Origin of the sequence: Luteimonas aestuarii (assembly GCF_004357985.1) — a bacterium.
In the GTDB taxonomy this organism is placed as follows: Bacteria; Pseudomonadota; Gammaproteobacteria; order Xanthomonadales; family Xanthomonadaceae; genus Luteimonas; species Luteimonas aestuarii.
This window is the reverse complement of record NZ_SMTF01000011.1, coordinates 57,495-114,132: the sequence shown is the minus strand read 5'-3', so window position 1 is coordinate 114,132 and position 56,638 is coordinate 57,495. Positions and strand designations below refer to the sequence as shown.

The following is a 56,638-nucleotide window of genomic DNA, read 5'->3' as shown; positions in this document are numbered from 1 at the left end:
GGGCGAGGTGGCGGTGTTGAGCGTCAGCGCCAGGCGCTTGCCGTCGTGCGAGAAATCGCCGCCGCCGACCAGGCCGACCGGCAACTCCGGCAGTTGCACCGGGCGATGGTTGGGCAGCGACAGCACGTGCACCTTGCCGATGCCGTCCTCGTTGGTCATGTACGCCAGGTGCTTGCCGTCTCGCGCGAGGGTGAAGCCTTCCACGTCCCACGGGATGTGCGCCGACAGGATCTCCGGCGCGCCGCGGCGCGGGTCGTGGAAGCGCAGGCTGAGGAACTCGCTGGGCTGGCCATCGACCGGCTCGTCGGAGATGTAGTACACGCCATTGCCATCGGGCGCGTAGGCGAAGCCGCCGAAGGCCGCGGTGCCGCCGTCGATGGGGAACATGCGCAGCGTGCCGGTGGCCACGTCCACCTCGCCCGGATACGACTCGCTGATCGAGACGTACTTCATCACCAGCAGCTTGCTGCCGTCGGGCGAGAAATCCAGCGGCGTCCACGAGCCGCCTTCGGTCAGCAGCAGGCGGTTCTGGCCCGACGCCGTGTCGCGTACCCAGACGTCGCGGTCGGTGCCGTTGCGCGCGGTGCTGGAGAACGCCATCAGCGAGCCGTCGCGGTTGAGCACGGTGCCGCCGTTCTGGCTGCGCTGGCCGTCGCTGAGCAGGGTGCTTTCGCGGGTCTGCGCGTCGAACCAGTACAGCTGCGAGAACTCGTCGCCCCCGGTGTCCTTGGCGAACACGAAGCCTTCGCGCGCCGCGCCCGGCGGCGACGCGACCACGCCGGCGACGGGCTCGGGATAGAAGGTGAGCTGTTCGCGCATGCCCATCGGCTGGCAGACGCGATGCACCTGGTTGGTTTCGGCGAAGCGGGTGCCGACCAGCAGGCAGCCGTCCTTCGTCCAGCCGCTGACGCCAGCGCCGCGGGTGTTCTGGTAGCGGTTGAGGCGTTCGACCAGGTCGGCCGGGATGTCCGGCACGTGTTCGGTGACGCGATTGCCGATGTGCTGGCGTTCGACCGTGGCGGTCTGCGCGGCGGCGGGCAGCGCACAGGAGAGGGCAAGCGCGAGGGCGGGCAGGGCGGTGTGCAGGCGCATGGGTGTTCCCCGGAGGACGAACACCTAGCCTAGAACAATTTTGGCGAAATCGTGGACGCCTGTTCCTTCCCGGGGGCTTGCGAAGAGTGGTTTGGATCGCCGGGTGCGCGCGAGCAGATCGTTGAAGCGACAACTGCCGCGGGTATGCCGCGCCCTCACCCCAGCCCTCTCCCGCAGGCGGCAGAGGGGGTTGTTGCGAGGATCAGTGCCCCGACAGGCGCGAGTGCAGCAGTTCGCGCAACTCCGCCTTCTCGGTATCGTCCAGCGACGCCATGCGGCCTTGCAGTTCGGCCAGCCGCTGTTGCAGTGCCTGCTGGTTGAGCTGGTCGATGGCGCCCTGCAGGTCCGCGCGCCAGCCGTCGGGATCGCCGGGCACCGAATGCCCCGCCAGCTTCTGCAACGCGGCGCCTTCCTCGCGGTCGCCGAAATGCTCGATCAGTGCGCCGGTGGTGATGTCCGGCCGCGCGTGCACCAGTGCGATCACGTCGACCAGCAGCGGGATGCCGGGTTGGCGCAGGGCGACGAAGCGATACGGCGGCTGCAGGTCCAGCGCCAGCGAGGGTTGCTGCAGCAGCAGCGAGATCGCCGCGCGCACCAGGCTGCGCTTGGGTGCGGGCGTGGCCGGGGCGTTGCGCGCGCGCTGCGCAGGCACATGCGTACCCGGTGACGCGCTGCGCGCGCCCACGCCGGTGAGTTCGGTGAGGCGTTGGCGCATCAGGTCGCCGAAGGCGCCGTCGGGGATCTGCGCCAGCAGCGGCTTGGCGCGCTCGGCCAGCCGCGCCTTGCCGTCGAGCGTGGACAGGGTGATGCCGTCGGACAGCGTGTCGAAGAAGAACTTCGACAAGGGCGTGGCATCGCGCAGGCGTGCATCGAAGCCTTCCGCGCCTTCCTGGCGGACGATGGTGTCCGGGTCTTCGCCGTCCGGGAGGAACAGGAAGAACGCCTGGCGGCCGTCGCGCATCCGCGGCAGCACCGATTCCACCGCCTTCCACGCAGCGTTGCGCCCGGCACGGTCGCCGTCGAAGCAGAAGTACACGTCGGGCGCGTTGCGGAACAGCAGTTCGGCGTGGTCGGGCGTGGTGGCGGTGCCCAGCGTGGCGACCGCCTGGCTCACGCCGTGCTCGAACAGCGCGACGACATCCATGTAGCCTTCCACCACGATCAGGCGTTCGATCTTCTGGTTGGCCTGGCGTACCTGCCACAGGCCGTACAGCTCGCGGCCCTTGTGGAACAGCGGGGTCTCGGGCGAGTTGAGGTATTTCGGGCCGTCATCCTTGTCGAGCACGCGACCGCCGAAGGCGATGGTACGACCACGGCGGTCGTGGATCGGGAACATCACCCGGTCGCGGAACTTGTCGTACACGTGGCCGCGGTCGTTCTTCGAGAACATGCCGCCGCGCTCGAGCAGGCGCATGCGGCGCTCGTCGGTGCCAAGTGCGTCCTTGAGTGCGGAGAACCCGTCGGGTGCGTAGCCGATGCCGAACTGCGTGCGCACCGCCTCGCCCACGCCGCGGTTGTCGAGATAGGCGCGCGCCTTGTCGCTTCCGGCCAGCTGGCGCTGGAAGAACGTCGACGCCGCTTCCATCGCGCCGTACAGGTCCTTCGTTTCGGGATTGGCATTGCGCTGCTGGGTGTCGCGCGGCACTTCCATGCCGACGCGCTTGGCCAGCTCGTCCACGGCATCGAGGAATTCCAGCCGCTCGTAGTTCATCAGGAAGCTGATCGCGGTGCCGTGCGCGCCACAGCCGAAGCAGTGGTAGAACTGCTTGGTCGGCGAGACCGTGAACGACGCCGAGCGCTCGTCGTGGAACGGGCAGCGCGATGCGTATTCCTTGCCCTGTCGCTTCAGCGGCACGCGGGCGTTGATCACCTCGACGATATCGGTCCGCGCCAGCAAGTCGTCGATGAAGGCGTCGGGGATGCGCGCCATGTCAGCCTGCCCCACCCGTCCCGCCCGTTTCGGCGGCAGCACGCGACGCGCCGTTCGGCGTGGGGGCAGGGCGATCGGGGTGCTGGGCGAGGGTGCGGGCCATGGCCCGCTAGGATGCCACGTGGGGCGGGTCCTGCACCGGCCCGCGGGCCAGGAAGCGTTCGTCGATGACGGCGGTGACCAGTGCCCCGAGGAAGAACACCAGTGCCGCGTAGTACAGCCACATCAGCATGATCACCAGCGTACCGAAGGCGCCGTAGGCGCTGCCGGGCGCGGCTTCGGTCAGGTACAGCCCGATCAGCCATCGCCCCAGCAGGAACAGCGCGGTGGTGATCGCCCCGCCCAGCCAGGCGCGGCTCCAGCCGACCCGGCGGTCGGGCAGGTAGTGGTACATCAGCGCGAAGGCGATGATGTAGATCGCGATCGACACCGCGTCGCCCGCCACGCTGACAAGGAGCGGGACCTCCGCCAGCAGCAGTTCCACGCCGGCCGACAGCAGGGTGGACACGATGATCAGGAACCCCAGGGCAAGCACGACGCCAAAGGAAAACACGCGCTTGCGCAGCCAGGCCAACACGCCACCAAGTTGCTCGGCATCGGTACGGAAGATCAGGTTCAACGTGCCCTGCAGGCGGGCGAACACCGTGGTCGCGCCGATGAACAGCAGCAAGGTGCCCCAGAGCCCGGCCAGCGAACCCACGTCGGGCTGGGCGGTGGCATTGCGCAGCACGGTCCCGGCCACGGCGGCGGCCTCGGCCCCGGCGAGCTCGGTGATCTGTTCCAGCAGCGCCTCCTGCGCATCGGGATACAGGGATGCCGCCAGCCACAGCACCAGCACCAGCAGCGGTGCCAGCGAGACCAGCGCGAAGAACGTCAGCGACGCGGCATGTGTCAGCAGGTCGATCTCGACGAAGCGCCGGGCGATCTCGGCGGGCGGGCTGCGCTCGACGCGCGCAAGCAGGGGCTGGAAGCGTTCGGGGATGCGCGACATGGGGGCATGATGCCGGATCGACAGTGGGGAGGACGTGGCTGCCGGAAGCGAAGGCGTTGCCATCGCTTCCGCTGCGTCGGCGATCAGTCCGTGGCCGCCGCTACGCTATTCCCTGCCGCGGCGCTTGCGTCGAGCTTGCCCAACGCCTGTCCCAGCGACTGGAACGCCTGCTCGGCCTGCGCCAGTTCACCGAAGTCTTCCGCACAGGCGACCACCACGGTTGCGCCCTCGCGTCCCTTGCCGGCATCGAGGATGCCGACGTTGCACGCGCGTTCCAGCTGGGTGCCGGTCTTCTGTGCGAAGTCGGTGCCGGCAGGCAGGCCTGCGGAGATGCGGCGGCCGCCGGTGGTGATGGCGCGCATGTGCGACAGCAGGATGTCGTTGCTTTCGGGCGAGAGCAGTTCGCCCGCGGCGACGCGTTCCAGCATCCGCGCGAACGCAGGCAGCGTGGCGGCATTGGTGCCGCTATCGTAGTAATCGTCGAACGCGGCCTTCAGCGATTCGGTGCGCAGTTCGCTGCGCTCCACGCCCAGTGCACGCGCCAGCGCCTGCAGCCGCGGTTCGCCGGCCCCGGCGTTGCGCAGCGCCACGATCTCCATGTTGTCCAGGTCGGCCACGCCCGGATGCAGCGGTCCGTACACGTCGTAGCGCACCTGCTGGATGGTGGTGATCGGTCCGAAGCCGCTGCCCACCCAGTCGCGGATGCGTGCGTCGAGGTGGCCTTCGCCCAGCGTGCGGATCAGCATGTCGGTCGCGGTGCTGTCGCTGTCGCGCAGCGATTTCTCCAACAGGGCGGCGATGCTGAAGCGCTCGCCGGCCTTGTGCTGCAGCATGTCGCCGGCGCCATCGACGAAATCGCTGCGCTGCAGCTCGACCTGTTCGTCCAGCGACAGCCGGCCGGCATCCACCTCTTCCAGGATGGCGATGGCCACCGGCACCTTCACCGTCGACGACAGGTACCACGGCCGGTCGTCGCCGCGGTCGAGCAGGCCGGCCTGTTCGCCGAAGCGCGCGACCACCACGCCGAAGTCGCCGGGCATGGCGTCGTCGATGGCGTCGACCTCGTCGGCCAGCGGCGCAATCCACGCCGCGTCCGCGTCGCGCGCTTCCGCCTGTTGTTCCACCGGTCCCTGCGGTTCGCCGCGGCAGCCCGCCAGCAGGGCGAGTGCGAGCAGCGGTGCAAACCGCAGCGGTACGTGGAGGGAAGTGCGAGCGCTGCGGGAATCGGGTATCGGGTTCATCGCATGGGATCGGGCGGGGACACGGTGGGCCGGGAAGGCGCCTCCATGAATACCCCGGACGCAGTGACGGCCGCGCCAACGTCGCGCAACGCGCGTTCGCCTGCCGCCGTCGCGGTACCGCGTGCGCACGCGGCGATGACCACGCGCGCCGGCGGACGGCCGGGCGCAAGCGCCGGCACCGTGGCGATGCCGAGGTCGCAGGTGCGGCGATGCTGCGTGCCGGTCTTGTGCTCGAAGCGCGTGCCCGCGGGCAATCCCGCGCGGATGCGGCGGCTGCCGGTCTGCACGCGTGACATCACGTCGAGCAGGTAGGTGGTGCCTTCCGCCCCGAGCGCGCGGCCTTCCGACAAGGCGGCGAGCATGCGCCCGAACTCCACCAGCGACGCGCTGTTGGCGTGCGTGGCGTAGTAGGCCTCGAACGCGCTGTCGAGATCCGGGCGCAGCAGGTCGGCGGGCGTGATCGCCAGCAGCTGCACCAGCCGGCGCACGCGCGCCTGCCCCGCGCCCGCACGCTGCAGCGCGAACAGGTCCTGCGAACGCAGGCCCGATGCGGACGGATGCAGCTGGCCGTAGGCCAGCCGGCGCACGTCGGCCAGGGTGGTGATGTGCATGCCGTCGACGCGACCGAGCTCGGCCGCCACGCGATTGACCTGCTCGATGCCGACGGTGCGGATCAGCACGTCGCTGGCGGTGTTGTCGCTGTGCACGATCATCTGCTCGAGCAGCCACGACACCCGCAGCCGGGTACCGGCGCGATAGGCATTGGTGCCGCCGGCGCCATCGACGAAATCCGATTCGCGCAACGTGACCCGCGTGTCCAGCGCGAGTTCGCCGCGCTCGATGGCGCGCATGACCGCGATGGCGATCGGCACCTTGACGCCGGAGGCGAGGTACCACGGCTCTTCGGCGCGGTACGAAAAGGATTCGTCCCGTCCCAGGTGGCGCACGTACACGCCGATGTCGCCTGCGTACGCGGCATCCACCGCTTCCAGCCGGCGCTCCAGTTCCAGCGTCCACGCCGGCACGCGCAGCGGACGCTCCGGTGCTGCCTGCATCCGCGCATGCAGGGGAAGCGCCGCCGCGAACAGGGTCGCGGCCGCGATCGTCGTGGTGGCCAGCAGTCGAGCGATGCCGTGCTTCATCGCCGCGGGAGTCTGGCGTGAAGGCATTGCACCCGCACTGAACATCAGTCGTCGGCGGGTTTCGTCGTTGGCGCGCGTGCAGGTTTGCGCAGCGCGCGCATGCCCAGCGACCAGAGCCAGATCCACAGCGCGGTCGCCAGCACCAGGCCCAACGACAGCCACAGCGCATGCGTGTACGACACCGCCTGGTAGTAGCCCCAGGTGTTGCGGAACAGGATGAAGATCACGCTGATGTGGATGATGAAGGCCATCAGCGCATCGCTGCCGACCACCGCGATCGGGCGCAGCAGCGTCGCCAGCAGGTTGCCACCCGCGATGCACAGCGCCAGCAGGCCCAGCGCGCCGCCCACGCTGAACAGCGAGAACGACAACCCGGGTGGATGCTTGCCGTCGTTGCGGCCGATCGCGACCAGTGTCTCCTGCAGCTGCCCCCCCGCACGCGAGGCGAACCACGCCAGCAGCAGCGCCGAGGCCAGCGCGATGCCGCCCGCCAGCAGCAGGCGGCGTCGCGGGTCCTGGTGCCAGCGCAGCAGCAGGCCGCCGACCAGCAGGCCGATCAGCACCAGCGGCAGGCGCGACAGCTGCCCCCAGGTGTAGTACTCCGGATGCTCGACGAAGATCGCCTGCAGCTGCGGGATGCCCCCGAACTCGTAATGGTTGAGCAGCCACCACGACAGCGCGATGACCGGCCACGGACTGAGCCAGCGCACCCACGCCGGCGCCTTCGCCCAAAGCGGCAGCAGCCACGGGATCCACAGCAAGGCGATGGCGTAGAAACCGAGGATCTCGACGAACGACGGGAAGTCGCGGTACAGCAACGTATCGACGATCTCGTCGCGGCTGCGGTCCCACAACTCCACGACGGTCAGCGCCTTGTACCAGAACAGCACCACCAGTCCGCGCCACAGCAGGCGGTTGCGACGCGCCGGCCAGTCGGGCGAAGACGTCTTCGGCACGAAGGCCACCGCCAGCGCCACGCCGAACACGATGAAGAACAGCGATGACGAGAACTTGGTGATCGCATGCACCGGCACCTGTCCCCAGTCGGGGAAGTCGCTGTAGGGCATCAGTCCGTTGGTGCCGTGTGCGACGATCATCAGGCAGACGGCGAAACCGCGTGCGAGATCGATGGCGTCGATGCGCTGTCGTGGCGCCGGGGGCGCAACGGTGTCGGCCGTCATCGGCAGGTCGTCCGCAGGAAGGGAGCTGCATTGCAGCAGTGCCGTCGTGACGGCAGGGTCAGTATGCGGCGATCAGGCCGCCGCGTCGGCCAGCCGCTGCAGCGCTTCGCCGGACACGCGCTGCACGGTCCATTCGTCCATGCCGACCGCGCCGAGGCTGCGATAGAAGCCGATCGCCGGGACGTTCCAGTCCAGTACCGACCACTCGAAGCGGCCGCAGCCGCGCTCCAGTGCCAGCCGCGCGAGGTGCACCATCAATGCGCGGCCGATGCCGCGGCCCCGGTATGCAGGCAGTACGAACAGGTCCTCGAGGTACAGGCCGGGCCTGGCGAGGAAGGTCGAGTAGTTGTGGAAGAACAGCGCGAAGCCGGCGGCGTGGCCGTCGGCTTCGGCGATCACCACTTCCGCGCCCGGACGCGTGCCGAACAGGGTGTCGGCAAGGCCGTCCTCGTCGGCTTCCACCTCGTGCGCGAGCTTTTCATAGTCGGCCAGGCCGCGGATCAGCGCGAGGATCGTGGGCACGTCCGCGCGCGTGGCGGGCCGTAGCTGGATGCGGGTCTCTTCCATCCCGTGAGCATGCCATGCGCGCCCCGGCGGGGCGCGGCGATGGCTCAATCGCGGACGTAGTGGTGGCGCTGCGACCCGTCATGTCGCGCGGAGCGCAGGCAACAACGCCTTGAACCTCCGGGTCGAGCCGCAGGGGCAGGGATCGTTGCGGCCGAGCTTCTCCAGCAGTTCCTTGTCGCCGTGGACGACGCGGGCACCACGCTTGACCCGGGTTTCCGACGGGAATCCCTTGCGCCGCTTACGGGTGGTTTCGAAAGCAGGGGTCGAGGGGATGGAAACGCTTCATGACGCACCTCCTGTGTCGTGGCCCGGGTCGGGCGATGGAAGGCCGGCGGATCAGCCGGCCAGCTTCTGCTTCACCAGCTTCGACACCAAGCCCATGTCGGCCTGGCCGGCCAGCTTGGGCTTGAGCACGCCCATCAGCTTGCCGATGTCGGCCGGGCCGCTGGCGCCGGTCTGGGCCACGGCGTCGTCGATGGCGGCGGCGATCGCGGCTTCGTCCAGCTTCGCCGGCAGGTAAGTTTCGATCACGGCGATCTCGGCGCGCTCGATGGCGGCCAGGTCCTCGCGCGCGGCGGCCTCGTACTGGGTCACCGAGTCCTTGCGCTGCTTGACCATCTTTTCCAGCACGGCCAGCACGGCGGCATCGTCCAGCTCGACGCGTTCGTCGACTTCACGCTGCTTGATGGCGGCATTGACCAGGCGGATCACGCCCAGGCGCTCCTTTTCGCCGGCCTTCATGGCGGCCTTCATGTCATCGGTGAGTTGCTGTTTCAGGGACATGCGAATGCTCCGGCTGGGGCCTCGGACTCAGGCAGGATGGTCGGTCCAGAAATGCAAAAAGCCGGCGACGCTCGCGCGTGCCGGCTTTTCGCGAAGCGTCGCGGCTCAGTACAGGCGCTGGCGCTTGGTGACGTCGCGCGAGGTGCGGCGCGCCTGGCGCTTCACCGCGGCGGCGGCCTTGCGCTTGCGCTCCTGGGTCGGCTTCTCGTAGAACTCGCGCTTGCGGGTTTCGGCCAGCACGCCGGCCTTCTCGCAGGTGCGCTTGAAGCGACGGAGGGCAAACTCGAAGGGCTCGTTTTCGCGGACTTTGACGCTTGGCATAGGAATCTCTGGATCGTGTGGACCGGCACGGGGGCCGGGCGAGCCGCGTATCATAGCCGCTTGCCTTGTGCCCGCGCAACCGAGTCCCCAGCGTCCAGAGCATGAAAGTCCTCGGCATCGAATCGAGCTGCGACGAAACCGGCGTGGCCGTCTACGACACCGCCCTGCCCGGTGCCGCCGGCCTGCGCGCCCATGCCGTGTACAGCCAGATCGCCCTGCACGCCGAATATGGCGGCGTGGTGCCGGAGCTGGCCAGCCGCGACCATGTGCGCAAGCTGCTGCCGCTGGTGCGGCAGACGCTGGCCGAGGCGGGTCTCGGGATCGATGAGATCGAGGGCGTGGCGTACACCGCCGGGCCGGGGCTGGTGGGTGCCCTGCTGGTCGGCGCGGGGGTGGCGCGCTCGCTGGCCTGGGCGCTGGAGGTGCCGGCGGTGGGCGTGCACCACATGGAAGGCCACCTGCTGGCGCCGCTGATGGAAGACGACCCGCCCGAACCGCCGTTCGTGGCCCTGCTGGTCTCGGGCGGGCACACCCAGCTGATCGCGGTCGATGGCATCGGCCAATACCGGCTGCTGGGCGAGACCCTCGACGATGCCGCCGGCGAAGCCTTCGACAAGACCGCGAAGATGATGGGCCTGCCGTATCCGGGCGGGCCGCAGCTGGCCGCGCTGGCCGAGCAGGGCCGGCCGGGCGCGTTCAGGTTCGCGCGCCCGATGACCGACCGGCCGGGGCTGGACTTCAGCTTCAGCGGATTGAAGACCCAGGTGCTGCTGGCCTGGCGGAACAGCGACCAGTCGGACCAGACCCGTGCCGACATCGCCCGCGGCTTCGAGGATGCGGTGGTGGACACGCTGGCGATCAAGTGCGAACGCGCGCTGGATGCCGCGGGCTGCGACGTGATCGTGGTGTCCGGTGGCGTGGGTGCCAACAGGCGCCTGCGCGCGAAGCTGCAGGACATGGCGGCGCTGCGTGGCGGCCGCGCCTGCTTCCCGCGGCCGTCGCTGTGCACCGACAACGGCGCGATGATCGCCTTCGCCGGCGCGCTGCGCCTGCAGGCGGGGCAGCGTGACGAAGCCGCGGTGCACGTGACGCCGCGCTGGGACATGGCGACGCTGCCGGCGGTGCCCGCCCGGTAGGAGCGCGCTCGGGCGCGATGCCCGGCTTGCCGTCGCTTCCACCAACATCGCGCCCGATCAACATCGCGCCCAAGGGCGCTCCTACAATGGCGGCAGCATGGTCACGCGCGTTTGCGCAGACATGAGGACGGACGTGGACAAGGTTTTCATCGAGGGCCTCGAGATCGAGGCGCTGATCGGCATCTACGATTGGGAGCGGCGCATCCGCCAGGCGCTGGTGTTCGACCTCGAGATGGCGTTCGACAACCGCGTGCCCGCCGCCAGCGACGACATCGCCGACACGCTGGACTACAAGGCCGTGAGCAAGCGGTTGATCGAATACGTGGGCGCTTCTGACTTCGGCCTGGTCGAGACCCTGGCCGAGCGCTGCGCGGCCATCGTGCTGGATGAGTTCGACGTCGCGCACGTGCGCCTGAAACTCAGCAAGCCGGGCGCGGTGCGGGGCGCGAAGGCCGTGGGCGTGGTCGTGGAGCGGAGCCGGGTGGTGGCGGGATGATGGCCTGGATGGACTGGCTGCAGGCGCAACTGTCCCCCTACCCATGGGCGTGGACGGCGGCGGTGGCGGCGTTGCTGCTGCTGGCGGCGTGGCTGGCGAACTGGCTGACCAAGCACGTGCTGTTGCGCGGCATCCGCCGGCTGTTGCGCAAGACGGTGTACCGCGACGCCGAGCACGACAGCGACGTGCGCATGAGCGTGATCCCGCGGCTGGCCAACGTGGTGCCGGCGCTGGTGATCTATGCCGGCGCGGTGCTCATCCCGGACCTGCCGCCGCTGTTCGTGAGCGTGGTCCGCGGCCTGTGCCAGGCCTGGATCGTGCTGACCGTGGCGCTGTCCGTCGCGCGCGCGCTGGACGTTGTGAACCGCGAGTACGAGCGCAGGCCCAGGGCGATCGACAAGCCGATCAAGGGCTACCTGCAGGTGGCCAAGATCGTGGTCTTCGTGCTGGCGGGGATCTCGGTCTTCGCCACGCTGATCGGCGCGGAGTTCGTGCACGTGCTGACCGGCCTGGGCGCGATGACCGCGGTGACGATGCTGATTTTCCAGGACACGATCCTGTCGTTCGTGGCCAGCGTGCAGATCGGCAGCGATGGCCGCGTGCGCATGGGCGACTGGATCGAGATGCCCAGCCAGAACGCCGACGGCGACGTCATCGACATCGCGCTGCATACGGTGACCGTGCGCAACTGGGACCTGACCATCACCACCATCCCGACCAAGAAGCTGATCAGCGAGTCGTTCAAGAACTGGCGCGGCATGAGCGAGTCGGGCGGCCGCCGCATCAAGCGCGCGCTGCACATCGACCAGTCGTCGGTCCGCTTCCTGGAGAAGGACGAACGCGATGCCTTGCGCCGGGTCGCGCTGATCGACGAGTACCTCGACGCCAAGCGAGCCGAGCTGGAGTCATGGAACGCGAAGCTGGAGGCGGCGGGCAAGGACCCGGTGAACGCGCGGCGCGTCACCAACCTGGGCACGTTCCGCGCGTATGCGCTGGCCTACCTGCGCGCGCACCCGAAGGTGCGCAAGGACATGACGCTGCTGGTGCGGCAGATGGACCCGTCCGCCACCGGCATCCCGCTGGAGATCTACTGCTTCACCGCCACCACCGCCTGGGCCGAGTACGAAGGCATCCAGTCGGACATCTTCGACCACCTGCTGGCGATCCTGCCCGAGTTCGGCCTGCGCGTCTTCCAGTCCACCAGCGATGCGGCGTTCGCTGCCGCGCTGTCGGGGCGGGACGCGACCGCCCCAGCCGAAGCGGCTGCCGACGCATGAGCGTGGCCAGCCTCAGCCTGGGCAGCAACGTCGACCCGGTGCGCTACCTGCGCATCGCGGCGGCGGCATTGCGCGGACGCTTTGGCGACGCGAACGTCGCGGTGTCGCCGGCGTACCGCTTTCCCGCGGTGGGATTCGAGGGCCCGGATTTCATCAATGCCGCGGCCGTGGTGGAGACGGACATGACGCCGGAGGCGCTGAACGACTGGCTGCATGCGCTGGAAGATGCGAACGGCCGCGACCGCAGCGGGCCGCGTTACGGCGACCGCACGCTGGACATCGACATCGTGCTCTACGACGACCGGGTGATCGAGGGCACCGGCCATCTGCGCGTACCGCGCGGCGAACTGCGCCACGCGTTCGTGCTGAAGCCGCTGGCGGACATCGCGCCCGAAGCCTTGCACCCCGTCGAGGGCAGGACGCTGCGCGAACTGTGGGCGACACATAAGGAACACGGCGTGGCGTTCGAGGTGGTGGCGCTCTACTGAGCGTGCGGCGGCTCCGTTGGCCCCCACCCCGGCCCTCCCCCGCAGGCGGGGGAGGGGGCATTGCCGTTCCCTGCGGCCGCCTCCCGGAACGATCCGGCGTGCACGTTCCCGTCGCAACGCATCCCCCGCGCATCTAACCGTCGCAATGCGCCCAACGTGCTCCCTCCCCCGCCTGCGGGGGAGGGCCGGGGTGGGGGCCAGTCCGTCACGTGTCGGCCTGATCCACGTCAAGTCGATGACTTCCGTCAATTGCCGGCACGCCGGCGCGGCGGGAGGATATGCCTATCGTCGTTGCCAGGGGAGTCGTGCCATGTTCGAGAAGGTTTCGCGGAGTTGGGAACTGGTCAAGGCCAGCGCATCGGTGCTGCGCTCCGACAAGGAGCTGATGCTGTTCCCGCTGATCTCGGGATTGGCCACGCTGGTGGTGCTGGCCACGTTCCTGCTGCCGATGTTCGCGCTGCGGGTGTTCGCCGACGGCTTCGGCATCGGCGCGGCGGTGTTCGGCTTCCTGTTCTACTTCGTGCAGTACAGCGTGATCATCTTCTTCAACTGCGCACTGATCGGTGCGGCGATGATCCGGCTCGATGGCGGCGATCCGACGCTGGCCGACGGCTTCGCGGCCGCGAAGTCGCGCATCCCGGCAATCCTGGGCTATGCCGCGATCTCCGCCACGGTTGGCGTGCTGCTGCAGGCGCTGAAGAACAGCAAGAACAACTTCCTCGTGCGCCTGCTGGGCAGCGGGTTGGGCGTGGCCTGGACGCTGGCGACGTTCCTGGTGGTGCCGGTGCTGGTCAGCCGCGACATCGGCCCGGTCGACGCGCTGAAGGAAAGCGTGCGGCTGCTCAAGCGCACATGGGGCGAGAACGCGGTGGGGCAGGTGGGCATCGGCGCGGCCTTCGGGCTGATCACCTTCGGCGTGGTGATTGCCGGGGTGCTGCTGACCGTCCTTGCGGCGCAGGCGTCGTGGATGCTTGCGGTCGCGGTCGGCGTGCTGTTCGGGCTGGGCGTGCTGCTGCTGGGCATCTACCAGGCGGCGCTGAGCGGCATCTACTCCGCCGCGCTGTACCGCTACGCGGTGTCGCACGAGACGCCCGATGCGTTCCGCGGCACCGACCTCGCCCACGCCTTCGAGCCGAAGGCCTCGTAAGCGATCGCGCCGGCACCGGCCGGCGCTTCCGGTACCTGCGCATCGTCGCGCGCGACGAGGGCGCGTGCGGCGTTCGCGTCCGCGCGACGACGACGCCATTATGTTGGCGGGATGGTTTCGCCGACGCACTTCGACCCCACGCTCCGCGCCCGCCTCGCATGGGGCGTGCAGGTCTTCGTGCTGCTGCTGGCCACGTGGTGCGCGCTCGATGGCCTGGGCAGCCTGTGGCTGGGGGTGCTGGTGTCGCTGGCCGGTGCCGCCTTCGGCAGCTGGGTGGCGCCGGGCGAGGTGCATCGCTGGCAGCCATTGCGGCTGGTCGCGTTCTTCGTGTGGTTCGTCGTGGCCTCGTGGCGAGGTGGGGCGGATGTCGCGCGGCGCGCGCTGTCGCCACGCATGCCGATCGAGCCGGTGATGCTGCGCCATCGCATGCGCCTGCCGCCGGGCCTGCCGCAGACGGTATTCGTCGGCGTGCTCAGCCTGTTGCCAGGCACGCTCAGCGTGGCGCTGGATGCCGATGGTGGCTGGCTCGACGTGCATTGCCTGACGCCATCGGCCGCCGACGGCATCGGTGAACTGGAGCGGCGGCTGGCGTGGTTGTTCTCGCTGCCGTTCGAGGCGGCGGCGCGATGACCGGCATGGACGCGTTGCTCTCCGCCATCGCGATGTTCCTGCTGCTCAATGTCTGCGCCGGCCTGGTGCGCGTGGTGCGCGGGCCGCGCAACGTCGACCGCATGCAGGCGGCGCTGCTGTTCGGCAGCACTACGGTCGCCATCCTGCTGGTGATGGCCGAGGCCGGCGGGCGCGCGGCGCTGCGCGATGTCGCGCTGCTGTTCGTGCTGCTGGCGACGATCCTCAGCGTGGCCTTCGTCGGGCTGCCGCCGGGTCGCGACGGAGACGACGCATGACCGTGGTCGACGGCATCGCCGCGGTGCTGCTGCTGGCGGGGTGCGGGTTCTACCTGGCCGGCACGGTCGGGCTGCTGCGCCTGCCCGACAGCTACAGCCGCCTGCATGCGCTGACCAAGGCCGACAACGTCGGCCTGATGCTGGTGTGCGCGGGACTGGCCGTGCGCGCGGCATCGCTGCGGGTGGCCCTGCTGCTGGGCGTGGTCTGGCTGCTGGCGCTGGTGGCGTCGACGCTGTCGGCGCACCTGCTGGCGCGGCGCACCGCGCGCGGCGAGGACGCCGGCGACGAGGACGTCCGTGACGAGGGCAGGCGCAACGAGGACACGCACGCGTGAGCCTGGCGTTCGACATCGTGCTGGGGCTGGCGCTGCTGCTGTTGGGCGGGCTGGTGGTGGCAGGCCCGCGGCTGTTCCTGTCGATCGTGGTGTTCACCGTGTTCGGCCTGCTGATGGCGGTGGTGTGGGCGCACCTGGGGGCGCCGGACCTGGCCCTTGCCGAGGCGGCGATCGGTGCCGGCTTGACCGGCGCGATGCTGATGCTGTGCTATCGCCGCCTCGTCGCGCTGCGCCCGGCACGTGCCCGCGAGCCCGGCGTCCGCACCACGCGCTTCGCCGTGCCTGTCGCGCTGGGCTGCGCCGGACTGGCGCTTGCGCTGATGCTCGCGCTGGCGTCGGTGCCGGTGCCCGAGGACACCGCCGGCGCGCGGGCGCTGGCCGCGAATGTCGACGGCCCGCTCGGCAACCCGGTCACGGCGGTGCTGCTGCAGTTCCGCGGCTACGACACCCTGCTGGAAATGCTGGTGCTGCTGGTGGCCTGGCTGGGCGCGGCGATGGTGGCCCGGGTCGGGCGTCCGGGCCCGCTGCAGCCCCCGGGGCCGTCGCCGTTGCTGGATGCGCTGCTGGCGGCGGTGGTGCCGGCCGCCCTGCTGGTCGGCGGCTACCTGTTGCACGTGGGCGGCAAGGCACCGGGTGGCGCGTTCCAGGCCGGCGCGGTGCTGGCCGCGGCAGGCGTGCTGCTGGCGCTGGCGGGTCGGCTGCAACCGCGGCCGCGGCCCGGCGTTACCCAGGTCGTGCTGCTGGTACTGGGCGTGGTGGTGTTCACCGCGGTCGGCCTGCTGCCCCTGGCGCAGGGCGGGCCGGTGTTGCGCATCGCCGGGTTGGGCGCGGTGTACCTGGTCGAGGGCGCGATGATGCTGTCGATCGCCATGACCCTGGTGCTGCTGTTCCTGGGGGCGGCCGGACTGGGGCGGCGGCGATGAGCGCGCAGGTGCTGGTGTGGCTGGTGGTGGCGGCGGGGCTGGTCGGCCTTGGGGTGTACGGGGTACTGGTCGCCGGCCACCTGCTGCGCAAGCTGCTGGCGCTGAACCTCCTGGGGGCCGCGGTGTTCCTCGTCATGGTGGTGCTGGGCAGCCATGTCCACGGCACGCCGGACCCGGTGACCCAGGCGATGGTGCTGACCGGGATCGTGGTGGCGGTCTCGGCGAGCGCGTTCGGGCTCGCCCTGCTGCTGGCGCTGTATCGCGCCAGTGGCGCGGCGGTGCTGGATGCGGAAGACGGCACCGACGACGAGGCCGTGGCGGACGCAGGGGAGGGCGGCGATGACCGCCGCTGAGCTGCTGCCGCTGTGGGTGCTGGCGCCGATGCTGGGGGCGGCCCTGGCCGTGGCCCTGCGGCCCAGGCACGCGGCCTGGCTGGCGCAGGGACTGGTCCTGGCACTGCTGGCGGCATGGGTCTGGCTGGCGGAGGCATTCGTGGCGGACGGCGCGCTGGACGTGGTGGTGGCCGGGATCGCGCTGCCACTCGGCATCCGGCTGCAGCTCGACGGGCTGGCGCTGCTGCTGCTGGCACTGATTGGCGTGGTGATGCTGGCCGCTGGCGCGCATGCCGCCTCGATGCCCGCGCGCGCGCAGGCCAACCGTGCGTTCTGGCCGTCCTGGCTGGTGCTGCTGGCGGGTCTGAACGCCGTGGTGCTGTCGCGCGACCTGTTCAACATGTATGTCGGGCTGGAGCTGCTGACCCTGGCGGCGGTGGCGCTGGTGGCCAGCGCCGGCACTGTCGCGGCGCTGCGCGCGGCCATGCGCTACCTGCTGCTGGCGATGCTGGGCTCGCTGGCCTGGCTGCTGGGCGTGGCGATCCTGCACGCCACCACCGGCAGCCTGGACATCGAGTTGTCCGCCGCGCGCGCCGTGCCCGGTCCGGCGACGTCGGTGGCGCTGGGGCTGATGCTGGCGGGGCTGCTGCTCAAGGCCGCCGTCTTCCCGCTGCATGGCTGGCTGCCGCTGGCGCACGGCGCGGCGCCGGGTCCGGTCAGCGCGGTGCTGTCGGCACTGGTGGTCAAGGCCGCCGTGCTGCTGGTGTGGCGGCTGTGGTTCGCGCATGGCGGCACCGGGATGGCCGCTGCCGGGCCGCTGCTGGCGGGGCTGGGCGGTGCGGCGGTGCTGTATGGCTCGGTGGCGGCGCTGCGGCAGGCGCGGCTGAAACAGGTGGTGGCGTTCTCCACCGTCGCGCAGCTCGGCTACCTGCTGCTGGTGCTGGCGATGCCCAGCGCGCTGGCGTGGCAGGGCACCGTGCTGCAGTTGCTGGGCCATGGCCTGGCGAAGGCGGCGATGTTCCTGGCCGCCGCCAACCTGGTGCAGCGGATGGGCGATGACCGCGTCGCCGGACTGGCGGGCGCCGATGCGCGTGCGCCCCTGAGCACGTTCGCGCTGGCGCTGGCGGCGGTCAGCCTGATGGGCCTGCCGCCAAGCGGGGGCTTTGCCGCCAAGTGGCGGCTGCTGCAGGGCGCATGGTTGCAGGAGGCGTGGTGGCTGGTCGCCTTGCTGCTGGTCGGCAGCCTGCTGGCGGCGGCCTACCTGTTCCGGGTGCTGGCGGCGCTGCTGGCCCGGCCGCCGGAGGGCGCGCCAGTGGCAGGCGCCACGGTGTCGCGCACGGCGGAATGGGCGGCGCTGCTGCTGGCGCTGATTGCCATCGCGCTCGGCTTCGCCGGGGCACCGGTGCTGGCCTTGGCCGGGTTCGCCGAAGGCGGCGTGCCATGAGCCTGCTGCCGTTGGCCCTGGTGCTGGTCTCGCTGGTGACGGCGGTGCTGGTGTTCGCCGCCGGCGAGCGTCGCCAGCGGCTGCGCACGGTGCTCAACCTGGGTGCGGCCCTGCTCAAGCTGGGGCTGATCGTGGTGGCGCTGCTGGCGGTGCGCGATGGCGCGACGTTCGAGTGGCGCATGCCGCTGCTGCCGGGGCTGGACCTGGTGCTCAGGATCGATTCGCTGACGCTGCTGTTCGGCACGCTGTCGGCGCTGCTGTGGCTGTTGACCACCATTTACGCCATCGGCTACCTGGAGCGCGGCGAGCACCGTGCGCGCTTCTTCGGTTTCTTCAGCCTGTGCGTGGCCGCCACGATGGGCATCGCGACGGCCGGCAACCTGTTCACCTTCTTCGTGTTCTTCGAGTTGCTGACGCTGGCCACCTGGCCGCTGGTGGTGCATCGCGGCACCGACGATGCCTTCGCCGGTGGCCGCAGCTACCTGCGCCATACGCTGTTCGGCGGCGCGCTGTTCCTGGCCGGGCTGGTGTGGCTGTACAGCGTGGCCGGCATCCCCGATTTCCTGCCGCGCGGCGGCCTGGGCAGCCTGCTGGAAGGCACGGAGTTCGCGCAGCGCGCGATCTTCGTGCTGCTGGTCGCCGGCCTGGGGGTGAAGGCGGCGCTGCTGCCGCTGCATGGCTGGCTGCCGCGGGCGATGGTGGCGCCGGCCCCGGTCAGCGCGCTGCTGCATGCGGTGGCGGTGGTGAAGGCGGGCGCGTTCGGCATCGTGCGCCTGGTGTACGACGTGTACGGTACGGAACGCGTGCACGCGCTGGGACTGGGCACGGCGCTGGCGGTGCTGGCCAGCGCCACCATCGTGTATGGCTCGCTGATGGCGTTGCGCCAGGCCGACCTGAAGCGGCGGCTGGCGTGGTCGACGGTCAGCCAGGTGTCGTACATCGCGCTGGGCACGGCCATCGCCGGCCCGCTGGCGACCATCGGCGGGCTGGTCCACCTGGTGCACCAGGGACTGATGAAGATCACCCTGTTCTTCTGCGCCGGCATCTTCGCCGAGACGCTGGGGATCAAGCGTGTCGACCAGCTCGACGGCGTGGGCCGCATCCAGCCCGTCGCCGCGAGCGCCTTCAGCGTCGCCGCGCTGGGCATGGTCGGCGTGCCACCGATGGCCGGCTTCATCAGCAAGTGGTACCTGGGCACCGGCGCGGTGGCGGCGGGGCAGGCGTGGGTGGTCTGGGTGCTGGTGGCCAGCACCCTGCTCAACGCGGCGTACTTTTTGCCGGTGCTGTACCGCATCTGGTTCGCGCCACCACCCGAAGCCTGGCCGGCACCGCAGGCGCTGCCCCGGCGTGCGCGGCTGGCGCTGGTGGTACCCGCGGCCTGCACCGCCCTGGCGACCGTGCTGGCCGGCCTGCTGGCCGGGTTGGACTGGAGCCCGCTGGGCTGGGTGCAGCTGATCGTCGACCGGGAGTACCGATGAGCGCGCTGGCCGTGCCCGCCTGGATCGTCGCTGCGCTGCTGCTGCCACTGCTGGCGCTGGCCGCCGTGCGCGTCGACAGGCTGCGTGCGGCTGCGCTGGTGCTGGCGCCGCTGCCGCTGCTGGTACTGGCGCTGTCGCCCGAGGGCGGGCTGGCGGCGCCGCGCCTACTGCTTGGCACGGCCTGGGCGGTGGATGGCGTCAACCGGCCACTGCTGCTGCTCGCCGGACTCGGCTTCGCGCTGGCCGGCGGCGTGGCCGGCGCGCGGGTGTCGCGTGCGCCAACGCTGTTCGCAACGGTGTGGCTGCTGGTACTCGCGGGCGTGGCGCAAGCGCTGCTGGCGGCGGAGCTGGCCGGGTTCTACACCGGCTACCTGGTGATGTCGCTAACGGCCTACGGGCTGGTCGTGCATGCGGCTACTTCGGAAGCCCTGCGTGCCGGGCGCGTCTATCTGGTGATGGCCCTGCTGGGCGAGGCGATGGTGCTGGCCGGCGTCCTGCAACTGGCCGGCAGCCGCGAGGCGGTGGACGTGCTTTCGCTCGCAAGCCAGCCACCCGCGCCAGGCGTGGCCTGGCTGCTGTTCGCCGGGTTCGCGGTCAAGCTGGGCCTGGTGCCGCTGCACCTCTGGTTGCCGGTGGCGCACCCGGTGGCGCCGGTGCCGGCCAGCGCGGTGCTGAGCGGCGTGCTGGTCAAACTGGGCCTGCTGGGAATGATGCGGGTGCTGCCCGAGGGCAGCCTTGCACCGGCGACGCTGGTGTTCTTCCTGGGGCTGGCGACCAGTGCCTACGGGGCGCTCGCGGGCCTCGCACAGTCGCGGCTGAAGACGGTGCTGGCGTATTCGACGGTCAGCCAGATGGGCCTGCTGTTCGCCGGGTTCGCGGCGTTGCAGGCGGCCGGTGGCGGCACCGCGGTGCTGGGGCTGCTGGCGCTGCACCACGGGCTCAACAAGATTGCGCTGTTCCTGGCCGCCGGTGGCGCGGTGGGGGCCAGCCGCGTGCGCGCGACGCTGTTCGCGTTGCCTGCGCTGGCGCTGGTGGGGCTGCCGGCGTTCACCGGCGCGCTGGCGAAGGATGCGCTGAAGTCGACGCTGGCGCCGGCGGGTTGGGAAGCGTTCGCGTGGATGTTGTCGATCGGCTCGCTGCTGACCGCGCTGCTGATGCTGCATGGCTGGCGGCTGGCGCGGGCCGATCGCGGCGATGCCGGGGTGCCGCCGCCGATCCATCCGGCCTGGCCGCTCGCGGTGCTGGCCGGCATCGCCGTGCCCTGGGCCTGGGCGGTGTCGGCAGGCCTGGCCAGGTCGCCGCTGGCCGGCATCTGGGATGCGCTGTGGCCGGCCCTGCTGGCGCTGGTGGCGTGGACCCTGGCCACGCGGCTGCGCGGCAATCGGGCCGCGCCGCGGATCCCCGAGGGCGACCTGCTGCAACCGCTGGCGACGATCGCCACGGCCCTGCGCAACGCAGGCGTCGCCGTGCTGGATCGCTGGAATGCGTGGCAACCCCCGGTCCCGCACCTGCGCCCGCTGACGCGACTGGCGGCGCTGGAGCCGGCGATGGTGCGGCTGCCCGGGGCGGGCGGGCTGATGCTGGTGCTGCTGCTGGTGATCGCCGCGCTGGCGTGGCGCGCGAGCTGACGCGGGCAGCGTGGCTCAGACGGGATCGCGGCCGCCATCCACCGCGATCACGCTGCCCGTGGTGTAGCCGGCATCGCGCAGCAGCCACAGCGCGGTGGCTGCGATCTCGTCGATGTCGCCCACGCGCCCCAGTGCGGTGCGCGCGAGGATGCGTTGCCGCAAGGCGTCGTCGCCATGCTCGTCCGGCCACAGGATCGCGCCCGGCGCGATGGCATTGACGCGCACGTCGGGCGCCATCGACACCGCCAGCGCGCGGGTCATCGCTTCCAGTGCGCCCTTGCTGGTGGCGTACGCCGGCAGGTCGGCGCGCGGTTGGCGCGCATAGACATCCGACAGGTTGAGGATCGCGCCGCGCGACGCCTTCAGGTGCGGTGCCGCGGCCTGCGACAGGAAGTAAGGCGCGCGCACGTTGGCATTGAACAGCGCATCCCACTGCGCCGGCGTAGTGGTGCCCAGCGGCGTGGGGAAGAACGCCGCGGCGTTGTTGACCAGCGCGTCGAGGCGGCCGAAGTGGCCGACCGTGCGCGCCACCAGTTCCGGCAGCCGGTCGAACTGCGCCAGGTCCGCCTGCAGCACCAGCGTGCTGCAGGGGCGCGTGGATTCGAGCGCGTCGGACAACGCCTGTGCATCGCCGGTCGAGCGATGGCAGTGGATCGCGATGGCATAGCCCGCGCCATGCAGCCGTCGCGCGATGGCGGCCCCCAGGCGCCGTGCGGCGCCGGTGACCAGGGCCACGGGATGGTGGGATGGCGCGTCGGTTGCGGGCACGAGGGGCTCCGGAATGCCGGTATCCTGTGCATTGTCGTGGTTCGGCAAGCCGATGTCCCTACCTCCCCTTTCCGATGATGCGCAGGCGCACAGCGCGCGCCTGCAGGCGCTGATCCGCGAACAGGTCGCGGACGCCGGTGGTGCCCTCCCGTTCTGGCGGTTCATGGAGCTGGCGCTGTACGCGCCGGGCCTGGGCTACTACAGCGCCGGTGCCGCGAAGTTCGGCCGCGCCGGCGATTTCGTGACCGCGCCGGAGCTGGGCCCGCTGTTCGCCGAATGCGTGGCCGAAGCCGTCGCGCCGGTCCTGCGCCAACTGGACGCGGGCGCGCGCATGCTCGAGATCGGCGGCGGCAGTGGTGCCTTCGCCGAAGCCGCGCTGCGCCACCTGGCGACGCTCGATGCGCTGCCTGCGCAGTACGCCATCCTCGAGCCCAGTGCCGACCTGCGCGAACGCCAGCAGGCGCGGCTGCGCGACGCGCTCGATCCCGGCGTGTTCGCGCGCCTGCATTGGCCCGACGGCCCCGCGCCCGACGACTGGAACGGCGTGCTGTTCGCCAACGAGGTCATCGATGCCCTGCCGACGCCGCGGTTCGCGATCCATGCCGGCGAAGTGATGGAAGAACACGTCGCCGTCGATGGGGCGGGTGGCTTCGTGCGCATCGACCGTCCCGCAGACGCGCTGCTGTCGGCGGCCGTGCGCCACGTCGAGCGCCAGCTCGATGCACCGTTCGCCGATGGCTATCGTTCCGAACTGCTGCCGCAGCTGCCGTACTGGGTGCAGGCAGTGGCCGGTGGCCTGCGCGCGGGTGCGATGCTGTTCGTCGACTACGGCCACCCGCGCCGCGAGTACTACGACCCGCGGCGCAGTGGCGGCACCTTGCGTGCCTTCCATCGCCACCACGTGGTGGACGATGTCTTCGCCCGCGCCGGATTGCAGGACATCACCGCGTCGGTGGACTTCACCGCGCTGGCCGAGGCCGGCACCCATGCGGGGTTCGAATTCACCGGCTACTGCAGCCAAGCGAGTTTCCTGATCGGCAACGGGCTGGCGCAACGCGTGGCGGCGCACGAAGCCGTGGCCGCGGACGAGGCCGCGCGCTACGCGCTGCGCCAGCAGGCCAAGGCCTTGACCCTGCCCGACGGCATGGGTGAGCGTTTCCAGGCGATCGGCTTCGCCCGCGGCGTGGCGTTCGATGCGGCTTTCCTCGCCGGCGACCTGAGCTTCCGGCTGTGAGCGGCTACCGGTTCGGGCGCTCGCTCAAGCCGCTGCGGCATCCGTGGTTCTGGTGCGCGATGTGGTGCATCGCGATCGCGGTGGTGTGGGTGTTTTCGCTGATGCCACCGCCGCCGATGCCGGACTTCGACAGCAGCGACAAGGTCTCGCACTTCCTCGCCTATTTCGTGCTGGCCTGCTGCGCGGTGCAGCTGTTCCGCAACTGGGCGGGCCTGCTGGGCGCGGGCCTGGGGCTGGTGCTGATGGGCATCGCGGTGGAGTACGCACAGGGCGCGCTGACCGACAACCGCATGATGGATGCGAAGGACGCGCTGGCGAACACGCTGGGCGTGGTCGCCGGACTGGCGACGCGACTCACGCCGCTGTGCGACCTGCTGCTGAGGATCGACGGCCGCCGCGAGTGACGGGTGCAATGGGAACCTGACCCCATCCAGCCTTCCCCTGTCTGGACGCAATGCCCCGTATGCGGGGAGGGCCAAGCGGCTCGGCTCCCTCCCCCGTTCACGGGGGAGGGCCGGGGTGGGGGCGAGTGGCGAAGCGATGTCCTCGCCGAGGCCTCGGAACCTGCCCCCATCCCAGCCTTCCCCCGTAAACGAGGGAAGGGGCGACGGCAATCGTGCCGATTCTTCTCCATAAGGACACAGCGCGTCTCCGCGGAAGCTGCGGTCGAGCGCCGCACTGCACCGGCCCGTGCCTCGGGAACGATCAGTCGAACGCAGCAAGGTAGTCGTCCAGCGTGCGCTCGCCCAGCAGCGCGAGTGCATCGTCCCAGCCGATTGCGCGGCCCGTGCGCAGGCTTTCGAGGATGCGCACGATGCACAGCTCGACTTCCGGGCTGGCGGCAAGTGCAGGCCGCGCACGGCGCTGTTCGATCACGTCGAACAGCACGGCGTTGGCCTCGGCGTAGGACAGCGGTGCGTGCTCGCCGTGGGCGCGCGCCCAGGCCTCGCTGCCCAGCACCGCGTTGACGTGCGACTGGAGCAGGTAGGTGGCGCGGCCGATCAGCTTCAGGTTGCCCGGTTGGACGGCGGTCATGGTGTTGCCGACCACGCGACCCAGCTTGGCCATGATGCCGGTGGAGTGCGCGTTGAGCAGCATCTTCAGCGCGATCACCTGGTTGAGCTCCAGCGGGTCTTCTTCCGGCAGCGTCAGCTGCAGCACGCGGGTGCCGGGCGAGGCCACTTCCACGGCCTGCGCGGTGCTGTCCGGCAGCGAGGTGCGCGAGACGCGCACGACCACGGTCGCCGCCTCGGCGGCATTGAACGCGCGCAGCCACTCCAGGCCCAGGGCATCGGGCGACTCCTCGCCCAACAGGATCAGGGTGCCGACGTCGCCGGCGGCCGGTCCGGCGCGGCGCATGTTGTCCTCGGAATACGCCAGGTCGTACAGGTGCTGCTGCTCCTCGCCAGCCAGCGCCAGGCTGCGCAGCGCGGAACGGCGCAGGTACGGATCGTCGATCTCGTTCGAGAACGGCGCTTCGTACAGCGCCGGGTCCAGGCCGTGGAACGGGCGATGCAGCAGTGCGCGCCAGGCCTCGGATGGATCGCGGGTGGGCGTCCATACCTGGATCCACGAGCGGCGTTCGCTGGCATCGTTGCGGTCCAGCGGCGCCAGCCGGAACGTCGGTGCGCGTTCGGTCACGTCCACGAACACCGGCATCAGCGCGCGCTGGGCGAGGTACGTCGCGTGTTTGCCGTCGGCATAGGCGCCGGCTTCGAGGTCGGTCCATGCCGACAGCGACGGCGCGGTGGAGGCGACGACCGTCTGCAACAGCGCGAAGTGGCGCAGGCGCGCGGCAAGGTCCGGCGTTTCGGTGAAGCCGAGCGCGCGCATCTCGTCGGCATCCAGCAGTGGCGCCAGCAGCGCGTGGATGGCGTGCTCCATCACCACGCCCAGCGCGTACAGGCTGGTGGTGGTGGCCTGCATGCGGGTGGAGCCGGTGATCGACTGCGGCCCGGTGGCCAGGTTGACCTTGGTGATGCCGTCGTCCCCGATCACGCGGCGGCTGCGCTCGAACGGCAGCAGCACGTCGTCCGGATTGTTGTAGACGAACCAGGTGCGCGACGGGTCGTTGCCGTTGACTTCGGCGCCGCGCAGCGCGGTGCCGATCACCGCCGACGTCTCGCCGCCCTCGGTCACCGCGAACACGACGTCGCCGGGGCCGATGCCGTGGTCCTGCAGCTGCAGCCGGCCGATCAGCTGTAGGTCCTCGAAGCCTTCCAGCGAGCTGATCAGCGCCCGATCGCCGCCGGTGATCTCGCCGCGCACGCGATCGGCGATGCCCGGCAACGCCTGTTCGATCTTCGCCCACGATGGTTGTTGCGCGGCGCGCTGCCAGAACGGCCGCCACAGCCCGCTTTCCAGCGTCTCCGCAAGCCGGCCGGTGGAGCCGGTGCCGTAGAAGTAGAGGCGATGGCCGTCGCGCAAGGCGCGCTGCATCGATTCGGAGGCTCGTTGCAGCGCCTGCAGGCGCGCGGGATCGTCGGCGACGGCGTTCATCGTGCGCGCCACGTCGCGATCCACCGCGAACAGCGCCTGCAGCCCGGCCACGGTGTCGGCGCCGATGCGGCGGCTGAGGTCCATGGTTTCCGGATGGCGCTGTTCGGTCAGCAGGGTGTGCAGCTGGAACTGCTGCTTGGTGCGCACGTAGTCCAGCGACTCTTCCGAAGGCGTGATGCCCAGCAGCGTGGTGACCGACGTGTCGGGTTCGGCGGCGGTGGCGTGTGCCATGGCGGTCATGCCGGCGAGGCACAGCAGCAAGGTGCGGGCAGGTGAAAGGCGAGGCATGGCGATGCGCTCCTGTCGGGTGTCGCATGGACGCGGGATGCGCGTGTCGCGCGGGGATGCAGGTGGCGCGCGACGGCGGCAGGTCGCGGCAGGGCGGGTCGGGCGATGTGTTCGCAAGCAAAGCGGATTGGCATAAAGACAGCAAACGTCGCGACGCGGCCCGGCCGGTCGGAAAGCCCGTGCTATAACCCGGGCGCCACCATAGCAGAGCGCATCGCGCATGGCTCGCCATCCACGCATCGTGTCATTGCGTCGCCCCGTGGACGCAGGTGAAGGCGGCGCGACCTGCGCTTGCTGTCCTGCAGCGGCAGGTAGCAGGACACGCGATGTCCCGTTGCTGTCGCGCATGGCTCTCGTGTTGCTGCTGGCCGTCGCATGCATCACGCCCACGGCCGCGCGCGACGACGGGCTTGTCGCCGGCATCGATGTGCTGCTGCTCGATGGCGCCCACCTGGTCGAAGGCAAGCGCGTCGGGCTGGTGACCAATCCGACCGGCGTCGATCGCGACCTGCGCAGCAGCATCGACCGCCTCGCCGCGCATCCGGGCGTCACCCTGGTCGCGCTGTACGGGCCCGAGCACGGCGTGCGCGGTGATGCGCAGGCCGGCGACCAGGTGGGCTCGACCCGCGACCCACGTACCGGCGTGCCCGTACACAGCCTGTATGGCGAACACCGCGAACCGACCGCTGCGATGCTGCAAGGCGTCGACGTATTGGTGTTCGACATCCAGGACGTCGGCGCGCGGTTCTACACCTATCCGTACACGCTGGCCAACGTGATGCGCGCCGCGCGTCGCGCCGGCATCCCGGTGGTGGTGCCGGACCGGCCGAATCCCGTCGGCGGCGTGCAGGTGGAAGGGCCGGTGCTGGAGCCGGAGTACGCCTCGTTCGTCGGCCAGTACGCCATCCCGATCCGGCATGGCATGACCCTCGGCGAACTGGCGCGGTTGTTCAACGAGGGGTTCGACATCGGCGCCGAACTGCACGTGGTGCCGATGCGCGGCTGGCGACGCGATGCAGTCGAGCCCGGCCATGCGCTGCCCTGGGTGCTGCCCTCGCCGAACATGCCCACGCCGGACACCGCGCTGGTGTATCCGGGCACGGGACTGGTCGAAGGTACGAATCTGTCCGAAGGCCGCGGCACCACGCGCCCGTTCGAACTCATCGGCGCGCCCTACGTCGATGCCGACGTGCTGGCCGATCGCATGAACGCGCTCGACCTGCCGGGGGTGCGTTTCCGTCCTGCCTGGTTCACGCCCACGTTCTCCAAGCATGCCGGCGAACTGTGCGGCGGCGTGCAGTTGCACGTCACCGATGCCGATGCCTTCCGCCCCGTGCGCACCGGCATCGCGCTGCTGGCGGCGCTGCAGTCGCTGTATCCGGATGCGTTCGCGTTCCTGCCCGGCGAGCGGCCGTTCTTCGACACGCTGGTCGGCAACAGCTGGGTGCGCGAGGCGATCCTGGCCGGCGAAACCGCGTCGGACATCGAGGCGCGCTGGCTGCCGGGGTTGCAGCGCTTCGAGGCGATGCGGGTGCGTTACCTGCTTTACTGACCCGACGACGGGTTCGGTGGAAGGCGGGTCGAGACCCGCCCTACGCATGGATTGATAGGACGGGTCCCGACCCGCCACAGGTAATACCGCACGCCCATCCCGCGCGCAGGCGGCACTGCACGCCAGCCCCGCGCCGCCGGGGCGGTGCGCTATTGCATCTGCAAATCCACCCGGTCCAGCACCCACATCATCGGCCGCGTATCGCCGGTGACGGTGAAGCACAGGTCGCTGCGGCCGGCGGTAGGCTCGAGCGGCACATCGACGTTCACGAAACCGTCGGCATCGGTCTGCGCGGGCAGCGGGATGCGTGCGAGCGTGTCGCCATCGCAGCCGCCGGCCTGCACCAGCAGTTCGCCGTGCTCGGTTTCGGCCGGCATGAACTTGCGCGCGGGTTCGTCGTGCGCCAGCTGGAAGTAATACGGCAGGCGGCCCAGCCGCACCTTCAGTCCACCGATGCCGTCGAGGTCGGCGCCTTGCCACAGCCAGCACGGGTAGAAGATGGTGACGTTGTAGATCGCACGGTCCCCGTCGATCGGGCCGTCGTCTTCCAGCCGCAGCAGCAGGCGGCCGGTGTCCGGGCAGGTGTCGAACTGGGCGTTGCCGCGCGACAGCAGGCTGCCGGCGTCGAAGGCATGCCTGGTGGCAGGCCCCAGGGCGGTGGTGCCGGCGAAAGCGGCCGCGCGCACTTCCAGCGGCAGCGGCGCCTCGATGGCCGCCTCGTACAGCGGCGAGTCCGCATCCGGGTCGCTGCCGTCGGTGGTGTAGCGGATCGCATAGCCCAGTGCATTCTCCAGCGTCACCTGCACGGTGCCGGCGGCGCGGTCGTCCTCGGCCGTCGCCATCACTTCGAAGGGCGTCTGCGCGTAGGCGATGCCGAAGGCGCGGTAGCGCGGCAGTTGCGCCGGCAGGCGCGCCAGGAAGTCGGCGTAGTCCTTGCGTTCGGCCGGCGTCCATGCGACTTCGGCCAATGCGGCGATGCGCGGGAAGATCGCATGCTGCATACGTTCCCAGGTGCGCATGTGCTCGGTCCATACGTTGGCCTGCACGCCGAGGATGTGCCTGCCTTGCTCCGCCGTCAGCACGTCGGGCACGGGCTCGAAGTCGTACACCTTTTCCATCGGCACCTGCACCGGACGGCCCGGTGGCTCGTTCGGCGACGCGGTCTGCAGGAAGTCGAGGTAGAGGTGGCTGCCCGGGGTCATCACCACGTCGTGGCCCGAGCGTGCCGCCGCGATGCCGCCCTCGGTGCCGCGCCACGACATGACCGTGGCGTTCGGCGCGATGCCGCCGTCGAGGATCTCGTCCCAACCCAGCAGGCGCCGGCCCTTGCCCGACAGGTAGGCCTCGATGCGCTTGATGAACCAGCTCTGCAGCGCGGTCTCGTCGGCGATGCCGAGTTCACGCATGCGCGCCTGCACGCTGGCGGAGGCTTGCCACTGGTCCTTGACCGCCTCGTCGCCGCCGATGTGGATGTACTGCGACGGGAACAGCGCGAGGATCTCGTCCAGCACGTCCTCGATGAAGCCGAAGGTGTCCTCGTCCACGTTGAACAGGTACGGGTGCACGCCCCATTCGTTCGACACCGGCGGCGTGTCGCCCAGCGAGCCGTACTGCGGATACGCGGCCACCACCGCCTGCACGTGGCCCGGCATGTCGAACTCCGGCACCACGGTGATGTGGCGCTCGGCGGCATAGGCCACCACGTCGCGAATCTGGTCCTGCGTGTAGTAGCCGCAGTAGGGCCGCGGCTCACCGGTCCTCGGTTCAAGACCGGCCTCGCCCGCGGGAATGCGGCAGCCGCCGACTTCGTGCAGGCGCGGATACTTCAGGCTTTCGATGCGCCAGCCCTGGTCGTCGGTCAGGTGCCAGTGGAAGGTGTTGAGCTTGTGCCGCGCCATCGCGTCCAGCAGTTGCTTGATCTCGTCGATGGACTGGAAGTGGCGCGCGGAATCCAGCATCAGCCCGCGCCAGCCGAAGCGCGGCGCATCCTCGATGTGCAGCGCAGGCGTGCGCACGGCCTGGCCCTGCGCCGAGGACAGCAGCTGCCACAGCGTCACCGCGCCGTAGAACAGTCCGCGTTCGTTGGATGCGGCCACGCGCACGTGGGTGGGCGTGACGTCCAGCACGTAGCCTTCCGGCGCATCGGCCGACGCTTCGGGGTCGATGGCGAACACGATGCCTTCCCGCGCGTCGCCGCTGCCGTCGCGGATGCCGCCTTCCACGCCATTGGTGGCCGCCATCATCTCCGCGAACCGCGCGGCCACGCGGCGCGCGGCCGCGTCGGCGGCGAAGATCGGCGTGGCGGCATCGAAACGGAAGCTGCCCTCGCGTTGTTCCATCCGCATCGGTGCCGGGATCAATGCCGGCTTTGCCACCACCGCTTCCGCGGGCAGTGGCGACGGGGCGGTCTCGGTGCCTTGCCTGCCGCAGGCGGCAAGCAACACGAGCACGCCGGGCAACAGCCATGCGGGCAGGCGCGCGAAGGGGCGGGGTCGGGTCATCGTGGGGTCCTCGTGTCGCGTGGATCAAAAAAACGGGCCCGGACGAATCCAGGCCCTTGGAGGGAACCGTATCAGGCGTGCGTGAAACCGCGCGTCAGAACTGGAAGCGCAGCGATGCCATGTAGCGACGGCCGGTGCGGTACAGGCCGCGCACCAGCTTCTCGGTGTTGGCCACGCCCGGCACGTCGGCGTAGGTGTAGTACTCCGAGTCGAGCAGGTTCATGCCGTCCAGCGACACGCTGAAGCGATCGGTGATGCGGAAGCCCAGGCTCGCGTCGAGCGACTTGTAGTCGCTGGTGACCAGGTAGTTGCCGCGGTCGACCTGGGTGTAGTACTTCGAACGCCACGAATAGGTCACGCGCGCGCTGAAGCGGTCGTTCTCGAAGAACGGGCTGATGTTGTACTGGTTCTTCGAGGTCCACGGCATCGGGTCGCCATTGCTGGCTTCCGCGTCCGAGTAGGTGTAGTTGGCCAGGATGCCCAGGCCGCCCCACAGGGTCTGCTGGTAGTTGAACGACGCGCCGCGGATCTTGGCCTCGCCCGCGTTCTGCGGACGCGACACGGTGAAGTCCATCACCTGGCCATTGCTTTCGTTGAGGTGCTGCTCGATGCCCGTGGTGTACAGGATGTAGTTGCCGACGTCCTTGTGGAACAGGGTGGCGGCCAGGATCGCGTTCTCGCTGAAGTACCACTCCGCCGACAGGTCGAGGTTGGTCGAACGGTACGGATCGAGGTCGGGGTTGCCGCCGCCGCCGGTCAGGGTCTGCGGGCCCAGCCACAGGTAGTTGGACATGTCGCCGTAGTTCGGGCGCGAGATCACCTTCGCGGCCGAGAAGCGCAGCACGATGTCGTTCCAGTCGTACACGACGTTGAGGTTAGGCAGGAAGTCGTTGTACTTCTTCTTCACGCTCACCTGTTCGTAGGTGTGCGTGCCGCCGTTGGCCGCGCTGTTGCAGTTGGCGCTCGCGGTGCACTGCCAGCCCAGGCTGTCGGATTCGGTCTGCACGTAGCGGAAGCCGACGTTGCCGCGGAAGCCGTTCCAGCTGTAGTCGGCCTGCACGTAGCCGGCGTTGATGTCTTCGTCGACCACCCAGGTGTTCTGCACGAACGACAGGTCGTTGAAGGTGCCCGGCTCGGGCATGGTCTGCCACGGCGCCAGCCAGTCGCCGCTGAGGATCCAGTCGGCCAGCGCCCAGCCGTCGATGGTGAAGCGGTTGGACAGGTCGCCGGTGTTGCCGAAGCCGCTGAGGTAGTTGGCCGGCAGCTGGCGCGGCGAGAACTCGGCGGCAGTGGCGTCGCCATAGCCGGCGACGGCCGCGACCGAGACGCCGGCCATCGTCTGCCCGGTTTGATGCTGGCGACGCTTGGCGCCGAACCGCACCTGGTACACCGGCGAGTCGAAGCGCAGGCCGAAGTCGACCTGGCCATAGACCTCCTTGTCCCAGGTGGGCTTGGTGACGATGTTGCCGCCCCAGCCGGTGTTCCAGGTCGCCGGGTCGTTGGGGTCCGCGCCCCAGCCACCGTCGATGCGGAACGCATCGGGATCGGTGAACGGGCTGCCGGGGACGTTCGGGCTGGTCGCCGGCGCCGAACCGTAGTTGTAGCCGCTGAAGTCCAGGCGCGGCGTGCCGGTCAGGTCATAGCTGTAGTCGGCCCAGTTGAGGAACTCGCCGAACACCTGGCGGCCGGTGCCGCCGGTGGCGCGCGTGGTGCCGAAATGCCAGGTGGCGAACCAGCGTTCGTCGTTCCACGTCGCCTTGATGTCGTAGGAATCGGTGTCCACCGTGGCCTGGCGGTTGATCAGGTCGTACACCGTCAACGCGTTGCTGAAGGAGGCGCGGGTGATCACGCCGCCTTCCACGTCCAGGTCGGTCAGCCGCATCAGGCTGTTCCAGGCGTTGCCGTTGAACGCGAACATCGAGTGGCTGATGTTGTTGTACGACGCGCTGACGTCCAGCACGTTGAGCTCGACGTTCATCTTCTCGTGCGGCTTGAACTGCAGGGCCACCGAGACCGTGTCGCGTTCGCGCTGCTGTTCGAAGTAATGCGCGCTGATCGAGTTGGGCGCGATGGCGTTGAGGTTCGCGCGCAGCGTGGTTTCGCACGCGCCCGAGCACGACGGCGGCACTTCCACGCCGGCGCCCCAGTCCATCGTCGGGGTGAACGAGTTGCCGCCACCCTGGCCTTCCGCATAGTCGCGGCCGGTCACGGTGCCGTAGGACTCGATGCCATCGCGGCGGATGCCTTCGTCCGCGCGCTGCGCGGCGACGATGAAGCCGAAGGTGTCGGCGTCGTTCTTCCAGCCGAACAGCAGCGAGGCCTGCGGGTCGCCGCCTTCGATGCGGTCGTTGTACAGGTAGCCCACGTGGCCGGCGATGGTGGTCTTCTCCAGGTCCAGCGGCTTGCGGGTGTGCACGATCACGGTGCCGCCGATCGAGCCCTCGTCGATGTGCGCTTCGGGCGACTTGTACACCTCGACCCTGCCGACGAGCTGCGGCGCCAGCAGCGAGTAGTTGAAGGTGCGGCCGGGCTGGTCGGCGATGAACCAGTCGGCCGAGGCCACGGTCTGGCCGTTGAGCAGGGTGCGGTTGAGCGCGGGGTCGGTGCCCAGGATGCTGATCTTCTCGCCCTGGCCGAAGGCCTTGTCGATGGTCACGCCGGGCAGCGAGGAGATCGCTTCGGCGACGTTGGTCGACGGGAACTTGCCCACGTCCTCGGCGGTAACCACGTCGATGATGGCGTCGGCATTGCGCTTGGTGTCCAGTGCCTGCTGCAGGCTGGCGCGGATGCCGGTGACCACCACGCGGTCGAGTTCGTTCTGGTTGGCGGCGGTGGCGCTGGCGTCGGTGTCCTGCGCGGCCTCCTGTGCCTGGGCGGGTGCGGCGACGCCAATGCACGCGGCGATCGCGGCCGACAACATCGTGGTGCGGTACTTCATGGCGGTTCTCCCCATCATGGAATTGGTTGGACTGCGTGGGCGGCGGGACGGAACTGGCGTCCGTTCAGTGGACATCGTGGGACGGGTCGAGGTACCAGCCTGCGGCGCCGATCACGCCCAGCTGTCCGTGCTCGACCAGGTGCACGGGAATGGCTTCGAGCGCCTCGCGCATCGGTCCCTTGTCGAGGAACCGTTCGACGAAGCCGCTTTGCGACAGGAACCCCTGGATCTGCGGCAACACGCCGCCGGCGAGGTACACGCCGCCGTGCGCGCCGTACAGCAGTGCCATGTCGCCGATGGCGCTGCCCAGCAGGCCGCAGAACAGGTCCAGCGTTTCGCGGGCCAGCGGGTCGTTGCCGGATTGCGCGGCGGCGCTGAGCGCGTCGGGCGTGGCGTGGCCGGGCGCGACGCCGCGCACCGCGGCCAGCGCGTGGTGCAGGCGCACCAGGCCGGGGCCGGACAGGGCGTGTTCGATCGGCACGTGGCTGCGGTCCTTCAGGAACTCCCCCAGTACCGCCATCTCCAGCGCATTGCCGACGGTCAGCGCGGCCTGTCCGGCTTCGGTGGGCAACACCACGGCGCCGCGTGCAGACGGGATGCGGACCGCGGCACCCAGGCCGGTGCCCGGGCCTACCACCAGGCTGGGGCCGGGCGGTGGCGTGGCGGGCCCCGACAGGTGCAGCAGCGGCTGTGCGCCGGTGCGGCCCACGGCATGCGCCACGGCCTCGAAATCGTTGACCGAGCGGAAATCCTCGAAGCCCAGCGCGTCGCGCAGGGCGGGCAGCGACACCGGCCAGGGCAGGTTGACGGTCAGCAGGCTGCCGTCGGGCAGGGCGTGGCCCGCGCAGGCGATCACGCCGCGGCGCACGGGGGACGGAGCGGGCGCGGTCGCCAGGAAATCGGCCACCACGGCATCCAGCCCCGCGTAGTCGGCGCAGGCGTACTTGCGGTAATGCAGGACCTCGATGCCTTCGCCCTCGCCGCGGCGGACCAGGCCGATGCGGACGTGGGTGCCGCCGACATCGGCGGCGACGAACGGACGCGCGGCGCGCGCGCTGGCGGTGTCGGGCAGTGACAGGGGAGATGCGGGCACTGGGGTTCCTGCGGCGCCACGCCGTCACGGTGGCTTGACGCAGTGTTGGAACGCTTTGACAACGATGTCAAGCGCTGGTGGGCCGGTCGTGCGCATCGCCGCCGGATTGGCCACATCCATGGATCCAATTCGGGCGTTCCCGGGGAATATCCAGCAAATATGCGCTTATTTCGACGACTTGTCTGTCAGTGACCCGTGCTTGTCCTGCGGCCATTTGCTGCATGACAGCACGTTCGGGCCACTGCACCACGCGCGGAAATCCGAGGCCCTGTTGGCGCGCACGCGAAAAGTATGACAACGTTAGTCGTGGAAGCGTCCACCAGGACACGCATCGAGACACGCATCCGCAATGGGCAACCGCGACGCAAGGGCAGCGACATGAGCGAGGGGCAGGGCAATCCGCGCAAACCCACCATCCGCACCGTGGCGGAACTGGCCGGGGTTTCGCTGAAGACGGTCTCGCGGGTAATCAACAACGAGCCGTCGGTGCTGGCCTCCACCCGCGCACGGGTGCTGCAGGCCATCGCCGATCTGGACTACGAGCCCGACCCGTCCGCGCGCAACCTGCGCAGCGCCAGTGCCTACGTGATCGGCCTGGTCTACGACAACCCCAACCCGTACCACATCATCGGCATCCAGAACGGCGTGCTGTCGGCCTGTCGCGAAACCGGCTTCGGCCTGCAGATCCATCCCTGCGACGCGACCTCGCCGCTGCTGGCCGAGGAGCTGGCCGAACTGGTGCAGCGTTCGCGCCTGGCCGGACTGGTGCTGACCGCGCCGATGTCCGAGCGCGTCGACCTCTTGCAGGCGCTGGCCGCGCGCGGCATCCGCACCACGCGCATCATCGCCGCCGCGGAGGACCCCGGCGAAGGCCCGCCCTGCGTGTTCGTGGACGATCGCGATGCCGCGTACGAGATCACCGAGCACCTGGTGCAGCTGGGCCACCAGCGCATCGGCTTCCTGTGGGGCGGCGAGGACCACCGCTCCAGCACCGAGCGCTACCTCGGTTACGAACAGGCGCTGAAGGATTACGGCATCACCCTCGACAAGCACCTGGTGATCCCCGGCGACTACACCTTCGACGACGGCTTCCGCGGTGCGCGCCGGTTGCTGGCGCTGCGCGAGCCGCCCACCGCCATCTTCGGCTCCAATGACGAGATCGCCGCCGGCGTGCTGGCGGCCGCCAAGTCCGCCGGCATGAACGTCCCCTACGACCTGTCCATCGCCGGCTTCGAGGACAGCCCGTTCTCGCGCCAGTCGTGGCCGGCACTCACCACCGCCAAGCAGGCCACCGAGGACATCGCGCGCCACGCCGCGCGCATGCTGATCGCCGGCCTGCGCCACGATGGCGAAGGTGCCGCCGCCGTGCCCAACCACGGCTTCGTGCCGCAACTGGTGGTGCGCGGCTCGACCGCACCGGTGCGCCCGCGTGCGCAGGCACAGGGAGACACTGCATGAGTCCTGTGGAAGTCGCGCTGGCCGACCGGCGCGAATCGACCTGGATGTTCCGCGAGGCCGCCGAAGCGGCGGACGTGGTGGAGCGCCAGTTCGCGCGCAACCGCGACGTGCTGTCGGCCCTGGCGCAAGAGCTGCGGCGCACGCCGCCATCGTTCGTGGCCACCTGCGCGCGCGGCAGTTCCGACCACGCGGCCACGTATGCCAAGGCCCTGTTCGAAACACAGCTGGGCGTGGTGACGGCGTCGGTGTCGCCGTCGATCGGCTCCGTGTATGCGGTACCGCAGCGCCTGGAGGGCGCGCTGTTCATCGCGGTCTCGCAGTCGGGCAAGAGCCCCGACCTGCTGCGCAATGCCGAAGCCGCGCGCGAGGCCGGCGCACGCGTGGTGGCACTGGTGAACGTGGAGGATTCGCCGCTGGCGCAGCTGGCCGACGTGGTGGTGCCGCTGCATGCCGGGCCGGAGCGCAGCGTGGCCGCGACCAAGAGCTACCTCGCCTCGCTGTCGGCATTGCTGCAGTTGGCGGCGCTGTGGAAGGGCGATGCGGCGTTGCTCGATGCGCTGCCGCGCCTGCCCGACGCCATGCGCGAAGCGTGGCGCTGCGACTGGAGCGCACTGGAAGGCGGGCTGGTGCCGATGCGCAACCTGTTCGTGCTCGGTCGCGGGCTGGGGCTGGGCGCGGCGCAGGAAGCCGCGCTCAAGTTCAAGGAAACCTGCGGCCTGCACGCCGAGGCATACAGTTCCGCGGAGGTGAAGCACGGGCCGATGGCGCTGGTGGGGCCGGGCTTCCCGGTGCTGATCTTCGCGCAGCCGGATGAAACCGAGGCCGGCACGCTGGCACTGGCCGACGAGTTCCGCGCACGTGGCGCGCAAGTCTGGCTGGCCTCGCGCCGTGCCCGCAACGATGCCGCGCTGGGCGGCAGCCTGCCGATCGCCAGCGCACCGCATCCCGCCTGCGCGCCGCTGCTGGTGGTGCAAAGCTTCTATCGCGCGGTCAACGCGCTGTCGCTGCAGCGCGGCCACGACCCCGACGCACCGCCCCACCTCAACAAGGTCACCGAGACGGTCTAGTGCCAGTGCCCTGCGCCATGCGTCGTATCCGGGCCCGTCACTCCCGCGCAGGCGGGAGCCCATGGACGTTGCAATCCCTCCCGGCGCGCAACGCACGGATCGCCACGCAGGCACGTCACCACCGCACCCGCAGCGGAACTCGCCCATGACCCAAGCCCTGGTCAACGGCCGCATCCTGCTCGACGACGGCTTCCGCGACGGCCTCGCGGTCCTGATCGAAGGCGCCCGCATCAGCGCCATCGTCGCCGCCGCCGACCCGCGCGTGCGCAACGCCGACACGGTCGATCTCCAGAACCATCACCTCGTCCCCGGCTTCATCGACGCGCAGGTCAACGGCGGCGGCGGCGTGCTGTTCAACAACACGCCCACGGTGGACGGCATCGCCGCCATCGCGCGCGCGCATCGCCGCTTCGGCACCACCGGCCTGCTGCCCACCCTGATCAGCGACGATGTCGACACCATGCGCCAGGCCGTGGCCGCCACCCGCGACGCCATCGCGCAGGGCGTGCCCGGCGTACTCGGCATCCATCTGGAAGGCCCGTACCTGGCGCCAGAACGCAAGGGCACGCATGACGCCAGCGTGTTCCGCGTGCCCGATGCCGACGAGGTCGCGCTCGCCACTTCGCTCGACAACGGCGTCACCCTGCTGACGCTGGCGCCCGAGCGCGTGCCGGCCGGGACCATCCGTGCGCTGGTGGCGCGCGGCGCCATCGTCGCCGCGGGCCATACCGCCGGCAGCTACGACGAGGTGCGCGCCGGACTGGACGCCGGCATCCGCGGCTTCACCCATCTGTACAACGCCATGTCGCCGCTGCAGGGGCGCGACCCCGGCGCAGTGGGCGCGGCGCTGGAAGACCGCGAAAGCTGGTGCGGCATCATCGTCGACGGCGTGCACGTGCATGCGGCCAGCTTGCGTGTGGCACTCGCCGCCAAGCGCCGCGGCAAGCTGTTCCTGGTCACCGATGCCATGCCGCCGGTCGGCAGCGATTCGCCGGATTACGTGCTGTACGGCGAAACCATCACCGCGCGCGATGGCGTGGTGCGCAACGCGGCCGGCGCACTGGCCGGTTCCGCGCTGGACATGGCCACCGCCGTGCGCAACACCGTGCAGTTGCTGGGCCTGCCGCTGGCGGAAGCGGCGCGCATGGCGGCGCTGTATCCGGCGCAATTCCTCGGCATCGACGATCGCGTCGGACGCATCGCCTCCGGACTGGCCGCCGACCTCGCGCTGCTGGACGACGACCTGCAGGTCCGTGCGACCTGGATCGCGGGGCAGCGCGCGTGAAGTCGATGCGCCTGCGTGCCGTGGTTGCACGTGGCGTCGCCGTGGTGCTCGCATCGGTGCTGCTGGCGGCGTGCAGCCACGGCGTCGCGCCATCGCCCCAACCAGCGCCATCGCCACTGGTCGGGCGCACGATCTGCCTCGACCCCGGCCATGGCGGCACCGCGGACACCGACCACTATCGCCAGGGCCCGACCGGCGAGCGCGAGGAATGGATCAACCTGCGCGTTGCGCAACAGTTGCAAGCCTTGCTGGAACAGGCGGGCGCGACCGTGGTGATGACGCGCGACGCGGACGTGTTCGTGCCGCTGGCGGACCGCGCACGCATCGCGCGCGAGGCCGGCGCCGAACTGTTCCTGTCCATCCACCACAACGCGACGGCCGACCCGCAGGTCAACTTCCCCATCGTGTACTTCCACGGCAACGCCAGCGAGAACCGCGCCGGCGTGGCGCTGGGCCAGGCCATCGTGTCGGCGTTTCGCGACGCCGGGTTTCCCGTGCCGGACGCGCCGGCCAGCGTGGTGTCCGACCACACCGTCTTCGCCGGCGCGGGCGCCGCCGTGCTGCGCGAGGGCTACGGCATTCCCGGCGTGCTGGCCGAAGCCTCGTTCTTCACCCATCCCGACGAGGAGCAGCGGCTGAAGACCGTCGCGCACAACCGTCGTGAAGCCGAGGCCTACTTCGCCGCGCTGGAAGCGGTGTTCGCGCAACCGCTGCCGCCGGTACTGCCCAAAGGTTCGATCGCGCCGCCGATCCCGCCCTTCCGCGGCCTGCAGGAAGCCGAACGCATGGGCGCCGCCGCACGTCGCTGGCAATCGGCGCACGCCGAAGCGCTGGCACTGGCGGACAGTGACCCCGTGCGCGCACTGGCGTTGTTCACCGAATCGGCGCGCGCGTTCCCCGATTCGCCGCTGGCCGGCGATGCGCACGCGCGGCGTGCCGAACTGCTCGCGCGCCTGGGGCGGACGGACGAAGCCGCGCAGGAATCGGCCCGCGCCCGTGAACACTATCCCGCCGCCACGCCATGACGCCGGCCCGCCACGCCTCCGTCGATGCGCTGCGCGGCATCACCGTTGCGGCGATGCTGCTGGTCAACAACCCCGGCGACTGGGGCCACGTGTACGCACCGCTGCTGCATGCGGACTGGCACGGCTGCACGCCGACCGACCTGATCTTCCCGTTCTTCCTGTTCGTGGTGGGCGTGTCGATCGCGCTGGGCATCGTGCCGCGCGCGGAGGCGGGCGGCGACGTGGCACGACTGCAGCGCGGCATCGTGGTGCGCGCGCTGAAGATCATCGCCATCGGCCTGCTGCTGCACGCGCTGGCCATGTGGCTGCTCGACCGCCCGGTGTTCCGGGTGATGGGCGTGCTGCAGCGGATCGGCCTGTGCTTCCTGGTGGCGGCCACGCTGGCGCTGCACGTCAAGCCGCGCGTGCAGTGGCTGCTGGTGTGCATCCTGCTGCTCGGCTACTGGGCGCTGCTGGCGGCCGGCGGCAGCTACGCGCCCGGCGTGAACCTTGCCGACCGCTTCGACACCGCCGTGCTGGGGCCGTTGCAGTACCGCTTCGATCCGGTCACCGGACTGGGGCAGGAGCCCGAAGGCCTGCTCAGTACCTTGCCCGCCATCGCCACCACGCTGCTGGGCGTGCGCGCCGGTGCCTGGCTGCGCGCCGGCAACCTGCGCGCGATGGTCGTCGCCGCACTGGCGTGGCTGCTGCTCGGCGGCTTGTGGTCGCTGTGGATGCCGCTCAACAAGCCGCTGTGGACGTCGTCCTACGTGCTGTGGACGGCGGGTTTCGCGCTGCTGGCGCTGGCCGCCATGCACGTGCTGGTCGACAGGCGCGGCTGGCCCGCCATCGGCCGCAGCTTCGGCGTGAACGCCATCACCGCATATGCCGGTGCCGCCGCACTGGTCTACGTGCTGCTGGCGACGGGCGCCTGGGGCGCGATCTACCAGGGCGCGTTCGTCGGATGGATGACGCCGCTGTTCGGACCGTACCTGCCATCGCTGGCGATTGCGGTGGCGTATGTCGCGCTGTGGTGGATCGTCGTGCGCTGGATGGATCGGCGCGGGTGGCACGTCAAAGTTTGATGGTGGCTAACGCCTACTAACAGGCCTCGCTGCTGTAACCTGTAGAAGCCGGTTATGCCCCTATGCTTTCGATGAGCATATGGCGGATGGTCCGATTCTCCAACTTGGAAACGATGGGGCTACTGTCATCTACATTGTCGTGAACATGCATGCCCTCATTGTAGATGAGGCCAAGCAGGTAGATGGTGTCATCAACGTCGACACCATTTTCAACGGCAAAATCCAACTTGTTCTTCGTCTTCAACGTATCGAGAAAGGCAGATTTTTGAGCTTGGCCATGGATTGAGTCATGGACAATCTTCTCAATTCGGACGCGCACGAAACAGCATACTGCGAAGGGATCATAGTTATCCGATTCTTCAACGTACTTAGTCCACTCGGCTTCTGTGTGCGCGTGGAATGCGACCGAATCCCCCCAAGATTCCCTCAGCCCGAGGGCTTGAAACTGCGCCTTAACGTTGACCGGTGATGGATCATAGTGCAGATAGTGCCGGCCGACTTCGTTTTTAATGGATGGATCTTCCCGTCTTGCGATAAGGGCGCGAAAGTACTTATTTATGGCCGGCTTGGACTTCTTTAGAAAATAGATCTTCTGGTTAGAGAATGTGAAGTTTCTAAAATAGTAAGGATTCAGGTGCGTAAGAATTAAAGGGTACATGCTCCTTTGTTTTTCACGGACCTTCTTGATGAGTCTGGTGATGTAGTACTGGACAGCCACGAGATTCGCGTCATCTAGGTAATCAAACACTTCATCAATGACGAGAATTACGTCGCGCGTCGAGATAGATCGCTCAATTTTCCTCAACTCCGCTGCAAAGCACAGAGAGTCGCGCTGACCATTTGATATGTGCAAGGCCGGCGGAAACGAGACAACGAGACTTCCCTTGCGCTCAACAGGCTTGACCTTCTTCCATGTAGCACCGAACGCCTTGATGATGTCCTCAAAGCTCTCCTTTTCGTTAATGTAGGAAAGATACTTGCACGCGTCCTTGAACGCTTTCTTGTCCCCAAGGTAAGTCAGCACTACCTGCAGGCCCGACAGCAAAGCATCGATGCGGGTCTGCCCGGGCTCGGAAAACAAGGCTAGGAGATCCGCCAGCGCCTTGATGGCGTTGATTGCTTCGAGGCGTAGCGCGAGGTCGCCGTCAGCCCATGCGCGTATGTCGTTGCCGGTTCCGGCTTGCGCCCGAAGCAATGCAGTTATTTCTTCGATTTCACGTTGGACGCGGACACCCGCCGCTTTGTCCATCAAGCCGTAGAGATCGACCAGGCCATCGGCGAGAGCCGAGTTCCCGAGAGTCTTGTCGAGATTCCGAAAGGACTTGCCGGCTGACCCAAAACGAGCGCGCATCTCCGTCACGTCATAGGCATGCTGCGCCTTTGGGGGAATGGTCTGGACCAGCACCAAATCGCTGATCTCCAGCGATGCCGTTGCGGTCGTGAAATTGCCCATATTGCGCTTAGTGGCCTTCGCCCGAAGCCGACTGGTGACCACATGAACCTCAAAGGCTTCGGCGATTGCATTGTTGTTGCCGTCTGCAACGAGGGTGGAAATTCCCCCGTCCTGCCTGATCGTGAGAGTGAGTTTTGGGTCGAGCGATTCATCTCCAAGGTGGTACTGCTCCTTCGGGAGCTCCATCCGTTTGGTTTTGAGCGCGGCAAACGCAGCGGCAAGCGAGCTTTTGCCGAACCCATTTGGCGCGACAAGCAGAGACGGTTTGTTAGGAATTATGTCGAGTGAAAACGTACAAGTCCTGAGGCCTCGAACGTTCTCAATGGCTATAGATTTGATCATCGCGCCCCCCTGCTAGCGTCATAAGCGCCGGGCCGGATTATCGCGCATCAGGCCGAAATTTCATTCGGGAAATAGCTGGTTCGCTTAGGAAAACTGAGGTCAGAGTCGACTTTCTGTCGAGAATTTACTCGCGGATTTCAACGAGAGGTCGAACCTGATCCAGGTTTCAGAAGGAGGTGTCCGCGAACTGTCCCCGCGACTAGCAGGACCGGCAGAAGGCGCTAGTCCAACTCGCCGGTAGCGATTCCGCGGCCGGCACCGCCAAGAAACTCCAGCAGGTGAGAGCCAGTCTCGGTATGCAGGCTGTGGTCTGCGGCGGGATAGACCACGAGGCCGATGTTGCGCTTTCCCGCGGCGTGCGCTGCGCGCAGGACGTCCTGCGCGGAAGCGACGGGGTTGCTGAGGTCGCGTTCGCCGAAGCCGATCAACACCGGGATGTCCAGAGCCAGGAAATCCCGCAACGGGTCACGGTCGAATGTTTCGGCCCAGTATCGGTGCGGATGTCCCATCCACATCGTGTCGAGGCTGTCCGGATCGTTGGCAATCGCTCGCCATGCGTCCTCCACCGCATCCGGCCCGATGATCGATCCCAGGATGTCGCGCATGCCCCAGCCGCCCCTGCCGATGACCAGCAGGTGGGTCACGTCGGTGCGTGACCGGGCAACGCGCGCGGCGACTTCGCCGCCTTCGGAGCCACCGACGAGCACGACGTTTTTCCATCGGGCAGGCTGGTCGCCCAGCTGCCTGGTGATGAAGGCCATGTAATCCGCCCACCAGCGATGGGGCAGGTTGTGTGCATTGAAGTCGCGCGTGCAATGCTCGCTGCTGCCCTTGCCGTCCTCGCCCAAGCGGACGTGCCGCTTGTTGAGTGAAACGTAGCGGGCGTCGATGGCCATTCCGCGTGCCAATGTCGACAGCCAATCGACACCGAGGTCCGTGCAGCCGGAGCCGCCGTAGGTGAACACGATGGTGTCGATGGTATCGGGATCGCCAACGATGATCTCGTGGAAGTCGGACGCGTGGCCGTCGTCGAACAGGAATGTTCCCGGCGTGGCGACAGGCTCGGCATGTGCGAGTGGAATCGATAGCAGCAGTGCGATCAGGGCGTGTTTGAGGCGGGTCATCCTTGTCTCCTTTCCTGGTCCGGATTGAGTAACACTTGGTCAGTGTCGTGCTTGGCCGATGGCCGCAATCCGCGCCTTCCGCAATGCCTCACCCACCTGCGTCCCACTCAACCCTTTAGTGGCGATGTCGCGCGCATTGACCGCCAGCGCCGCGGCATGCGCACGGCGCAGGGCGTCGCTCTGGGGGTAGGCGGCCTCCTCGCTACCGAGGCGGCCGCGCTTGTCGGCTTCGCACACGGTCGCCAGCCGGTCGATGCGCTCGGGCTTGCGGAAGGCGTCGCAGCGCAGCAGCAGGTCGTGCACGGTGCTGTCGCGCAGTGCGTCGAAGCGGTGCACGTTGAGGTGTTCGCGGCAGGCGATGAGGGCCAGGTCGCGGTGTTCCAGTGGCACCTTCAGGCGTTCGCACAGGGCCTTCAGCGGGGTCAGCCCGGCGTGCTCGTGGCCGACGTGCTTTGGTAGTGCATCCTTCGGCGTCAGCGCCTTGCCCAGGTCGTGGGTGAGTGCGGCGAAGCCGACCACGGTGTCGCCGGGCGCCAGCCGCGCGGCCATGTCGCTCACCAGTTCCTGGTGGAGGCCGGTATCGACTTCCGGGTGGTACTCGGCACGCTGAGGCACGCCGTACAGCGCATCCACTTCCGGCAGCACCGCCTGCAGCGCGCCCGCGTCGCGCAGCGTGCGCAGGAAGGCGGAAGGCCGGGCGGTGGCCAGCGCCTTGCCCAGTTCCTGCCACACGCGCTCGGGCACCAGCGTGTCCAGTTCGCCGCTGCGCGCCATCTCGCGCATCAGCGCCATCGTCTCCGGTGCCACCGTGAACCCCAGCGATGCGAAGCGCGCCATGAACCGCGCGGCACGCAGCACGCGGAGCGGGTCCTCGACGAAGGCCGGGCCCACGTGGCGCAACACCCGCGCCTCGATGTCGCGCGCGCCGCCGAACGGATCGACCAGGTGGCCGTCGGCATCCTGCGCAATCGCGTTGAGGGTGAAGTCGCGGCGTTCGAGGTCCTGTTCCAGCGTGACCGACGGGTCGGCATGCACCACGAAGCCGCGATAGCCGCGGCCGGACTTGCGTTCGGTGCGCGCCAGTGCGTGTTCCTCGCCCGTCACCGGATGCAGGAATACCGGGAAATCGCGGCCCACCGGGCGGAAGCCGGCGGCCAGCATCGCTTCCGGCGTTTCGCCCACCACCACCCAGTCGCGGTCGCCGGGCGGCAGGCCCAGCAACCGGTCGCGCACCGCGCCGCCGACGAGATAGGTGTCCATGCGGGGATGATGCCTGATGCGCGCCCCATGGACGCAGCCGAAACCCGCGCACATGCCGCATTGTGGCAACCGCCGTTGGCGCGACACAGGCGTGTCGGGCGTCGAGTGCGCGCTGCCGGGGCGCGGCGGCGCGCGTGGCCGTGCTGTCTCGGGTGCCCGGCGCGGGACGCCTATACTGCGCGCCATGGAACCCCGAAGTCCGCGCGTAACCGGTCGTCGCGCAGCCGTCCTGCTGGCGTTGGCGGCCCTGCCATGCGCAGCGGCCCTGGCCGCGGCCAGCCCCGCCTCCGCCGACACCGTGGCACCGTCGGGGACGTCCACCGACGCGGTGCTGATGGTGGTCTACCTGGGCGCGGCGATCGTGCTGTCGTTCCTGTGTTCGATCGCCGAATCGGCGCTGCTGAGCATGACGCCGTCGTACATCGCCGGCCTGAAGCAGACGCGTCCGCGCCTGGGTGAACGCTTGCAGCGCCTGCGCCTGGACAACATCGACCAGTCGCTGGCGGCCATCCTCACGCTCAATACCATCGCCCACACCGCGGGCGCGGTGGGCGCGGGGGCGAAGGCGACGGTGGTGTTCGGCAGCGCGTGGATGGGCGTGTTCTCGGCGGTGGCCACGCTGCTGATCCTGTTCCTGTCGGAGATCGTGCCCAAGACCATCGGCGCGCTGCACTGGCGACGGCTGGCGGCCCCCACCGCGCTGTTCGTGCGGACCATGATCGTGGCGCTGTACCCGCTGATCTGGGTGTCGGAACAGCTGACGCGCCTGCTGTCGCGCGGCCACACCGCCGAGGCCTTCAATCGCGAGGAGTTTTTGGCGATGGCGGGCATGGGCGAGGCCAGCGGCGGCATCGACCCGCGCGAGTCGCGCATCCTGCGCAACCTGTTCGGCATGAGCACGCTGCGCACCTGGGACGTGATGACGCCGCGCCCGGTGATCTCCGCGCTGTCCGGCGACACCACCGTGGTGGACGCGCTGAACAACCGCAAGGCCGCGCCGTTCAGCCGCATCCCCGTGTACTCGCAGGACATCGACGACGTGGCCGGCTTCGTGCTGCGCGACGAACTGCGGCAGGCCGACGCGCGCGGTGAGGGTGGCCGCTCCATCGCCGGGCTGGCGCGTCCCATCCTCACCGTCGCCGACAGCATGCCGCTGACCGGCTTGCTGGAGTTCCTGCTGCAGAAGCGCCAGCACATCGCGCTGGTGGTCGGCGAGTATGGCGACACCGTCGGCCTGGTGACGCTGGAAGACGTGGTGGAAACCCTGCTGGGCGACGAGATCGTCGACGAGCGCGACCGCGTCAGCGACATGCAGCGCCTGGCCCGCAAGCGCTGGGAAGAACGCGCCGCCGCGCACGGCATCAAGTGGGATGTCGACGAGGGGCGTCAGGAGTAGGGCAGCGGCTCAGGACGGTTGTGTCCAGGGAAGCTCCGGGCAACGCGTGTTCGACCGTCATCCCCGCGAAGGCGGGGACCCACGGACGTCAAGGTATCGAAACGCAACGTCTTCGGATCCCCGCCTTCGCACTGCTGTCCGGAACAAATCCAATGGCGCGGGTCTGACGCCTCGATCCGCGCCATCTCCGCTTCGCCGCCCCTCACCCCATCCCCCGCTCCGCGCCCCGGCCCGTGCCAGCGGCACGGGCGCTCCTGCGCACGCGCGCCAATGGCGCGCAAACCTTGCGCAGTCGCCCCGGAGGGAGAGGGGCCTTTCTTCACTTCTCCCTCCGGGGTGAAGGGGGCTGCTTGCGCGCCATTGGCTCGCGCCCCCGAACGCCCTGCGCGCTGCGCAGGGCCGCGGCGCGGCGCGAGGTGCCCGTAGGGCGGATGAGGGCCGGCGACGTGGGACGGCTCCAATGGCGATGTCGCTGCCGTGCCGAAAATCGAATCCCGGACTGCCGGGTTTCGCAATTTGTCCTGGATCCATCGCGGCATCTTGCACCGTCACAAAGGCACCCCGGACAACGGTGCGCCGACGCGGGGATGACGGCGCTTGTCCACAGGCGCCATGGCACTCTCCCCGCGCGGGTGACGCCTCGATCAGCGTTGCCCTAAGCCGCTGGACACACAAATCGCTTGCGCGATGAACCCTCGATGCCGCGCATGCGGTCGGTCACCGGCACCGCCTCGCCGAACATCCGCCAGTCGTACAGCACGCTGAAGGCGAGGATGCGCGCCACGTATTCGCGGGTCTCGCGGTAGCTGATGGTCTCGATCCACAGGTCCGGGTCCATCGCCGGGCGCTGCGACAGCCAGCGCGAGGTGGGCGTGGGGCCGGCGTTGTACGCGGCGATGGCGATGTACGGATGGCCGTACATGTCTTCCTTCTCGCGCAGGTAGGCGGTGCCGAGGATGATGCTGGTCTCGGGGTCGTACAGGCTGTTCGGCCCGCCCCAGGGCAGGCCGAGGCGGCGCGCGACCGCGGCACCCGTGTTGGGCATCACCTGCATCAGGCCGCGCGCGTCGGCGGGCGAACGCGCGCGGGGATTGAACGTGCTTTCGGCGCGGATCTCCGCGGCCACCCAGGCCGGGTCGATGCCGTTCTTCTTCGCCTCGCGCTGGATGATGTCGGCGTGGTGGATCGGGAAGCGCAGTGTGTACAGCCGCAGCTCGTCGGGGCCGCGCAGGTTGAACACCGCGCGGTCGAACCACTGGTGGTCCTGCGCCACCTCGACGGCGATGCGGCGCTGCGCGTCGTCGAAGCGCGACAGCGCTTCGTCCCATTCGCGCTGCGCCCAGCCGGGGCGGTCCGCGCTGTACAGCGCCATCGCGCGCTGGATCGCCGGGTCGTTCGCCACGGTGGCCTTCTGCGTGGCGTTCCAGTCCGGCATCCACGGGCACAGCGCGTAGGGCTGGCCGAGGCGATCGGCCGCGAGGAAGCCGTGGAAGTCCGGCTGCCGGGCCGCGCGTTCGAACAAGGGCTGCGCGGCGGCCTTGTCGCCGGTCAGTTCCAGCATGCGCGCCTCGAACCAGGTCCAGCGCGAGGAGTTGCGCTGCGTCGCGCCCATCCTGCGGATCGCCGCCAGCGCCGCGCGCCAGTCGGAGCGTGCGATCGCCTCGCGCGCACGCCACTCGTGCAGGCGTTCGTCGTAGGACACGTCCGGCACGCGGTTGAGCAGCCGCGCCGAATCCGGCAGGTACGACGCCACCGTCCACAGCGCCGCCTGGTGCAGCACGCGACCTCGCTCTTCCTCGTTGAAGCCGAGTGCATCGGCGAAGCGCGGCAGGCGCGCCTCGCCGTCCAGCGGATTGTCCTTGGCGAACTTCGCCAGCCCGTGCGATGCCACCAGGCGACTGCGCGCGGTCTTCGGCCACGACAGCGCGCGCTCGTGCGGCGCATCCATGAAGGCGGCGTAGTCGTTGGCCAACGCCTGCTGGTCGGACGGCAGGCCGCGCGCGGCGGCACGCATGACCGCCGGTTGCCATTCCGCTGCCGCCAGCTCCAGGCGCTCCCAGCGCAGTTCGGGCGTCAGCCCGCCGCGTTCGGCCAGGGCCGCGAACGGCGCATCGCAGTCGTTCGGCAGCGAGTTGCCGCTGCTGCGCCAGATGGCCTGCACGTCGCGCGTCCATTGCGCATCGGTGGCGCCGGTGCGCTGGCGCGCTTCCAGCTCCAGGCAGCGCAGCGCGACCGAACGGATCGACGGCGACCACGCCGCGCGGATGCCCGCCCAGTCCTGCCGCTTCTGCAGCGCACGCAACCACGACTCGCGGAACACATCGGCCACCGGCTTGCCATCGTGCCGCGTGAGGAACGCCTGCGCCTGCGATGCCGGCAGCGCATCGATGTTGCGACGAAGCGCCACGAACTCCACCCATGCCTGCGCGGGATGGCCCTGCAACTGCGTGGGCTGGCCGCGCTCGGCGGCCTCCATCGCGACGCGGAACTGCGCGTGCGCATCGGCCTGCGCCAACGCCATGCCGGGCAGGCACAGCGTGGCAGCGAGTAACATGGACGGGATGTGTTTGTGCATCGCCGGACTATACCCAAGCCCCCATGAATCCTGATTCAGACTGCGGCCCGTTCGGTGCCGGTGTGGAAGCCGTCATGCCCGCGACGGCGGGCACCCATGGACGTCGCCCCTTGGCCGGAAAGCATTCCCGCGCAAGCTTCACGCACATTGCAGTGCAAGGACGCTTCGCATGATCGAAGGCTTCTGGCTGTTCCCCCTGCTCGGCATCCTTGCCGGCCTGCTCGCCGGCCTGCTGGGCATCGGCGGCGGACTGGTGCTGGTGGCCGCGCTGCTGTGGATCCTGCCACGGCACGGCGTGTCGCCCGATGCCGCGATGCACGCCGCACTGGCCACGTCGATGGCCAGCATCATCCTGACCGGCGCGTCGTCGGCGCGCTCGCACCACGTGCGCGGCAGCGTGCTGTGGCCCACGGTGAAGTGGATGGTGCCCGGGGTGCTGCTGGGCGCATGGCTGGGCAGCCTGTTCGCGATGTGGCTCGACGGCGACATCCTCAAGTGGGTGGTGGCGATCTATTGCTGGCTGGTGGCCGCGCAGATGGCGTTTGGCCGCGTGCGTGCCGGCGTGGGCGACGATCCGGTCCCGACCGGCTGGCCGGTCAGCACCGTGGGCGGCGGCATTGGCGCGGTGTCGGCGGTGGTGGGCATCGGTGGCGGCAGCATGACCGTGCCGTACCTCGTGTGGCGCGGCGTGCAGCCGGTGCGCGCGGTGGGCACGTCGTCGGCCTGCGGCGTGTTCATCGCCATCGCCGCGGCGGCGGGTTATGCCTTCAATGCCCCCGAGGGTGCACTGCCTTCGCATGCGGTGGGTTACGTGTACATACCGGCGGCGCTGGGCGTGGCGGTGGCGTCGGTGCTTGCCGCGCCCTACGGCACCCGCATCGCGCATGCGGTCAGCGGACCGACGCTCCGGCGGATCTTCGCGGTGTTCATGGTGATCGTGGGCATCACGATGGTGGCGTGAGGCATTCGCCTCGCACGAGTTGATCTGCGTTGAAATTCCGGATGCCGTCATCCCGTCGAATGCCGGGCCCCACAGCCTTTGGTTTCTTCTGACCCAGTCGGGATCGAGCGCATTCCGCCCGCAAGCGGGCGGGTAACTTTCTCTTGCTGGCCCACTGCAGGCGCAGGAGCGCGCCTGCGAACGGCGAAGCCGGCCCCGGAGGGGCGAGCGCCATGGATGGCGCCAGTAAGGAAGGTCATTGAAGAGAAGGCCCTTTCCCCGACAGAGCTGACGATTGTGCGGGGAGTGCGTCGGGATTTCCGACTCGCCACAGAACAGTTCTTTCGGCCAGTTGATCTTTTCGCGCGTGGCGACGCGTTCATCCGCCTCGCGGCGGAAGTGAGCATCTGGCGCGGCTCGGTCGGAAAACGCGGCACTTTGTCTGCTTCGCAGCCAAAGGCCGGCCCGCGCCAGCGGCGCGAGCGTTCGTCGGTGCGCGAGCCAATGGCTCGCAAGCGCACCTCCCTACCCATGTGCGGCGCCCTACGGGTCTGGAGAGTGCTGTCGCGAGTGAGGGCAGATTCTTTGAAGCCGGATCAGACACGCGCCGCATACCACCCATGGATCAACCCCGCCTGGAAAAACTGCACGGGCGCATCGAAGCCGCCCGACTGGATGATCGACGCGACCTCGGCCGACGGCAGCACGCCCACGTCGCGCCGGTAGGCCTCGCGCATGCGCTGCAGGGCTTCGGGCGTGAGGTCGGCGGCGGCCATCGTGCGGAACCACGCTTCCAGCAGGCTTTGCTGCGATGGCGACGACAGCTCCGACGCCAGGTCCGAACTCGCCAGCAGCGCGCCGGGGCGCAGCCGTTCGGCGATGGCGCGGAAATACCCGATGCGTTCGTCGCGATCGAGCAGGAACTGCGATACGAGGAAGCTGGTTGCCGCGTCGAACGGTTCGCCCGCGGGCAGGGTGTCGAGGTAACCCTGGTGGAACGTGCAGCGATCCGAGAAGCCGTGTGCCGTCGCGCGCTGTCGGCAGGCGTCCAGCATGCCCGCCGAAGGTTCGACGGCGGTGAACGTCCAGCCCGGGAAGCGCCCGGCCAGCACCTGTATCTCGGCGCCGGTGCCGGCACCCACGCACAGCACGCGCGCACTGGCCGGCAGTCCGGCGAAGATCGCGCCCACCAGCAGCAGCTTGCATTCGCGCAACGCGGACAGCTTCGCCCACTGCTGGTCGTAGGTGGCGGACTGCTGGTCGAACGTGGATGCGATCTGTTCGCGATCCATCAGCGGTCCGCCTGCGTCGCGGACCGTCCGCAATGCAGGTGCCGGGGCGCTGCATCAACGAACGTGCGGCAGGGCATGGCTTCCATTCGGAACAACTACCTGAGCAGCCGTGCGACGCACTGGCCGAAGGCCGCGCTCTCGTCGGAACGATCGACCTGCGTGCCGTCGGACACCGACAGTTCGCCGGAGAGCGTGGCTGCCTGGGCGGTGGTATCGACGCTGCCGGTGATCTCGAATGTGTAGATCTTGCCTTGCGGCAGCAGCATGGCGCATTGCTCGAAGGTGGCAGGGGCCGGCTGGGATGCAACCGACGTGGCAGCTGCGGCAGCGAGGATTGCGATGGCTGCGATCGAGGTGACGAGCAAGGTACGCATGGGGCCTCCTGATAAATGGGCTTGCGAAGCACGGTGGCATTGGCGGGACGCCGGCCCCCGGAGCGATGACGCCAGGTGCCGGTGGCGTGTGGCGGCACTGCATGGGCGGCGCAGCGTCCCCGCGATGGTTGCCGACCGTTTCCTTCCGATCAAGTGCTACCGCGATCCGGATGGCGCGGTATCGCTTGTGTCCGGTTCCGGTCGGGCATCGGGGCCAGCCGCCACGGCGGCTTCCGCATTCGCCACGAAGTCGCTGACGTACCAGCGCCCGTCGCGCCGCTCCACATCCACTACCACGTCGATCGGCTGGTCGGCGAGCGTGTACTGCAGGCGCACGTTCGCGGTATCGCCGGTCTGCGATTGCAGGGTGACGTCCATGGTGGCGATGTCGGCATCCAGGTCCAGCCCGTAGAGCGCCATCGCCTGCTTGCCGGCGGTCACCACGGGACGGAGGCGTTGCAACGCCGCGTCGATGCCGGCGGCAGCGAAGTCTTCGGCGCTGTCCAGCCGCGCCTGCCGCGCGGCCACGGTGAGCAGGGTGATGGCCTGCGCGGCACGCTTGCGATCGTGCAGTGGCGCTTCGGCCGCCCAGGCGCTGAGCGCGGCGACGACCTGCGAGAGGTGCTCGCGTTCGGTGTCGCTGTATTCGCCGTGCTGCTGGATGAACTGCACCGCGAACAGGCCGAGCGCCGTCGCGGCCTGGCGCAACTCGCCGGCGGCGTTGGCGAACTGGCGGTCGAACGTGCCCTGCAGCGACGTTTCGGCGTCGTCGACGGTCAATGCGGCCAAGGCCCGCGGATGGGTGTCCGACAGCGGCAGTTCGTCCAGCGGCCAGCGGGTGCGCCCTTCGCGCCAGGCGGTGTCGAGCCGGGCATGCAGCCCGGGCGGAACCGCATCGGTCGCGAAGGCGGCAAGGTCGCCGGAGACAAGGTGGGCGTTGAGCTCGCGCACGGCCTCGACCGGAGTGGCGCCCCCCGGCTGGAAGCGGTCCTGGCCCGGGCGGTCGCCCCAGCCGCAGGCGGCCAGCGGTACCAACAGGCTGGCCAGCAGGAAGGCGGCGACGGTGGATCGTGCCATGCAGGTAGTCCCGGTGTGTCCCCTGGCCCGCATCTTGGCGGGCGGATGCGGCACGGGCAACCGCGGCGGGCCGGTTCCGGGCACCGGTGCCAAAAAAAACGGGAAACCGATGGTTTCCCGCTGAATCCGGCAAAGCCGGAGGACTTGTGTTGTGGCCGACGCAGGTTAGCGCGGCGTGAAATCTAATGCAACACCTGAATTATTCAACTTCAAGTCATTGATTTATATGGTCGATGATGGCTGCGGCCGGATCAATAGAAACATTGCCCCGCTTCCATCCGCTGCAGGCGCTCCGGGAACACCGCCTGCAGCCACGCCCGGGTGGCGGCCCAGCCCTCGGCGCCCTCGCTGGCGGCGTCGGCGTCCACGGTCTTGTCGATCCGGGTGTACCAGAGTCCGTGGTAATCGATGCCGGCACGGGCCAGCGCCGCCTGCATGTTGTCGATGTTGCGCTTGCCGTCGTCCACCAGCACCACGCGGTCGTAATCCAGTCCGAGCAGCCGGAACAGGGACAGCAGGGTTTCGCCCTTGTCCTGCCCCGACAGCATCATCACGCCGTCCTGGTAGGTGAGGGTGGTCGGGTCGGCATGCGGCCGCAGGCGGAAATCGAAGCTGACGCCGTTGGGCGTGGGACCGAGCATGCGCGGCAGCGCGTAGCCAGCGGCCTGCAGCTCGCGGATGGTGCCGCCACGGTAGCCGGGGTTGCGGGCAGTCTGCATCAACGTGTCCACCTGCAGGCTGTTGATGAGGTCGCGCCCTGCCGCGCCTTCGGTCGCGACCTGGGTGCCGGCTTCGTAGTTCAGCGCGATCACGTCGAACTTGCAGGGCACGTGGCCGGGGTCGCCGGGCGAAAGCGACTTCTGCCACTCGTACCAGCGGTCGCTGCCGAAGAACACCTTCGAGGTGAGCAGGGTGTCGTCGATGTCCAGCACCAGCAGCGTGCGTCGCACATCGCCCTGGGCGAGCACGTCCGGGATCGCCGACAGGGCCTTGATCTCGGTGACCTGCGATTCGGCTGCCTGGCGTGCCGGCTGCGCGGCCGACGGCGTCGTGGGCAATTGTGCACAGGCGGCGAGGGCGAGGATCAGCGGGAGGGCGAGGAAACGACGTAGGGCCATGGGCGTTGCACCGTCTGGTCGGAGGGTTGACTGCGACAGTGTGCCACGGGGGGGTTGCACGCCTTGGTGTCCGCGCCGGTGCGGGTAGCCTGCCTCGGTTACCCTGACCAGCGGTGACATGACATGCGATGGGACCATGGACGAAACAGCCACCACACTGCCGTTGACACCTGCCGAAGCCCGCGTGCTGGGTTGCCTGGTCGAGAAGCAGGCGACCACCCCGGATGCCTACCCGTTGACCGTCAATGCCGCGCATGCGGCGGCCAACCAGAAGACCGCGCGCGAGCCGGTGCTGTCGCTCGATCCCGGCGCCGTCCACCACGCGCTGCGCGCGCTGGAGCGCAAGGGACTGGCGAAGCAGGTGTTCTCGTCGCGCGCCGAGCGCTACGAGCATCGCGCCGACGCCGGCCTGGGCCTGCCGCGCCCGCAGGTGGCGCTGGTGGCCCTGCTGCTGCTGCGCGGCGCGCAGACCGCGCACGAACTGCTGGCCCGCAGCGAACGCCTGCACGCATTCGCCGACATCGACGACGTGCGCCACCACCTGGAACGCCTGATGCAGCGCGTGCCCGCGCTGGTCGCACAGGTACCGCGCGCGTCCAGCCAGCGCGAGGACCGCTATGCGCACCTGCTGTGCGGCGACGTGCCGGTGGCCGTGCCGCCAACCGACCGCCCTGGCGCAGCACAGGCGACGATTGCGCCCGGCGAGCGGCAGGCGCTCGAAGCACGCGTGGCCGCGCTGGAAGCCGAGGTGGCCGAGTTGCGGGCCCACATCGCCCGCCTGCTGGATGGCGATGCCGAATGATGCACGGCATCGCCGCCGGTGCTCAGAACCAGAAGACCAGCGCCAGTGCGAGGGCGGCGTAGATCGCGATGACGGCCCGGAAGTCGCCGACGGATTCGTCGCGGCGCACACGGCGCATGCCCGCCCCGTACTTCGCGATGACCTCGCCGCGGACGGCGGCGAGGCAGGTATAGAGCGCGAGCGCGATGCCGACTGCGACGAAGAGGGGTTTCACGGGGTGTCGGGCTTCCGGGGGATACGCTGCGCGCATGATCGCCCGGATTTGCTTCGCGGTGCGGGAACGCGTGGGCGTCTGTTGTGACTGGCGTCAGTCGTCCAGCAACGCGCGGATGTTGGCGAACCCCACCTGCGCGCGCACCTGCTTGCGTGCGGCATCGGCCACTGGATCGGCACCATCGCGCTGCAGTTCGGCCGCAGGGAGTTCCTCGAAGAAACGGCTGGGCGCGAGTTTCAGCTTCGTGCCCCAGCGTTGGGCCTCCAGCGCGTAAGACAGCCACAGCTGTTCCTTGGCGCGGGTGATGCCCACGTAGAGCAGGCGGCGTTCTTCGTCGAGACGGCCTTCGTCGAGGCTGGCCTCGTGCGGCAGGGTGTTGTCGTCCATGCCGACGATGAAGACGAAACGGAACTCCAGGCCCTTCGCCGCGTGCAGGCTCATCAGCCGCACCTGGTTGCCGGGGTCGCCCTTGTCGGCGTGGCTGAGCAGGGCGAGCTGTGCGGCGAGTTCGCCGGGACCCGCACCGCGTGCGCGATTGTTGCCGGCGCCTTCGAACCAGTCGGCCAGTTCGTCGAGGTTGCCACGGCGGATGCGGAACAGCTCGTCGCTCTTGCACTGTTCGCGCAGCGCGGCCAGCAAGCCGGATTTCTCGTTGAGCTTGCGCACCAGCTCGGTCGGCGGCAGATGGTTGGCGTCGGCGCGCAGGCTGCGCACGATGTCGCTGAAAGCGCCCAGTGCGTTGGCCACGCGCGGCTGCAATTGCTTGAGCAGGCCGATGGACTCCGCCGCGCGCGACAGCGGCAGGTGGGCGTGCCGCGCCAGTTCCGCCAGCTTCGCCAGCGAGGTTTGGCCAACGCCGCGGTTGGGCGACTGCACCGCGCGCAGGAAGGCCGAGTCGTCATCGGGATTGGCGACCAGCCGCAGCCACGACAGTGCATCCTTCACTTCGCCGCGGTCGAGGAAGGCGGTGCCGCCGCTGAGGTGGTAGGGGATGCGCAGCAGCTGCAGCGCCTTCTCCAGCGCGCGCGACTGGTGGTTGCCGCGGAACAGGATGCAGAATTCGCTCCACGGCGCTTCGTGCAGGCTGTGCTGGAACTGGATCTCGGCCGCCACGCGCTCGGCCTCGTGTGCGGCATCGCGGCATTCCCAGACGCGGATGCGTTCGCCGTCGGCGTTCGCGCTCCACAGCGTCTTCGGGTGTTCATGCGGATTGTTGGCGATCAGCGCGTTGGCGGTGCGCAGTACGCGGTTGCTGCAGCGGTAGTTCTGCTCCAGTTTCACCACCGCCAGCGCGGGATAGTCGCGTGCCATCTGCGCCAGGTTTTCGGGGTTGGCGCCGCGCCAGGCGTAGATGCTCTGGTCGTCGTCGCCCACGCAGGTGAAGTTGGCCCTGGGGCCGGCCAGCGCCTTGAGCAGGCGGTATTGCGCATCGTTGGTGTCCTGGCACTCGTCCACCAGCAGGTAGCCGATGCGTTCGCGCCAGGCGGCGATGGCCTCGGCGTCGGTTTCCAGCAGCTGCACCGGCAGGCGGATCAGGTCGTCGAAGTCCACCGCGTTGAACGCGGCCAGGCGCGACTGGTAGCGCGCGTACAGCGAGGCAGCCTCATGCTCGCGCGCACTGCGTGCGGCTTCGGCCGCCTGTTCCGGCGACAGCCCGGCGTTCTTGATGTTCGACACCAGCGATTGCATCGCCTGCACCGCATCGGGCTTGGCGCCGGGCATCAGGTCCTTGAGTTGCGCCAGGGTGTCGTCGCTGTCGAAGATGGAAAAGCCGCGACGCAGGCCGACCTTCTCGTGCTCGACCTGCAGGATGCGCAGGCCCAGCGCATGGAAGGTGCAGAGGGTAAGCCCTTCGGCCGCGTCGCCCTTGATGCGCCTGGCCACGCGCTCGCGCATTTCCTTCGCCGACTTGTTGGTGAAGGTGATCGCGGCGATGCGCCTGGCCGGATAGCGGCCGGACTGGATGAGGTGCGCGATCTTCTCGACGATCACCCGCGTCTTGCCGCTGCCGGCACCGGCAAGCACGAGCATGGGGCCGTCGCAGCGCATCACTGCGGCGCTTTGCTGGGGATTGAGGGACATTGCGGGCTGCGGCGAGTTCCGGCGCGCATTCTAGCGTGGGCGGGTGGCGGGGACAGGCTTGCGACGGTTCGGCCCTCCGCCGCGTCTCTGCTAGTTGCTGCTGGCCTGACTCATCGGTGCAATGACTTCGGTCACCATGACTTCAGGCGCTTCCTGACGCGTGGGTGGCCGCTGTAACGTTCGATCACGATGGAAAACTCCGGGAAGGAATCATGCTGAATCCGCGTTTGCTGTGCCTGGCGGCGTTGCTTGCCGCACTCGCTGGACCCGTGTCCGCCAATGAGTCGGGCAAGCCACCCGGGATCGATCCGGCGGTGCTCACGGAGGGCTTCCTGGCCGCACACCCGGACCTGCGCTGGCGGGGAGAGGGCGTGCGCGCCTACGAGGCTGGAAACCATGAGCTGGCCGCTACTTATTTCCATCGCGCCGCGCGCTACGCGGACAAGGCATCGCAGGCGATGCTGGGCGAGATGTACTGGCGCGGTAACGGTGTGGACCGCGACCGTGTGATGGGGTATGTCTGGATGGACCTCGCCGGCGAGCGCCTGTACCACGACTTCATCGTGATGCGCGAGCGCTACTGGAACGAGATGGACGAGGCCGAGCGTGTCGCCGCCATTGCACGCGGGCAGGACGTCTATGCCGAGTACGGCGACGAGGTGGCCAAGCCCAGACTGGAGGCCGTGCTGCGCAGGGAGCGGCGGCGTACCACCGGCAGCCGTACCGGTTTCGTCGGCAACCTGACGATCATTCCTCACACCGGGCCGATGGCTGGTACCGGGATGACCCTGAGCGGCGAGCAGTATTACGCCAAGGAATACTGGGAGCCTGAGCACTACTGGCAGCTGCAGGACGAGATCTGGCGCGCGCCGGCGCGTGGGCGCGTGGATGCCAGCGAACTGCAGCCCGTGCGCGACCCGCGGCCGGGTGATGATGATTGAGGATTGACGGCTGGCGCTGTCACGGTTGCTGCGTTTCGG

Annotated in this window: 50 protein-coding genes (1 of these 50 running past the window's edge); 25 read left to right on the top strand and 25 right to left on the bottom strand. The window is 69.2% G+C overall.

Annotated elements, in window-relative coordinates:
- The 10 genes from E2F46_RS12880 to rpsU all read right to left on the bottom strand — a co-directional run.
- On the bottom strand, positions 1-1,092 hold the 5' portion of the coding sequence (locus E2F46_RS12880; protein ID WP_133322684.1) for a S9 family peptidase. Its footprint begins 897 nt before the window's first position; 1,092 of the gene's 1,989 nt are visible here — the first part of the coding sequence; it begins with the start codon at positions 1,090-1,092; its stop codon lies beyond the left edge, outside the window.
- 202 nt (positions 1,093-1,294) lie between these two features.
- Positions 1,295-3,022: a DNA primase gene (dnaG, locus tag E2F46_RS12875; RefSeq protein WP_133322682.1), complete on the bottom strand. Its 1,728-nt coding sequence runs from the start codon at positions 3,020-3,022 to the stop codon at positions 1,295-1,297.
- 109 nt (positions 3,023-3,131) lie between these two features.
- On the bottom strand, positions 3,132-4,013 hold the full coding sequence (locus E2F46_RS12870) for a YihY/virulence factor BrkB family protein (RefSeq protein ID WP_133322680.1): 882 nt from the start codon (positions 4,011-4,013) through the stop codon (positions 3,132-3,134).
- Positions 4,014-4,096: 83 nt separating this feature from the next.
- On the bottom strand, positions 4,097-5,254 hold the full coding sequence (locus E2F46_RS12865) for a serine hydrolase (RefSeq protein ID WP_133322678.1): 1,158 nt from the start codon (positions 5,252-5,254) through the stop codon (positions 4,097-4,099).
- Positions 5,251-6,396 carry a serine hydrolase gene (locus E2F46_RS12860; protein ID WP_243720420.1) on the bottom strand — a complete coding sequence of 382 codons (1,146 nt, stop codon included), beginning with the start codon at positions 6,394-6,396 and terminating at the stop codon, positions 5,251-5,253. The genes E2F46_RS12865 and E2F46_RS12860 overlap by 4 nt, the downstream gene beginning before the upstream one ends.
- A 44-nt stretch (positions 6,397-6,440) precedes the next feature.
- Positions 6,441-7,577: an acyltransferase family protein gene (locus tag E2F46_RS12855; RefSeq protein WP_133322676.1), complete on the bottom strand. Its 1,137-nt coding sequence runs from the start codon at positions 7,575-7,577 to the stop codon at positions 6,441-6,443.
- A gap of 72 nt (positions 7,578-7,649) precedes the next feature.
- Complete coding sequence (locus E2F46_RS12850) at positions 7,650-8,144, bottom strand: GNAT family N-acetyltransferase (RefSeq protein WP_133322674.1); 495 nt, start codon at positions 8,142-8,144, stop codon at positions 7,650-7,652.
- A 78-nt stretch (positions 8,145-8,222) separates the two neighbouring features.
- Entirely contained in the window at positions 8,223-8,309 is an 87-nt protein-coding gene (locus E2F46_RS17865) for an SEC-C metal-binding domain-containing protein (protein ID WP_425599835.1), read from the bottom strand.
- A 171-nt stretch (positions 8,310-8,480) separates the two neighbouring features.
- On the bottom strand, positions 8,481-8,927 hold the full coding sequence (locus tag E2F46_RS12840; RefSeq protein WP_133322672.1) for a GatB/YqeY domain-containing protein: 447 nt from the start codon (positions 8,925-8,927) through the stop codon (positions 8,481-8,483).
- 105 nt (positions 8,928-9,032) lie between these two features.
- A complete protein-coding gene (gene rpsU, locus E2F46_RS12835; RefSeq protein ID WP_036170822.1) occupies positions 9,033-9,248 on the bottom strand; it encodes a 30S ribosomal protein S21 in 216 nt (71 codons plus the stop codon).
- A gap of 101 nt (positions 9,249-9,349) precedes the next feature.
- Between rpsU and tsaD the strand changes: the two genes are divergently transcribed.
- The 13 genes from tsaD to E2F46_RS12770 all read left to right on the top strand — a co-directional run bounded on the left by tsaD (position 9,350) and on the right by E2F46_RS12770 (position 20,837).
- Positions 9,350-10,384: a tRNA (adenosine(37)-N6)-threonylcarbamoyltransferase complex transferase subunit TsaD gene (tsaD, locus tag E2F46_RS12830; protein ID WP_133322670.1), complete on the top strand. Its 1,035-nt coding sequence runs from the start codon at positions 9,350-9,352 to the stop codon at positions 10,382-10,384.
- 133 nt (positions 10,385-10,517) lie between these two features.
- Positions 10,518-10,880: a dihydroneopterin aldolase gene (gene folB, locus E2F46_RS12825; RefSeq protein ID WP_133322668.1), complete on the top strand. Its 363-nt coding sequence runs from the start codon at positions 10,518-10,520 to the stop codon at positions 10,878-10,880.
- Positions 10,880-12,157, top strand: a complete 1,278-nt coding sequence (locus E2F46_RS12820; protein WP_243720419.1) for a mechanosensitive ion channel family protein — start codon at positions 10,880-10,882, stop codon at positions 12,155-12,157. Before folB ends, E2F46_RS12820 begins: the two co-directional genes overlap by 1 nt.
- A complete protein-coding gene (gene folK, locus E2F46_RS12815) occupies positions 12,154-12,645 on the top strand; it encodes a 2-amino-4-hydroxy-6-hydroxymethyldihydropteridine diphosphokinase (protein ID WP_133322663.1) in 492 nt (163 codons plus the stop codon). The genes E2F46_RS12820 and folK overlap by 4 nt, the downstream gene beginning before the upstream one ends.
- Positions 12,646-12,955: 310 nt before the next feature.
- Positions 12,956-13,792 (top strand): DUF6159 family protein, encoded by an 837-nt coding sequence (locus tag E2F46_RS12810; RefSeq protein WP_133322661.1) that lies wholly within the window; start codon positions 12,956-12,958, stop codon positions 13,790-13,792.
- Between the two features lie 111 nt (positions 13,793-13,903).
- Positions 13,904-14,422 carry a Na+/H+ antiporter subunit E gene (locus E2F46_RS12805; RefSeq protein ID WP_133322659.1) on the top strand — a complete coding sequence of 173 codons (519 nt, stop codon included), beginning with the start codon at positions 13,904-13,906 and terminating at the stop codon, positions 14,420-14,422.
- Positions 14,419-14,697 (top strand): MrpF/PhaF family protein, encoded by a 279-nt coding sequence (locus E2F46_RS12800; protein WP_207949580.1) that lies wholly within the window; start codon positions 14,419-14,421, stop codon positions 14,695-14,697. The genes E2F46_RS12805 and E2F46_RS12800 overlap by 4 nt, the downstream gene beginning before the upstream one ends.
- A complete protein-coding gene (locus E2F46_RS12795) occupies positions 14,694-15,032 on the top strand; it encodes a cation:proton antiporter (RefSeq protein WP_133322655.1) in 339 nt (112 codons plus the stop codon). Before E2F46_RS12800 ends, E2F46_RS12795 begins: the two co-directional genes overlap by 4 nt.
- Complete coding sequence (locus tag E2F46_RS12790) at positions 15,029-15,955, top strand: hydrogenase subunit MbhD domain-containing protein (protein ID WP_133322653.1); 927 nt, start codon at positions 15,029-15,031, stop codon at positions 15,953-15,955. Before E2F46_RS12795 ends, E2F46_RS12790 begins: the two co-directional genes overlap by 4 nt.
- The gene (locus tag E2F46_RS12785; RefSeq protein ID WP_133322650.1) at positions 15,952-16,308 is read left to right on the top strand and encodes an NADH-quinone oxidoreductase subunit K; all 357 of its coding nucleotides are present in this window, start codon (positions 15,952-15,954) and stop codon (positions 16,306-16,308) included. The genes E2F46_RS12790 and E2F46_RS12785 overlap by 4 nt, the downstream gene beginning before the upstream one ends.
- Positions 16,295-17,731, top strand: a complete 1,437-nt coding sequence (locus E2F46_RS12780) for a complex I subunit 5 family protein (protein WP_133322648.1) — start codon at positions 16,295-16,297, stop codon at positions 17,729-17,731. Before E2F46_RS12785 ends, E2F46_RS12780 begins: the two co-directional genes overlap by 14 nt.
- On the top strand, positions 17,728-19,209 hold the full coding sequence (locus E2F46_RS12775; protein WP_133322646.1) for a complex I subunit 5 family protein: 1,482 nt from the start codon (positions 17,728-17,730) through the stop codon (positions 19,207-19,209). Before E2F46_RS12780 ends, E2F46_RS12775 begins: the two co-directional genes overlap by 4 nt.
- Positions 19,206-20,837, top strand: coding sequence for a complex I subunit 5 family protein (locus E2F46_RS12770; RefSeq protein ID WP_133322644.1), 1,632 nt, complete (start codon positions 19,206-19,208; stop codon positions 20,835-20,837). The genes E2F46_RS12775 and E2F46_RS12770 overlap by 4 nt, the downstream gene beginning before the upstream one ends.
- A 15-nt stretch (positions 20,838-20,852) precedes the next feature.
- On the opposite strand, the gene E2F46_RS12765 is transcribed toward E2F46_RS12770, so the two are convergent.
- A complete protein-coding gene (locus E2F46_RS12765; RefSeq protein WP_243720418.1) occupies positions 20,853-21,605 on the bottom strand; it encodes a pteridine reductase in 753 nt (250 codons plus the stop codon).
- Positions 21,606-21,657: 52 nt separating this feature from the next.
- On the opposite strand from E2F46_RS12765, the gene E2F46_RS12760 reads away from it, so the two are divergent.
- Together E2F46_RS12760 and E2F46_RS12755 are read left to right on the top strand one after the other, a co-directional pair.
- Complete coding sequence (locus tag E2F46_RS12760; protein WP_133322640.1) at positions 21,658-22,839, top strand: class I SAM-dependent methyltransferase; 1,182 nt, start codon at positions 21,658-21,660, stop codon at positions 22,837-22,839.
- Between the two features lie 59 nt (positions 22,840-22,898).
- Positions 22,899-23,243: a VanZ family protein gene (locus E2F46_RS12755; protein ID WP_133322707.1), complete on the top strand. Its 345-nt coding sequence runs from the start codon at positions 22,899-22,901 to the stop codon at positions 23,241-23,243.
- A gap of 301 nt (positions 23,244-23,544) precedes the next feature.
- Here E2F46_RS12755 and E2F46_RS12750 read toward each other — a convergent pair whose 3' ends face one another.
- Entirely contained in the window at positions 23,545-25,626 is a 2,082-nt protein-coding gene (locus E2F46_RS12750; RefSeq protein WP_133322638.1) for an N-acetylmuramic acid 6-phosphate etherase family protein, read from the bottom strand.
- 346 nt (positions 25,627-25,972) lie between these two features.
- Between E2F46_RS12750 and E2F46_RS12745 the strand changes: the two genes are divergently transcribed.
- The gene (locus tag E2F46_RS12745) at positions 25,973-27,178 is read left to right on the top strand and encodes an exo-beta-N-acetylmuramidase NamZ family protein (protein WP_133322636.1); all 1,206 of its coding nucleotides are present in this window, start codon (positions 25,973-25,975) and stop codon (positions 27,176-27,178) included.
- Positions 27,179-27,327: 149 nt separating this feature from the next.
- Here the strand turns inward: E2F46_RS12745 and E2F46_RS12740 are convergent, their stop codons facing one another.
- The 3 genes from E2F46_RS12740 to E2F46_RS12730 all read right to left on the bottom strand — a co-directional run bounded on the left by E2F46_RS12740 (position 27,328) and on the right by E2F46_RS12730 (position 33,710).
- Positions 27,328-29,679 carry a beta-N-acetylhexosaminidase gene (locus E2F46_RS12740; RefSeq protein ID WP_133322633.1) on the bottom strand — a complete coding sequence of 784 codons (2,352 nt, stop codon included), beginning with the start codon at positions 29,677-29,679 and terminating at the stop codon, positions 27,328-27,330.
- A 94-nt stretch (positions 29,680-29,773) separates the two neighbouring features.
- Positions 29,774-32,617 (bottom strand): TonB-dependent receptor, encoded by a 2,844-nt coding sequence (locus E2F46_RS12735; RefSeq protein ID WP_133322631.1) that lies wholly within the window; start codon positions 32,615-32,617, stop codon positions 29,774-29,776.
- A gap of 64 nt (positions 32,618-32,681) precedes the next feature.
- Positions 32,682-33,710, bottom strand: coding sequence for a glucokinase (locus tag E2F46_RS12730; RefSeq protein ID WP_243720416.1), 1,029 nt, complete (start codon positions 33,708-33,710; stop codon positions 32,682-32,684).
- Positions 33,711-34,088: 378 nt separating this feature from the next.
- Between E2F46_RS12730 and E2F46_RS12725 the strand changes: the two genes are divergently transcribed.
- From E2F46_RS12725 to E2F46_RS12705, 5 genes are all read left to right on the top strand, one after another.
- Positions 34,089-35,168, top strand: a complete 1,080-nt coding sequence (locus tag E2F46_RS12725; RefSeq protein WP_133322703.1) for a LacI family DNA-binding transcriptional regulator — start codon at positions 34,089-34,091, stop codon at positions 35,166-35,168.
- Positions 35,165-36,235 carry an SIS domain-containing protein gene (locus tag E2F46_RS12720; RefSeq protein WP_133322629.1) on the top strand — a complete coding sequence of 357 codons (1,071 nt, stop codon included), beginning with the start codon at positions 35,165-35,167 and terminating at the stop codon, positions 36,233-36,235. Before E2F46_RS12725 ends, E2F46_RS12720 begins: the two co-directional genes overlap by 4 nt.
- A gap of 145 nt (positions 36,236-36,380) precedes the next feature.
- Positions 36,381-37,520 carry an N-acetylglucosamine-6-phosphate deacetylase gene (gene nagA / locus E2F46_RS12715; protein ID WP_133322627.1) on the top strand — a complete coding sequence of 380 codons (1,140 nt, stop codon included), beginning with the start codon at positions 36,381-36,383 and terminating at the stop codon, positions 37,518-37,520.
- Between the two features lie 5 nt (positions 37,521-37,525).
- Positions 37,526-38,545, top strand: coding sequence for an N-acetylmuramoyl-L-alanine amidase (locus E2F46_RS12710; RefSeq protein WP_133322701.1), 1,020 nt, complete (start codon positions 37,526-37,528; stop codon positions 38,543-38,545).
- On the top strand, positions 38,542-39,609 hold the full coding sequence (locus E2F46_RS12705) for an acyltransferase family protein (protein WP_133322626.1): 1,068 nt from the start codon (positions 38,542-38,544) through the stop codon (positions 39,607-39,609). The genes E2F46_RS12710 and E2F46_RS12705 overlap by 4 nt, the downstream gene beginning before the upstream one ends.
- Positions 39,610-39,661: 52 nt before the next feature.
- Here E2F46_RS12705 and E2F46_RS12700 read toward each other — a convergent pair whose 3' ends face one another.
- The 3 genes from E2F46_RS12700 to E2F46_RS12690 form a co-directional block, all read right to left on the bottom strand.
- Positions 39,662-41,404 (bottom strand): hypothetical protein, encoded by a 1,743-nt coding sequence (locus E2F46_RS12700; RefSeq protein ID WP_133322623.1) that lies wholly within the window; start codon positions 41,402-41,404, stop codon positions 39,662-39,664.
- 221 nt (positions 41,405-41,625) lie between these two features.
- Positions 41,626-42,528, bottom strand: coding sequence for an alpha/beta hydrolase family protein (locus tag E2F46_RS12695; protein ID WP_133322621.1), 903 nt, complete (start codon positions 42,526-42,528; stop codon positions 41,626-41,628).
- Positions 42,529-42,567: 39 nt separating this feature from the next.
- Positions 42,568-43,788, bottom strand: coding sequence for a multifunctional CCA addition/repair protein (locus tag E2F46_RS12690; RefSeq protein ID WP_133322619.1), 1,221 nt, complete (start codon positions 43,786-43,788; stop codon positions 42,568-42,570).
- A gap of 184 nt (positions 43,789-43,972) precedes the next feature.
- Here E2F46_RS12690 and E2F46_RS12685 point away from each other — a divergent pair, with 184 nt between their 5' ends.
- Positions 43,973-45,184, top strand: coding sequence for a CNNM domain-containing protein (locus E2F46_RS12685; RefSeq protein WP_133322617.1), 1,212 nt, complete (start codon positions 43,973-43,975; stop codon positions 45,182-45,184).
- A 655-nt stretch (positions 45,185-45,839) separates the two neighbouring features.
- Here the strand turns inward: E2F46_RS12685 and E2F46_RS12675 are convergent.
- A complete protein-coding gene (locus tag E2F46_RS12675) occupies positions 45,840-47,738 on the bottom strand; it encodes a lytic transglycosylase domain-containing protein (RefSeq protein WP_341777563.1) in 1,899 nt (632 codons plus the stop codon).
- Positions 47,739-47,928: 190 nt separating this feature from the next.
- On the opposite strand from E2F46_RS12675, the gene E2F46_RS12670 reads away from it, so the two are divergent.
- Positions 47,929-48,720, top strand: a complete 792-nt coding sequence (locus E2F46_RS12670; protein ID WP_133322611.1) for a sulfite exporter TauE/SafE family protein — start codon at positions 47,929-47,931, stop codon at positions 48,718-48,720.
- A 575-nt stretch (positions 48,721-49,295) separates the two neighbouring features.
- Here E2F46_RS12670 and E2F46_RS12665 read toward each other — a convergent pair.
- The 4 genes from E2F46_RS12665 to E2F46_RS12650 all read right to left on the bottom strand — a co-directional run bounded on the left by E2F46_RS12665 (position 49,296) and on the right by E2F46_RS12650 (position 52,560).
- Positions 49,296-49,991, bottom strand: a complete 696-nt coding sequence (locus E2F46_RS12665; protein WP_133322609.1) for a class I SAM-dependent methyltransferase — start codon at positions 49,989-49,991, stop codon at positions 49,296-49,298.
- A 95-nt stretch (positions 49,992-50,086) separates the two neighbouring features.
- Positions 50,087-50,365 (bottom strand): hypothetical protein, encoded by a 279-nt coding sequence (locus tag E2F46_RS12660; RefSeq protein WP_133322607.1) that lies wholly within the window; start codon positions 50,363-50,365, stop codon positions 50,087-50,089.
- A gap of 156 nt (positions 50,366-50,521) precedes the next feature.
- Positions 50,522-51,442, bottom strand: a complete 921-nt coding sequence (locus tag E2F46_RS12655) for a hypothetical protein (protein WP_133322606.1) — start codon at positions 51,440-51,442, stop codon at positions 50,522-50,524.
- A 251-nt stretch (positions 51,443-51,693) separates the two neighbouring features.
- Entirely contained in the window at positions 51,694-52,560 is an 867-nt protein-coding gene (locus tag E2F46_RS12650; protein WP_165967465.1) for a DUF2608 domain-containing protein, read from the bottom strand.
- Between the two features lie 136 nt (positions 52,561-52,696).
- Between E2F46_RS12650 and E2F46_RS12645 the strand changes: the two genes are divergently transcribed.
- Complete coding sequence (locus E2F46_RS12645; protein ID WP_133322604.1) at positions 52,697-53,362, top strand: YceH family protein; 666 nt, start codon at positions 52,697-52,699, stop codon at positions 53,360-53,362.
- 22 nt (positions 53,363-53,384) lie between these two features.
- On the opposite strand, the gene E2F46_RS12640 is transcribed toward E2F46_RS12645, so the two are convergent.
- Both E2F46_RS12640 and E2F46_RS12635 read right to left on the bottom strand, forming a co-directional pair.
- Positions 53,385-53,576, bottom strand: a complete 192-nt coding sequence (locus tag E2F46_RS12640) for a hypothetical protein (protein WP_133322603.1) — start codon at positions 53,574-53,576, stop codon at positions 53,385-53,387.
- Between the two features lie 93 nt (positions 53,577-53,669).
- Positions 53,670-55,658 (bottom strand): UvrD-helicase domain-containing protein, encoded by a 1,989-nt coding sequence (locus E2F46_RS12635; RefSeq protein ID WP_133322602.1) that lies wholly within the window; start codon positions 55,656-55,658, stop codon positions 53,670-53,672.
- Positions 55,659-55,870: 212 nt separating this feature from the next.
- On the opposite strand from E2F46_RS12635, the gene E2F46_RS12630 reads away from it, so the two are divergent.
- Complete coding sequence (locus tag E2F46_RS12630; RefSeq protein WP_133322601.1) at positions 55,871-56,599, top strand: SEL1-like repeat protein; 729 nt, start codon at positions 55,871-55,873, stop codon at positions 56,597-56,599.
- Positions 56,600-56,638 lie beyond the last annotated feature (39 nt).

Coding starts and splice junctions, on each gene's coding strand:
- dnaG (WP_133322682.1), bottom strand. CDS start 3,022: ATGGCGCGCATCCCCGACGCCTTCATCGACGACTTGCTGGCGCGGACC.
- E2F46_RS12870 (WP_133322680.1), bottom strand. CDS start 4,013: ATGTCGCGCATCCCCGAACGCTTCCAGCCCCTGCTTGCGCGCGTCGAG.
- E2F46_RS12865 (WP_133322678.1), bottom strand. CDS start 5,254: ATGAACCCGATACCCGATTCCCGCAGCGCTCGCACTTCCCTCCACGTA.
- E2F46_RS12860 (WP_243720420.1), bottom strand. CDS start 6,396: ATGAAGCACGGCATCGCTCGACTGCTGGCCACCACGACGATCGCGGCC.
- E2F46_RS12855 (WP_133322676.1), bottom strand. CDS start 7,577: ATGACGGCCGACACCGTTGCGCCCCCGGCGCCACGACAGCGCATCGAC.
- E2F46_RS12850 (WP_133322674.1), bottom strand. CDS start 8,144: ATGGAAGAGACCCGCATCCAGCTACGGCCCGCCACGCGCGCGGACGTG.
- E2F46_RS12840 (WP_133322672.1), bottom strand. CDS start 8,927: ATGTCCCTGAAACAGCAACTCACCGATGACATGAAGGCCGCCATGAAG.
- rpsU (WP_036170822.1), bottom strand. CDS start 9,248: ATGCCAAGCGTCAAAGTCCGCGAAAACGAGCCCTTCGAGTTTGCCCTC.
- tsaD (WP_133322670.1), top strand. CDS start 9,350: ATGAAAGTCCTCGGCATCGAATCGAGCTGCGACGAAACCGGCGTGGCC.
- E2F46_RS12820 (WP_243720419.1), top strand. CDS start 10,880: ATGGCCTGGATGGACTGGCTGCAGGCGCAACTGTCCCCCTACCCATGG.
- folK (WP_133322663.1), top strand. CDS start 12,154: ATGAGCGTGGCCAGCCTCAGCCTGGGCAGCAACGTCGACCCGGTGCGC.
- E2F46_RS12810 (WP_133322661.1), top strand. CDS start 12,956: ATGTTCGAGAAGGTTTCGCGGAGTTGGGAACTGGTCAAGGCCAGCGCA.
- E2F46_RS12805 (WP_133322659.1), top strand. CDS start 13,904: ATGGTTTCGCCGACGCACTTCGACCCCACGCTCCGCGCCCGCCTCGCA.
- E2F46_RS12800 (WP_207949580.1), top strand. CDS start 14,419: ATGACCGGCATGGACGCGTTGCTCTCCGCCATCGCGATGTTCCTGCTG.
- E2F46_RS12795 (WP_133322655.1), top strand. CDS start 14,694: ATGACCGTGGTCGACGGCATCGCCGCGGTGCTGCTGCTGGCGGGGTGC.
- E2F46_RS12785 (WP_133322650.1), top strand. CDS start 15,952: ATGAGCGCGCAGGTGCTGGTGTGGCTGGTGGTGGCGGCGGGGCTGGTC.
- E2F46_RS12780 (WP_133322648.1), top strand. CDS start 16,295: ATGACCGCCGCTGAGCTGCTGCCGCTGTGGGTGCTGGCGCCGATGCTG.
- E2F46_RS12775 (WP_133322646.1), top strand. CDS start 17,728: ATGAGCCTGCTGCCGTTGGCCCTGGTGCTGGTCTCGCTGGTGACGGCG.
- E2F46_RS12770 (WP_133322644.1), top strand. CDS start 19,206: ATGAGCGCGCTGGCCGTGCCCGCCTGGATCGTCGCTGCGCTGCTGCTG.
- E2F46_RS12760 (WP_133322640.1), top strand. CDS start 21,658: ATGTCCCTACCTCCCCTTTCCGATGATGCGCAGGCGCACAGCGCGCGC.
- E2F46_RS12755 (WP_133322707.1), top strand. CDS start 22,899: ATGTGGTGCATCGCGATCGCGGTGGTGTGGGTGTTTTCGCTGATGCCA.
- E2F46_RS12750 (WP_133322638.1), bottom strand. CDS start 25,626: ATGCCTCGCCTTTCACCTGCCCGCACCTTGCTGCTGTGCCTCGCCGGC.
- E2F46_RS12745 (WP_133322636.1), top strand. CDS start 25,973: ATGGCTCTCGTGTTGCTGCTGGCCGTCGCATGCATCACGCCCACGGCC.
- E2F46_RS12740 (WP_133322633.1), bottom strand. CDS start 29,679: ATGACCCGACCCCGCCCCTTCGCGCGCCTGCCCGCATGGCTGTTGCCC.
- E2F46_RS12735 (WP_133322631.1), bottom strand. CDS start 32,617: ATGAAGTACCGCACCACGATGTTGTCGGCCGCGATCGCCGCGTGCATT.
- E2F46_RS12725 (WP_133322703.1), top strand. CDS start 34,089: ATGAGCGAGGGGCAGGGCAATCCGCGCAAACCCACCATCCGCACCGTG.
- E2F46_RS12720 (WP_133322629.1), top strand. CDS start 35,165: ATGAGTCCTGTGGAAGTCGCGCTGGCCGACCGGCGCGAATCGACCTGG.
- nagA (WP_133322627.1), top strand. CDS start 36,381: ATGACCCAAGCCCTGGTCAACGGCCGCATCCTGCTCGACGACGGCTTC.
- E2F46_RS12710 (WP_133322701.1), top strand. CDS start 37,526: ATGCGCCTGCGTGCCGTGGTTGCACGTGGCGTCGCCGTGGTGCTCGCA.
- E2F46_RS12705 (WP_133322626.1), top strand. CDS start 38,542: ATGACGCCGGCCCGCCACGCCTCCGTCGATGCGCTGCGCGGCATCACC.
- E2F46_RS12700 (WP_133322623.1), bottom strand. CDS start 41,404: ATGATCAAATCTATAGCCATTGAGAACGTTCGAGGCCTCAGGACTTGT.
- E2F46_RS12695 (WP_133322621.1), bottom strand. CDS start 42,528: ATGACCCGCCTCAAACACGCCCTGATCGCACTGCTGCTATCGATTCCA.
- E2F46_RS12690 (WP_133322619.1), bottom strand. CDS start 43,788: ATGGACACCTATCTCGTCGGCGGCGCGGTGCGCGACCGGTTGCTGGGC.
- E2F46_RS12685 (WP_133322617.1), top strand. CDS start 43,973: ATGGAACCCCGAAGTCCGCGCGTAACCGGTCGTCGCGCAGCCGTCCTG.
- E2F46_RS12675 (WP_341777563.1), bottom strand. CDS start 47,738: ATGTTACTCGCTGCCACGCTGTGCCTGCCCGGCATGGCGTTGGCGCAG.
- E2F46_RS12670 (WP_133322611.1), top strand. CDS start 47,929: ATGATCGAAGGCTTCTGGCTGTTCCCCCTGCTCGGCATCCTTGCCGGC.
- E2F46_RS12665 (WP_133322609.1), bottom strand. CDS start 49,991: ATGGATCGCGAACAGATCGCATCCACGTTCGACCAGCAGTCCGCCACC.
- E2F46_RS12660 (WP_133322607.1), bottom strand. CDS start 50,365: ATGCGTACCTTGCTCGTCACCTCGATCGCAGCCATCGCAATCCTCGCT.
- E2F46_RS12655 (WP_133322606.1), bottom strand. CDS start 51,442: ATGGCACGATCCACCGTCGCCGCCTTCCTGCTGGCCAGCCTGTTGGTA.
- E2F46_RS12650 (WP_165967465.1), bottom strand. CDS start 52,560: ATGGCCCTACGTCGTTTCCTCGCCCTCCCGCTGATCCTCGCCCTCGCC.
- E2F46_RS12645 (WP_133322604.1), top strand. CDS start 52,697: ATGGACGAAACAGCCACCACACTGCCGTTGACACCTGCCGAAGCCCGC.
- E2F46_RS12635 (WP_133322602.1), bottom strand. CDS start 55,658: ATGTCCCTCAATCCCCAGCAAAGCGCCGCAGTGATGCGCTGCGACGGC.
- E2F46_RS12630 (WP_133322601.1), top strand. CDS start 55,871: ATGCTGAATCCGCGTTTGCTGTGCCTGGCGGCGTTGCTTGCCGCACTC.